General features: G+C 72.8%; 48 protein-coding genes, 4 tRNA genes and 2 pseudogenes (2 of these 54 only partly in view). 23 read left to right on the forward strand and 31 right to left on the reverse strand.

Annotated elements, in window-relative coordinates; translation table 11 throughout:
- Positions 1–185 carry the 3' portion of a hypothetical protein gene (locus AB5J54_RS14810; RefSeq protein WP_030210307.1) on the forward strand. The gene continues 91 nt to the left of window position 1, outside the view, so the window shows 185 of its 276 coding nt (coding positions 92–276); its start codon lies beyond the left edge, outside the window; the stop codon is at positions 183–185.
- 37 nt (positions 186–222) lie between these two features.
- Positions 223–2,040 carry a glutamine--fructose-6-phosphate transaminase (isomerizing) gene (gene glmS, locus AB5J54_RS14815; protein ID WP_369144392.1) on the forward strand — a complete coding sequence of 606 codons (1,818 nt, stop codon included), beginning with the start codon at positions 223–225 and terminating at the stop codon, positions 2,038–2,040.
- 171 nt (positions 2,041–2,211) lie between these two features.
- Here glmS and AB5J54_RS14820 read toward each other — a convergent pair whose 3' ends face one another.
- Together AB5J54_RS14820 and AB5J54_RS14825 are read right to left on the reverse strand one after the other, a co-directional pair.
- Positions 2,212–2,775: a GPR1/FUN34/YaaH family transporter gene (locus AB5J54_RS14820; RefSeq protein ID WP_369144393.1), complete on the reverse strand. Its 564-nt coding sequence runs from the start codon at positions 2,773–2,775 to the stop codon at positions 2,212–2,214.
- A 171-nt stretch (positions 2,776–2,946) separates the two neighbouring features.
- Positions 2,947–3,468, reverse strand: coding sequence for a universal stress protein (locus AB5J54_RS14825; protein ID WP_123452601.1), 522 nt, complete (start codon positions 3,466–3,468; stop codon positions 2,947–2,949).
- Positions 3,469–4,038: 570 nt separating this feature from the next.
- Between AB5J54_RS14825 and AB5J54_RS14830 the strand changes: the two are divergent.
- From AB5J54_RS14830 to AB5J54_RS14860, 7 genes and pseudogenes are all read left to right on the forward strand, one after another.
- Positions 4,039–4,230, forward strand: a pseudogene (locus tag AB5J54_RS14830) (hypothetical protein); the annotation flags it as partial.
- Positions 4,231–4,651: 421 nt separating this feature from the next.
- Positions 4,652–5,812, forward strand: coding sequence for a helix-turn-helix domain-containing protein (locus AB5J54_RS14835; protein ID WP_369144394.1), 1,161 nt, complete (start codon positions 4,652–4,654; stop codon positions 5,810–5,812).
- A 172-nt stretch (positions 5,813–5,984) separates the two neighbouring features.
- The gene (orn, locus tag AB5J54_RS14840; RefSeq protein ID WP_369144395.1) at positions 5,985–6,587 is read left to right on the forward strand and encodes an oligoribonuclease; all 603 of its coding nucleotides are present in this window, start codon (positions 5,985–5,987) and stop codon (positions 6,585–6,587) included.
- A gap of 128 nt (positions 6,588–6,715) precedes the next feature.
- Positions 6,716–6,788, forward strand: a tRNA-His gene (locus AB5J54_RS14845).
- Positions 6,789–6,951: 163 nt separating this feature from the next.
- Positions 6,952–8,634: an aspartate-alanine antiporter gene (gene aspT / locus AB5J54_RS14850; protein ID WP_369144396.1), complete on the forward strand. Its 1,683-nt coding sequence runs from the start codon at positions 6,952–6,954 to the stop codon at positions 8,632–8,634.
- Between the two features lie 9 nt (positions 8,635–8,643).
- A pseudogene (locus AB5J54_RS14855) lies at positions 8,644–9,364 on the forward strand (aspartate-alanine antiporter); the annotation flags it as partial.
- Positions 9,365–9,437: 73 nt separating this feature from the next.
- Positions 9,438–11,090 (forward strand): bifunctional aspartate transaminase/aspartate 4-decarboxylase, encoded by a 1,653-nt coding sequence (locus tag AB5J54_RS14860; protein WP_369144397.1) that lies wholly within the window; start codon positions 9,438–9,440, stop codon positions 11,088–11,090.
- An 84-nt stretch (positions 11,091–11,174) separates the two neighbouring features.
- Here AB5J54_RS14860 and AB5J54_RS14865 read toward each other — a convergent pair whose 3' ends face one another.
- The 3 genes from AB5J54_RS14865 to AB5J54_RS14875 all read right to left on the reverse strand — a co-directional run bounded on the left by AB5J54_RS14865 (position 11,175) and on the right by AB5J54_RS14875 (position 14,934).
- On the reverse strand, positions 11,175–12,686 hold the full coding sequence (locus AB5J54_RS14865) for a cellulose binding domain-containing protein (protein ID WP_369144398.1): 1,512 nt from the start codon (positions 12,684–12,686) through the stop codon (positions 11,175–11,177).
- A 155-nt stretch (positions 12,687–12,841) separates the two neighbouring features.
- Positions 12,842–14,215: an ATP-binding protein gene (locus tag AB5J54_RS14870; RefSeq protein ID WP_369144399.1), complete on the reverse strand. Its 1,374-nt coding sequence runs from the start codon at positions 14,213–14,215 to the stop codon at positions 12,842–12,844.
- A complete protein-coding gene (locus AB5J54_RS14875; RefSeq protein WP_369144400.1) occupies positions 14,212–14,934 on the reverse strand; it encodes a response regulator transcription factor in 723 nt (240 codons plus the stop codon). The genes AB5J54_RS14870 and AB5J54_RS14875 overlap by 4 nt, the downstream gene beginning before the upstream one ends.
- Before the next feature lie 87 nt (positions 14,935–15,021).
- Between AB5J54_RS14875 and AB5J54_RS14880 the strand changes: the two genes are divergently transcribed.
- On the forward strand, positions 15,022–15,582 hold the full coding sequence (locus AB5J54_RS14880) for a hypothetical protein (RefSeq protein ID WP_369144401.1): 561 nt from the start codon (positions 15,022–15,024) through the stop codon (positions 15,580–15,582).
- A gap of 9 nt (positions 15,583–15,591) precedes the next feature.
- On the opposite strand, the gene AB5J54_RS14885 is transcribed toward AB5J54_RS14880, so the two are convergent.
- Positions 15,592–16,458 carry a spermidine synthase gene (locus AB5J54_RS14885; RefSeq protein ID WP_369144402.1) on the reverse strand — a complete coding sequence of 289 codons (867 nt, stop codon included), beginning with the start codon at positions 16,456–16,458 and terminating at the stop codon, positions 15,592–15,594.
- A 33-nt stretch (positions 16,459–16,491) separates the two neighbouring features.
- On the reverse strand, positions 16,492–16,989 hold the full coding sequence (locus AB5J54_RS14890) for a hypothetical protein (protein ID WP_369144403.1): 498 nt from the start codon (positions 16,987–16,989) through the stop codon (positions 16,492–16,494).
- Between the two features lie 225 nt (positions 16,990–17,214).
- Here AB5J54_RS14890 and AB5J54_RS14895 point away from each other — a divergent pair, with 225 nt between their 5' ends.
- Positions 17,215–18,504, forward strand: coding sequence for a tetratricopeptide repeat protein (locus tag AB5J54_RS14895; RefSeq protein WP_369144404.1), 1,290 nt, complete (start codon positions 17,215–17,217; stop codon positions 18,502–18,504).
- A 13-nt stretch (positions 18,505–18,517) separates the two neighbouring features.
- Here the strand turns inward: AB5J54_RS14895 and AB5J54_RS14900 are convergent, their stop codons facing one another.
- The gene (locus AB5J54_RS14900; RefSeq protein WP_369144405.1) at positions 18,518–19,114 is read right to left on the reverse strand and encodes a histidine phosphatase family protein; all 597 of its coding nucleotides are present in this window, start codon (positions 19,112–19,114) and stop codon (positions 18,518–18,520) included.
- A gap of 143 nt (positions 19,115–19,257) precedes the next feature.
- Here AB5J54_RS14900 and AB5J54_RS14905 point away from each other — a divergent pair, with 143 nt between their 5' ends.
- The 4 genes from AB5J54_RS14905 to AB5J54_RS14920 are packed head-to-tail and all read left to right on the forward strand — an operon-like array spanning position 19,258 to position 24,062.
- Positions 19,258–20,097: a phosphatase PAP2 family protein gene (locus AB5J54_RS14905; RefSeq protein ID WP_369144406.1), complete on the forward strand. Its 840-nt coding sequence runs from the start codon at positions 19,258–19,260 to the stop codon at positions 20,095–20,097.
- Positions 20,030–21,154, forward strand: a complete 1,125-nt coding sequence (locus AB5J54_RS14910) for a hypothetical protein (protein ID WP_369144407.1) — start codon at positions 20,030–20,032, stop codon at positions 21,152–21,154. Before AB5J54_RS14905 ends, AB5J54_RS14910 begins: the two co-directional genes overlap by 68 nt.
- Complete coding sequence (locus AB5J54_RS14915; protein ID WP_369144408.1) at positions 21,145–22,734, forward strand: hypothetical protein; 1,590 nt, start codon at positions 21,145–21,147, stop codon at positions 22,732–22,734. The genes AB5J54_RS14910 and AB5J54_RS14915 overlap by 10 nt, the downstream gene beginning before the upstream one ends.
- Positions 22,731–24,062: an AAA domain-containing protein gene (locus AB5J54_RS14920; protein ID WP_369144409.1), complete on the forward strand. Its 1,332-nt coding sequence runs from the start codon at positions 22,731–22,733 to the stop codon at positions 24,060–24,062. The genes AB5J54_RS14915 and AB5J54_RS14920 overlap by 4 nt, the downstream gene beginning before the upstream one ends.
- A gap of 15 nt (positions 24,063–24,077) precedes the next feature.
- Here the strand turns inward: AB5J54_RS14920 and AB5J54_RS14925 are convergent, their stop codons facing one another.
- The gene (locus tag AB5J54_RS14925; RefSeq protein WP_369144410.1) at positions 24,078–24,677 is read right to left on the reverse strand and encodes a peroxiredoxin-like family protein; all 600 of its coding nucleotides are present in this window, start codon (positions 24,675–24,677) and stop codon (positions 24,078–24,080) included.
- A 93-nt stretch (positions 24,678–24,770) separates the two neighbouring features.
- Between AB5J54_RS14925 and AB5J54_RS14930 the strand changes: the two genes are divergently transcribed.
- From AB5J54_RS14930 to AB5J54_RS14945, 4 genes are all read left to right on the forward strand, one after another.
- On the forward strand, positions 24,771–25,388 hold the full coding sequence (locus AB5J54_RS14930; RefSeq protein ID WP_369144411.1) for a TetR/AcrR family transcriptional regulator: 618 nt from the start codon (positions 24,771–24,773) through the stop codon (positions 25,386–25,388).
- Positions 25,389–25,487: 99 nt separating this feature from the next.
- Positions 25,488–25,844 carry a hypothetical protein gene (locus AB5J54_RS14935; protein ID WP_369144412.1) on the forward strand — a complete coding sequence of 119 codons (357 nt, stop codon included), beginning with the start codon at positions 25,488–25,490 and terminating at the stop codon, positions 25,842–25,844.
- Positions 25,845–26,024: 180 nt separating this feature from the next.
- Positions 26,025–26,654 (forward strand): hypothetical protein, encoded by a 630-nt coding sequence (locus AB5J54_RS14940; RefSeq protein ID WP_369144413.1) that lies wholly within the window; start codon positions 26,025–26,027, stop codon positions 26,652–26,654.
- A tRNA-Lys gene (locus AB5J54_RS14945) sits at positions 26,645–26,718 on the forward strand. The genes AB5J54_RS14940 and AB5J54_RS14945 overlap by 10 nt, the downstream gene beginning before the upstream one ends.
- A gap of 97 nt (positions 26,719–26,815) precedes the next feature.
- Here the strand turns inward: AB5J54_RS14945 and AB5J54_RS14950 are convergent.
- On the reverse strand, positions 26,816–28,063 hold the full coding sequence (locus AB5J54_RS14950; RefSeq protein WP_369149333.1) for a M6 family metalloprotease domain-containing protein: 1,248 nt from the start codon (positions 28,061–28,063) through the stop codon (positions 26,816–26,818).
- A 354-nt stretch (positions 28,064–28,417) separates the two neighbouring features.
- On the opposite strand from AB5J54_RS14950, the gene AB5J54_RS14955 reads away from it, so the two are divergent.
- Entirely contained in the window at positions 28,418–30,292 is a 1,875-nt protein-coding gene (locus AB5J54_RS14955) for a putative bifunctional diguanylate cyclase/phosphodiesterase (RefSeq protein WP_369144414.1), read from the forward strand.
- Positions 30,293–30,373: 81 nt separating this feature from the next.
- Here AB5J54_RS14955 and AB5J54_RS14960 read toward each other — a convergent pair whose 3' ends face one another.
- Both AB5J54_RS14960 and AB5J54_RS14965 read right to left on the reverse strand, forming a co-directional pair.
- The gene (locus AB5J54_RS14960) at positions 30,374–32,080 is read right to left on the reverse strand and encodes a glycosyl hydrolase family 18 protein (RefSeq protein WP_369144415.1); all 1,707 of its coding nucleotides are present in this window, start codon (positions 32,078–32,080) and stop codon (positions 30,374–30,376) included.
- 246 nt (positions 32,081–32,326) lie between these two features.
- A complete protein-coding gene (locus tag AB5J54_RS14965) occupies positions 32,327–33,418 on the reverse strand; it encodes an LLM class flavin-dependent oxidoreductase (protein WP_369144416.1) in 1,092 nt (363 codons plus the stop codon).
- A 315-nt stretch (positions 33,419–33,733) separates the two neighbouring features.
- Here AB5J54_RS14965 and AB5J54_RS14970 point away from each other — a divergent pair, with 315 nt between their 5' ends.
- Positions 33,734–34,492 carry an IclR family transcriptional regulator gene (locus AB5J54_RS14970; RefSeq protein WP_017237127.1) on the forward strand — a complete coding sequence of 253 codons (759 nt, stop codon included), beginning with the start codon at positions 33,734–33,736 and terminating at the stop codon, positions 34,490–34,492.
- Between the two features lie 75 nt (positions 34,493–34,567).
- Positions 34,568–34,641, forward strand: a tRNA-Lys gene (locus AB5J54_RS14975).
- A 55-nt stretch (positions 34,642–34,696) separates the two neighbouring features.
- On the opposite strand, the gene AB5J54_RS14980 is transcribed toward AB5J54_RS14975, so the two are convergent.
- The 6 genes from AB5J54_RS14980 to AB5J54_RS15005 form a co-directional block, all read right to left on the reverse strand.
- Positions 34,697–35,359, reverse strand: a complete 663-nt coding sequence (locus AB5J54_RS14980; protein ID WP_369144417.1) for a response regulator — start codon at positions 35,357–35,359, stop codon at positions 34,697–34,699.
- Positions 35,290–36,597: a sensor domain-containing protein gene (locus AB5J54_RS14985; RefSeq protein ID WP_369144418.1), complete on the reverse strand. Its 1,308-nt coding sequence runs from the start codon at positions 36,595–36,597 to the stop codon at positions 35,290–35,292. The genes AB5J54_RS14980 and AB5J54_RS14985 overlap by 70 nt, the downstream gene beginning before the upstream one ends.
- 448 nt (positions 36,598–37,045) lie before the next feature.
- A complete protein-coding gene (locus AB5J54_RS14990) occupies positions 37,046–38,707 on the reverse strand; it encodes a long-chain-fatty-acid--CoA ligase (RefSeq protein ID WP_369144420.1) in 1,662 nt (553 codons plus the stop codon).
- A gap of 39 nt (positions 38,708–38,746) precedes the next feature.
- Positions 38,747–39,340, reverse strand: coding sequence for a lytic polysaccharide monooxygenase (locus tag AB5J54_RS14995; protein WP_369144421.1), 594 nt, complete (start codon positions 39,338–39,340; stop codon positions 38,747–38,749).
- A gap of 129 nt (positions 39,341–39,469) precedes the next feature.
- A complete protein-coding gene (locus AB5J54_RS15000; RefSeq protein WP_369144422.1) occupies positions 39,470–40,912 on the reverse strand; it encodes an SPFH domain-containing protein in 1,443 nt (480 codons plus the stop codon).
- A gap of 907 nt (positions 40,913–41,819) precedes the next feature.
- Positions 41,820–43,250 carry a peptidoglycan-binding protein gene (locus AB5J54_RS15005; RefSeq protein WP_369144423.1) on the reverse strand — a complete coding sequence of 477 codons (1,431 nt, stop codon included), beginning with the start codon at positions 43,248–43,250 and terminating at the stop codon, positions 41,820–41,822.
- Positions 43,251–43,434: 184 nt separating this feature from the next.
- On the opposite strand from AB5J54_RS15005, the gene AB5J54_RS15010 reads away from it, so the two are divergent.
- Positions 43,435–43,508 (forward strand) — tRNA-Lys (locus AB5J54_RS15010).
- A 300-nt stretch (positions 43,509–43,808) separates the two neighbouring features.
- Here AB5J54_RS15010 and AB5J54_RS15015 read toward each other — a convergent pair.
- The 13 genes from AB5J54_RS15015 to AB5J54_RS15075 form a co-directional block, all read right to left on the reverse strand.
- Positions 43,809–44,471, reverse strand: a complete 663-nt coding sequence (locus tag AB5J54_RS15015) for a class F sortase (RefSeq protein ID WP_369144424.1) — start codon at positions 44,469–44,471, stop codon at positions 43,809–43,811.
- 2 nt (positions 44,472–44,473) lie between these two features.
- A complete protein-coding gene (locus AB5J54_RS15020) occupies positions 44,474–45,028 on the reverse strand; it encodes a hypothetical protein (protein WP_369144425.1) in 555 nt (184 codons plus the stop codon).
- A gap of 116 nt (positions 45,029–45,144) precedes the next feature.
- Complete coding sequence (locus AB5J54_RS15025; protein ID WP_123452652.1) at positions 45,145–45,924, reverse strand: HAD-IIA family hydrolase; 780 nt, start codon at positions 45,922–45,924, stop codon at positions 45,145–45,147.
- Between the two features lie 80 nt (positions 45,925–46,004).
- Entirely contained in the window at positions 46,005–47,555 is a 1,551-nt protein-coding gene (locus AB5J54_RS15030) for an alkaline phosphatase family protein (RefSeq protein WP_369144426.1), read from the reverse strand.
- 134 nt (positions 47,556–47,689) lie between these two features.
- The gene (locus AB5J54_RS15035; RefSeq protein ID WP_369144427.1) at positions 47,690–48,748 is read right to left on the reverse strand and encodes a 2-aminoethylphosphonate ABC transporter substrate-binding protein; all 1,059 of its coding nucleotides are present in this window, start codon (positions 48,746–48,748) and stop codon (positions 47,690–47,692) included.
- Positions 48,749–48,780: 32 nt separating this feature from the next.
- Entirely contained in the window at positions 48,781–49,578 is a 798-nt protein-coding gene (locus AB5J54_RS15040; protein WP_369144428.1) for an ABC transporter permease, read from the reverse strand.
- Positions 49,565–50,380, reverse strand: coding sequence for a 2-aminoethylphosphonate ABC transporter permease subunit (locus AB5J54_RS15045; RefSeq protein WP_369144429.1), 816 nt, complete (start codon positions 50,378–50,380; stop codon positions 49,565–49,567). Before AB5J54_RS15045 ends, AB5J54_RS15040 begins: the two co-directional genes overlap by 14 nt.
- 73 nt (positions 50,381–50,453) lie before the next feature.
- A complete protein-coding gene (locus tag AB5J54_RS15050) occupies positions 50,454–51,506 on the reverse strand; it encodes an ABC transporter ATP-binding protein (protein ID WP_369144430.1) in 1,053 nt (350 codons plus the stop codon).
- A complete protein-coding gene (locus AB5J54_RS15055; protein WP_369144431.1) occupies positions 51,503–52,180 on the reverse strand; it encodes a phosphonatase-like hydrolase in 678 nt (225 codons plus the stop codon). Before AB5J54_RS15055 ends, AB5J54_RS15050 begins: the two co-directional genes overlap by 4 nt.
- 17 nt (positions 52,181–52,197) lie before the next feature.
- Complete coding sequence (locus AB5J54_RS15060) at positions 52,198–53,319, reverse strand: TIGR03364 family FAD-dependent oxidoreductase (RefSeq protein WP_369144432.1); 1,122 nt, start codon at positions 53,317–53,319, stop codon at positions 52,198–52,200.
- Between the two features lie 133 nt (positions 53,320–53,452).
- Positions 53,453–54,211 carry a GntR family transcriptional regulator gene (locus AB5J54_RS15065; protein WP_369144433.1) on the reverse strand — a complete coding sequence of 253 codons (759 nt, stop codon included), beginning with the start codon at positions 54,209–54,211 and terminating at the stop codon, positions 53,453–53,455.
- A 50-nt stretch (positions 54,212–54,261) separates the two neighbouring features.
- On the reverse strand, positions 54,262–54,831 hold the full coding sequence (locus tag AB5J54_RS15070; protein WP_369144434.1) for a hypothetical protein: 570 nt from the start codon (positions 54,829–54,831) through the stop codon (positions 54,262–54,264).
- A 464-nt stretch (positions 54,832–55,295) separates the two neighbouring features.
- A protein-coding gene (locus tag AB5J54_RS15075) for an ROK family protein (protein WP_369144435.1) crosses the window boundary here: on the reverse strand, positions 55,296–56,212 show its 3' portion. The gene runs 130 nt beyond the window's last position; the window shows 917 of its 1,047 coding nt (coding positions 131–1,047); the start codon falls outside the window, past its right edge; it ends in the stop codon at positions 55,296–55,298.

The following is a 56,212-nucleotide window of genomic DNA, read 5'->3' on the forward strand; positions in this document are numbered from 1 at the left end:
TCGACGTGCTGGCGTACTTCGACGAGACGACCGAGGAGTTCGTCCGCCGCCGCCACCGCGAACTGCAGTCCGGCGGCGCCGTGAACGCCGAGATCTTCGAACGGATCGCGGCGGAGCTGCCGCACCGGGCGGTGGCGCCACCGGAGCTCTCGCTCCGGCAGCTGCGCCGGATCGTCTACGGCTGAGCAGCACCTGTCACTTACCTGGAGGGGTTTCACCTTTATGTGCGGAATTGTCGGTTACATCGGTAAGCGCGACGTTGCCCCGCTGCTGCTCGAAGGCCTCGCCCGCCTCGAGTACCGGGGTTACGACTCGGCCGGCATGGTCGTCACCAGCCCGAAGGCCTCCGGCCTGAAGATGGTGAAGGCCAAGGGCCGTGTCCGTGACCTGGAGGCCAAGGTCCCCAAGCGCTTCACCGGCACCACCGGCATCGCGCACACCCGCTGGGCCACCCACGGCGCCCCGAGCGACATCAACTCGCACCCGCACCTCGACCCCGAGAACAAGGTCGCGGTCGTCCACAACGGCATCGTGGACAACGCCCAGGAGCTCCGCGCCAAGCTGGAGGCCGACGGCGTCGTCTTCGCCTCCGAGACGGACACCGAGGTCATCACCCACCTCATCGCCCGCTCCCAGGCCGAGACCCTCGAGGAGAAGGTCCGCGAGGCGCTCAAGGTCATCGAGGGCACCTACGGCATCGCCGTGATGCACGCCGACTTCAACGACCGCATCGTGGTGGCCCGCAACGGCTCCCCGGTCATCCTCGGCATCGGCGAGAAGGAGATGCTCGTCGCCTCCGACGTCGCCGCCCTGATCGCCCACACCCGTCAGGTCGTCACCCTCGACGACGGCGAGATGGCCACCCTCAAGGCCGACGACTTCCGCACCTACACGACCTCGGGCGCCTCCACCACGGCCACGCCCGAGACCGTCGAGTGGGAGGCCGCCTCCTACGACATGGGCGGCCACGACACCTTCATGCACAAGGAGATCTCCGAGCAGCCCGACGCGGTCGACCGCGTGCTGCGCGGCCGGATCGACGACCGCTTCTCCACCGTGCACCTGGGCGGCCTGAACCTGGACCCGCGCGAGGCCCGCACCATCCGCCGCATCAAGATCCTCGGCTGCGGCACCTCGTACCACGCCGGCCTCATCGGCGCCGGGCTCATCGAGTCCATGGCCCGCATCCCCGCCGACGCCGAGCCGGCCTCGGAGTTCCGCTACCGCAACCCGGTCGTGGACCCCGACACCCTCTACATCGCCGTCTCCCAGTCCGGTGAGACCTACGACGTGCTCGCCGCCGTCCAGGAGCTCAAGCGGAAGGGCGCCCGCGTCCTCGGCGTCGTCAACGTCGTCGGCTCCGCCATCGCCCGCGAGGCCGACGGCGGCGTGTACGTGCACGCCGGCCCCGAGGTCTGCGTCGTCTCCACCAAGTGCTTCACCAACACGGTCACCGCCTTCGCGCTGCTCGCCCTGCACCTGGGCCGCATCCGCGACCTGTCCGTCACCGACGGCAAGCGGATCATCGAGGGCCTGCGCAAGCTGCCCTCGCAGATCGAGGAGATCCTCAAGACCGAGGAGCAGATCAAGGAGATCGCCGCGGAGTACGCCGGCGCCCAGTCGATGATGTTCATCGGCCGTGTGCGCGGCTACCCCGTCGCGCTGGAGGCCTCCCTCAAGCTGAAGGAGATCTCCTACATCCACGCCGAGGCGTACCCGGCCTCCGAGCTGAAGCACGGCCCGCTCGCCCTCATCGAGCCGGCCCTGCCGACCGTCGCGATCGTCCCCGACGACGACCTGCTGGAGAAGAACCGCGCCGCCCTGGAGGAGATCAAGGCCCGCAGCGGCCGCATCCTCGCGGTCGCGCACCAGCCGCAGGCCAAGGCCGACCACACCATCGTCGTCCCGAAGAACGAGGACGAGCTGGACCCGATCCTCATGGGCATCCCGCTCCAGCTCCTCGCCTACCACACGGCGCTCGCCATGGGCCGTGACATCGACAAGCCGCGCAACCTGGCGAAGTCCGTCACCGTCGAGTAGGCCCACCCGGCCCCCTCAGCCGTCGCGGCCGAGGCGGGGCCGCCGGGCCTGTCCCCCGGCGCCCCGCCCCTCCGGGCCTGTCCCCCGGAGCCTCGGCCGGACACGGCAGCGGTCCCCGTGCACACCTCCCGTGCACGGGGACCGCTGTGTTTCCTGTCGTACGGGTGGACCTCAGCCCGCGGCCGGAGCACCGCCCGCCGCGCGGCGCAGGGCCGTCGGCCAGCCGGCGACCGCGGCCGTGGCGCCGTACCAGGCGACCAGACCCGCGACGGCGGCCACCCAGCCGCCCGCCTTCCCGAGCCCGCCGTTGTCGGCGAGGGCGCCGATGCCGAGCAGCAGCAGCGCGACGAACAGCAGCCCGTACACGCCCTGTCCGAAGAGTCCGCTGCCCGCGGCTGCCACGGTCAGCGTGAGCGCGAGGAGCGCCCACAGGAGCAGGAAGAGCCCCATGGCGTCGGCCGAGGCGTGTCCGCCGGCGCCGCTGCCCCAGGTGAACCAGAAGGCTCCGAGCGCCGCGTACGCCGTGCCTTCGCCCTTGTCGCCCGCGCGCAGCGCGAGCAGTCCGACGAGGAAGAGCGTCACGCCACCGACCCAGGTGGCGAGACCCGCGGCATCCGCTGCCGCGACGTTGTCGATGACACCGGTTCCGCCCAGGCCGAAGGCCAGCAGGGTCAGTCCGAGTGCCAGGTGGCCGAGCGTGGAGGTGGTGTTTCCCGCGGCGACTTCGTTGTTCACGGCGGGCTCCCTTCAGGTGTGCAGTTGTCCTGCGTGAGCTGCTGCGTTCCGTGACCTTTATGTACCCTTCACAAGCACACAATTCACCTGAGGAAGGCCGAATTTATGGCCGGATGACGGCAGTTGAGGAAGCGACCTGACGGGCCGAAGGGTCGTACGGGGCGTGTCCGGCTACGGGATGACGATGACGGGCCGCTGCGCGCGGCGCGCGAGACGGCCGGCGACCGAGCCGAAGATCCGGCCGACGATCCCGTGCGTGGAGCCGACCACGATCGCGTCGGCCGAGTACTCCCGGCCGACCTCCTCCAGCTCGTGGCAGATGTCCCCGCCGCGCTCGACCAGGATCCACGGCACCTCGGAGAGGTGGTCGGCGCAGGCCAGCTCCAGGCCGAGGACCTCGGTGCGGTGGTCCGGGACGTCGACGAAGACCGGGGGCTCGCAGCCGGCCCACACCGTGGTGGGCAGCCGGTTGGCCACGTGCACGATGATCAGGCCCGATCCGGAGCGGCGGGCCATGCCGATGGCGTACGCGAGGGCGCGCTCACTGGACGTCGAGCCGTCGAAGCCGACGACCACCCCGTGCCGGAAGGCCGGGTCGCAGGCATGACGTGGCTGTTCTACCGCGAGGGGGTCGACCGTGGAATCGGCGACGCGCTTGCGGTCCGCGGGTTCGGGGAATTCGTGACCGGCCATCGGTGTCTCGGCGAAGAAGGTCCTCGTGGGAAGGGACGGGGAGAAAAGGGGACGAACGACGGGTGGCGGCGGAGCTGTGTCCGGGAATCATCTTCCCAAGCCCATACCCCCAAGGGTACGGCGACACTCCTCTCCTGCCCAGAGCCCGCCGTGCCACACCCGGCGTGCCCGCCGCTCGCGCGCGGCGTTCCAGGGAGCATGCACGAGGGGCTCGGGATCTGGCAATGCCGGATGTGCCCTACAGGCGTCCGTACGGGGGCCAAACGGACGTCGCCGAGAGTGACCGGAAGGTTCCGCTCCTCGTTGCCACAGGTCCAGCCCACCGTCGCAGGGAGACCGCCCGTGCCCGCACCAACGACCGCCGCCGGCCAGACCACCGCCACCCCCTCCCCCGCGCTCGGCGGGCCCCGCGGCCGCCGCCGGGCACCCGCCCTCCCGCCGACCGCCGGCCCTGAGCCGGAGCCGGGGACAGCGGCGGGGAGAGCGGCGGGGACGGCGGCGGGCGGGGCGGCCGGCGGGGGCGCGGCGGCGGGGACGGCGACCGGCGGGGGCGGGGCGGAGCAGGCCGGTGACGTCGTCCGCTGGGCGGCCTTCTGCTGTGTCCTCGTCCCCGTGGTGCTCGTCGGCTACGGCACCTCCCTCGGCGGAGCCGCCGGGACCGCGCTCGGACTCGTGTCGGTGACGGCGGCCTGCCGGCTGCTGCTGCGCCGCTCGGAGCGCGGACTGCACGCGGAGACGGTCCGCCCGAGGCGCCGGAACTAGCCTCGGAGGGGCCTTGAGCCGGCCCCGCCCCCCTTCGAGTTGACAGGTTCGTACACCCGACCCCATATGTTTTCAGCCAACTTCCAGCCGTCGGCGAGTCCTTGGCGGAACGGTTGGCCAACCCCGGCGCCGGAGGCCGCGGAAGCCTTGCCCCAGGGGCCCACACCCCCCGCGTACGGGGGCGTTCGCCGCCCCGCCCTTCCCCTCGGGGGCCGTCGGACGCAAGACTTCGCGATCGATCGCTTCACGCCAAGTTGCCTTGTCGACAATCCACCGGATGGAGAACTTGTCACGCCGGCGCCACGGGACACAGTAGATTCGATCATGGGTACCGAAGACTGGGGTCTCGTGCAAAACCGAGGGGAAACGTGCAGGAGCGACACGACCAGGGAGACGCGAACACCGAGGGGGGCTTAGCGTCATGAGCCAGGACTCCGCCGCACCGGAGGTCGCACGGAAGCTGTCCGGGCGCCGCCGTCGCGAAGTCGTCGCGGTGCTGCTGTTCAGCGGCGGCCCCATCTTCGAGAGCTCCATCCCGCTCTCCGTGTTCGGCATCGACCGGCAGGACGCCGGGGTGCCCCGCTACCGGCTGCTCGTCTGCGCCGGCGAGGAGGGCCCGCTGCGGACCACCGGTGGGCTCGAACTCACCGCGCCGTACGGCCTGGAGGCCATCAGCCGGGCGGGCACCGTCGTCGTCCCGGCCTGGCGGTCGATCACCTCGCCGCCGCCGCCGGAGGCGCTCGAAGCGCTGCGCCGTGCGCACGAGGAGGGGGCCAGGATCGTCGGGCTCTGCACCGGGGCGTTCGTCCTGGCCGCGGCCGGACTGCTCGACGGCCGCCCGGCGACCACGCACTGGATGTACGCGCCGACGCTCGCCAAGCGCTACCCGTCGGTCCACGTGGACCCGCGGGAGCTCTTCGTCGACGACGGGGACGTGCTGACCTCCGCCGGCACCGCGGCCGGAATCGATCTGTGTCTGCACATCGTGCGGACCGACCACGGCACCGAGGCCGCGGGCGCGCTCGCGCGCCGGCTGGTCGTCCCGCCGCGGCGCAGTGGCGGTCAGGAGCGCTACCTCGACAGGTCTTTACCTGAGGAGATCGGCGCCGACCCGCTGGCCGAGGTCGTCGCCTGGGCGCTGGAGCACCTCCACGAGCAGTTCGACGTGGAGACGCTCGCCGCGCGCGCCTACATGTCACGGCGGACCTTCGACCGCCGGTTCCGCTCGCTGACGGGTTCCGCCCCGCTCCAGTGGCTGATCACCCAGCGGGTGCTGCAGGCGCAGCGGCTCCTGGAGACCTCCGACTACTCGGTCGACGAGGTCGCCGGCCGGTGCGGCTTCCGCTCCCCGGTGGCGCTGCGCGGCCACTTCCGGCGCCAGCTCGGCTCCTCGCCGGCCGCCTACCGGGCGGCGTACCGCGCGCGGCGGCCGCAGGGCGACTCCGGCACCGCGGTGCTGGAAGCGGCGGTGCCGGGCCAGGGCTCCGCGGGGCTCCGCAGGCCGCTGGAGCCGGGCAAGCCGCAGTCGGACGCGTACGCGCCGGGCCGCCCGGCCCTGCCGGGGCAGCGCAGCGCGCCGTAACAAGACCGCCGCCGCCACAAGCGGTGCGACGCAGGACCGACGGGCCCTCGGGGACACCTCCCCCGGGGGCCCGTCGGCCTGCCCGGGCTTGGGGCCGCCCTGTCGATCACGCCACGGGCCCGGCCTGATCGGCACGCCGCCCCCCGGGGCGGGAGCCCCTAAGGTAGGACGCATGAACGATCGCATGGTGTGGATCGACTGCGAGATGACCGGGCTCTCGCTGACGGACGACGCACTCATCGAGGTGGCCGCGCTGGTCACCGACTCGGAACTGAACGTGCTCGGCGACGGGGTGGACATCGTGATCCGCCCGCCGGACGCGGCCCTGGAGACCATGCCCGAGATCGTGCGCCAGATGCACACGGCCTCGGGGCTGCTCGACGCGCTCGCCGACGGCACGACGCTCGCCGACGCAGAGGCCCAGGTCCTCGCGTACATCCGCGAGCACGTCAAGGAGCCGGGCAAGGCGCCGCTGTGCGGGAACTCGGTCTCCACGGACCGCGGCTTCCTCGCGCGCGACATGCCCGCCCTGGAGAGCCACCTGCACTACCGGATCGTCGATGTCTCCTCGGTCAAGGAGCTGGCCCGCCGCTGGTACCCGAGGGCGTACTTCAACAGTCCGGAGAAGAACGGCAACCACCGGGCGCTCGCCGACATCCGCGAGTCCATCGCCGAGCTGCGCTACTACCGCGAGGCGATCTTCGTCCCGCAGCCCGGCCCGGACTCGGAGACCGCGAAGCGGATCGCGGCGCGTCACGTCGTTCCCGCGCAGTGACCCCCCGCTCGCGCCCCCGGAAGCCCCCCGGAAGCCCCCGCGGAAAACGGTGGCGCGAGCACCCTCCAGAACCCTGTAGACTTCTTCTCGGCCGGTCGGGGAAACCTTCGGGAAAACCGCCGGTCGTGGTGGGTATAGCTCAGCTGGTAGAGCACCTGGTTGTGGTCCAGGATGTCGCGGGTTCGAGTCCCGTTACTCACCCTGATGACTCAGGCCCCGGTTCGAAAGAACCGGGGCCTGAGTCGTTTTCGCATGCCTTCACCCGTACGGACGCGACGGTGATCCACTCCTCCGGCCCCACTGTTAGCTTCCCCATATGTCCCGAATCTCCACAATTCACACGTATTGGGCTGGGTGAGGCCGCGTGGGAGTCCTGCGTGACCACCCCGAACTCGCCCTCTTCCTCTGCCTCGCCGGCGGCTACCTCCTCGGCAAGGTCCGCGTCGGCCCCATCACGCTCGGCGGCATCTGCGGCACGCTGATCGTCGCGCTGCTCCTCGGCGCCTGGACGAAGGTCACCGTCTCCGACGACGTGAAGACGATCTTCTTCGCGCTCTTCATCTTCTCGCTCGGCTATCTGGCGGGTCCGCAGTTCTTCGCCAACCTCAACAAGAAGAGCCTGCGCTTCTTCACCCTCTGCCTCATCGAGGTCGTCTGCGTCGTCGGCATCGCCCTCGGTCTCGCCAAGGCCTTCGACCTCGACGTCGGCACCGCCGCCGGCATCCTCGCCGGCGCCGCCACCGAGTCCGCGGTCGTCGGCACGGCCACGGAGGCCATCGGCAAGCTCTCCGACCTGACGCAGCAGCAGATCACCGAGTACCAGGGGCACGTCGCCACCGCGTACACGGTCTGCTACCTCTTCGGCCTCGTCACCATCGTCATCTACACCAGCCAGATCATGCCGATGCTGCTGCGGATCAACCTCCGCGACGCCTCCCGCGCCCTGTGGGAGAAGATGCGCGGCTCCGGCGGCGGCCTGGAGTCCGACGAGCGCGAGGCGCTCCCCGGCATGGTGGGACGGACGTTCCTGGTCACGCTCGCGGACGGCGCCACCGTCTCCCAGGTGGAGCGGCAGAACGGCAGCCGGGTCACCGTCGAGGCGGTGAAGCGGGGCACCAAGGTCCTCACCCCTCCCCCGCCGGACTTCGAGCTGACCCTCTCCGACCTGGTCCTGATGGTGGGCCGCCGGTCCAACATCATCGACGCGGGGCGGCACGTCGGCCCCGAGACCCCGGCGATCCCCGGCCTCGACACCCCGCTCGCCACCACCCAGGTCTCCCTGACGGACAAGGCGGTGGCCGGCAAGTCCATCGACACCCTCACCAAGGAGCACCCGGAGTTCTCCTCCGGCGGGGTGTACGTGACGGACGTGCTCCGCAACGAGCAGCATCTGCCCGCCACCCCCGACACCGTCGTGCACCGCGGTGACGTGCTCACCCTGGTCGGCGCCCGCTCCGGCCTGGGCAAGCTGGCGGCCAAGGTCGGCGCGACGGTCAAGAACGACGCCACCGACTTCATCTACCTGGGCCTCGGCATCGTCTGCGGCAGCCTCATCGGTCAGATCTCGGTGACGTTCGGCGGCGTCCCGATGTCGCTCGGCACGGGCGGCGGCTGTCTGATCTCCGGACTGCTCTTCGGCTGGTTCCGCTCCCGGAGCCAGACCTTCGGCGCCTTCCCGCCGCAGGCCGCCACCACCCTCAAGGACATGGGCCTCGCCATCTTCATCGCCTGCACCGGTCTGGTGTCGGGCCCGCAGGCCTGGCCGCTGCTCAAGGAGTACGGAGCGCTGCTGCCGTTCGCGGGGATCGCGATGGTCCTGATCCCGGCGACGATCTCGCTGGTCGTCGGCCGCAAACTGCTGAACATCGAGAAGCCGCTGCTCATCGGCGCCATCGCGGGCCAGCAGTGCTCGACCCCGGCGATCACCTCGGTGACACAGGTCGCCCAGAGCTCGGTCCCGATGCTCGGCTACACGGTCACGTACACGCTCTCGAACTTCCTGCTCCCGCTGACCGGGCCGCTGCTCGTCGGCATTCTGGGGGCGTGAGGAGCCGCCGTGATCGATTTCCTCAACCGGAACATCTTCCAGCCCCACCCCGAGCTGCTGGTCTTCATCACCGTCGCGCTCGGCTTCCTCTTCGGAAAGCTCCGCTACAAGGCGATCGCGCTCGGCGCCGTCACCGGCTGTCTGGTGGCGGGTCTGCTGCTCGGCGCCCAGTTCAAGATCACGATCGACGGCACGGTGAAGAACCTGTTCTTCACCATGTTCCTCTTCGCCCTCGGCTACAAGGTCGGCCCCCAGTTCTTCCGGGGACTGAAGAAGGACGGCCTGCCGCAGGTCGTCAACGCCGTCGTGGTCTGCGTGACGGGCCTCCTCGTCTCCTGGGGCTTCGCGGTGATGCTCGGGTACGGCCCCGGGCTCTCCGCCGGCCTCCTCGGCGGCGCGCTCACCCAGTCCGCCGTCATCGGTGTCGCCCAGGACGCCATCGGGAACCTCCCGGGGCTCTCCGCCGACCAGATGAAGACCGAGGAGAACCTGGTCGCGATCGGCTACGCCGTCACGTACCCGCTCGGCACGATCCTCTGCGCGATGCTCCTCGCCAACGTCCTGCCCAAGCTCTACAAGCGGGACCTGGCCGCCGAGTCGGCACAGATGGCGAAGGAGCTGGACGCGCCCGGCGACAACCCCGATCTGGCCGAGGGCTACTACGAGGTCGTCCTCCGCGCGTACGAGATGGACCCGCGGTGGGCAACGTCCTGCTGACCATCTGGGGCGCCGTGATCGTCATCCTCAACCACTGACCCACGTGATCGTCATCCTCACCCTCCGACCCACGTAAGGACGCCGTCATGCCCAGGACCACGTTCACCCGTCAGGAGATCCAGTCCTTCGCGCAGCTCTCGCCGTTCGAGCTGAAGGACAAGTTCATCCAGCTCGCTCAGGCCGCGCAGGCGGACAAGCCGGGCCAGAAGGACAAGTCGCAGGCCCAGATGCTCAATGCCGGCCGCGGCAACCCGAACTGGGTCGCCACCGGCCCCCGCGAGGCCTTCTACGCGCTCGGCTACTTCGCGCTCTCCGAGTCGCGCCGGGTCTGGACCGCCGACAACCTCGGCGGCATGCCCGAGCTCCCCGGCTCCGGCGGACGCTTCGACACCTTCGTACGCCGCCACCCGGACCTGCCGGGCATCGAGCTGCTGCAGAACTGCGTGGAGTACGCGGTGGAGCGCTTCGGCTTCGACAAGGACGCGTTCGTGCACGAGCTGACCGACAGCACGATCGGCGACAACTACCCCGTACCGGACCGGATGCTCACCCACACCGAGCAGATCGTCCGCGGCTACGTCCACGACGAGATGTTCGACAAGCGGCCGCCGGCCGGGAACCTGTCGCTGTTCGCGACCGAGGGCGGCACGGCCGCGATGTGCTACGTCTTCGACTCCCTGATGAAGAACGGGATCCTGAAGAAGGGCGACAGGATCGCCCTCATGGTGCCGGTCTTCACCCCGTACATCGAGATCCCCGAGCTGGACACGTACGAGTTCGACGTCGTCACCGTCAACGCGAGCAGCTTCGCGGAGGCCGGCGTGCGCGAGTGGCGCTACCCGGCCGAGGAGGTCGAGAAGCTGGCCGACCCGTCGGTCAAGCTGGTCTGCGTCGTCAACCCGTCCAACCCGCCGTCGCTGGCGATGAGCGAGCGCGTCGCGCACCAGATCAAGGACATCGTCGCCGGGCCGAACCCGAACCTGCTGATCGTCACGGACGACGTGTACGGCACCTTCGTGGAGGGCTTCCGCTCGCTCGCCGCCGACATCCCGCGCAACACCCTCCTCGTGTACTCGTACTCCAAGCACTACGGCTGCACCGGCCACCGGCTCGGCGTCATCGGCCTCCACGACGACAACGTCATCGACGAGATGCTCACGAGGCTGCCGCAGGCGGAGAAGGACCGGCTGAACAGGCGGTACGGGTCGCTGTCCCTGGAGCCGGAGAGGATCCGCTTCATCGACCGGCTCGTCGCCGACTCCCGCCAGGTCGCCCTCAACCACACCGCCGGGCTCTCCCTCCCCCAGCAGGTGATGATGGCGCTCTTCTCCCTCTTCGACATGCTGGAGGAGGGCCAGGCCTACAAGCACAGGATCCGCGCCATCGTGCGGCAGCGCCTCGACCTGCTCCTCGAAGGCGCCCAGATGAAGATCGCCGACGACCCGAAGCGGGCCGGGTACTACATCGAGCTCGACCTCCTCGCGGAGGCGGAGCGGGTGCACGGCAAGGACTTCGCGGACTTCCTGGAGAAGAACTACGAGCCGGTCGACCCGCTGTTCCGGCTCGCCGAGCAGACGAGCGTGGTGCTCCTGAACGGCGGCGGCTTCGACGGCCCCGAGTGGTCGGTCCGCGTCTCGCTCGCCAACCTCGACGACCTGGACTACCTGAAGATCGGCCACCACCTGCGGGCGATCTTCAACGACTACGCGGAGGAGTGGAAGGCCACGCGGGTCGTCTGACCGGTACGAAGGGGGGCGCGCCCCGGTCGGCGGTGGGGTGGAGCCGACCGGGGCGCGCGGTGTGGGGGGACACGGGGGTCCTGATCACTTGTAGGCGCCGAAGGCCTTCGTGAAGGCGAGGGGCTGCTGGAGGATCGAGGAGCAGGTGGGGTCGGCGTAGGTCACGGCGCCGGCCGCGCACTGCTTGTCGCGGGTCGAGGACCACATGGAGAGCCAGCCGAGGCCCTTGGACTTCGCGAAGTCGACCAGCTGGGTGGCGTCGTCGACCTTGAAGACCTCGCTGCTGACGTCGTTGACGCCGATCATCGGGGTCACCGCGACGGCCTTCCAGGCGGCCGCGTCGGAGAGGCCGAGGACGCCCTTGATCTGGGCCTGCGTCGCGGTCGCGGCCTGGATGGCGTACGTGCCCATGTCGGCGCTGTACGCGGGGCCGTAGTCCATCGCCATGATGTTGACGGCGTCGACGCGGACCCCGTTCCGCCGGGCGTCGGCGATCAGGTCCACGCCGGGCTGGGTGAGGCCCTCGGGCATGACGGGGAGGGTGAAGGAGACGTTCAGGCCCGGGTGGGACTTCTGGAGCTGGGCGATCGCCTGGGAGCGGCGGGTGTTGGCGGCGGTGTCCGGCAGGGCCGCGCCCTCGATGTCGAAGTCGACCTTGGTGAGCTTGTACTGGTCGACGACCTTGCCGTACGCGGTGGCGAGCGCCGAGGAGGTCGAGCAGTTGAGGGCCAGTTCGTGCCCGGCGGCGCCGCCGAAGGAGACGCGGACGTCACCGCCCTTGGCGCGCAGGGCGCCGATCTGGGCGGCGACCTTGTCGTTCGCGAGGTCGGTGACGCCGCCCCACAGCGGGGCGCAGGAGCCGCCGGAGGTGATGAAGGCGAGGTTGAACTCCTTCACGCCGGTGGCGTCGGCGGTCGCGAGCAGGTCGTACGCGGGGTAGAGCGAGGTGTCGACGTACGGGGCGTACCGGGCGGCCGGGGCGGGGGCACCGGTCGTGGTGGGGGCCGGGGTCGGCGTGGGGGCCGTGGTCGCCGTGGCGGTCGGCTTCGGGCTGGTGGTGGCGGTCGGCGTGGGCTTCACGGTCGCGGTGGCCGTCGGCTTCGGGGTGGCCGTCGCGGTGGGCTGCTCGGTGGGGCGGCCGCTGGGGGTGGGGGCGGGGCCTCCGGCGGAGCAGACGGCCTTGTTGATGAGGCAGTTGGCGGGGTCGCCGGCCTGCCCGGTGGCGGAGGTGACGAAGCCGACGGTGACGGACTGGCCGGGCGCCAGCTGCTTGTTCCAGCTCGCGGGCTTCACGGTGACGTGGCTGCCGGAGACGGTGTGCTCGCCGTTCCAGAGGGAGCCGATGGTGGTGCCGGCCGGGAGGTCGAACTCCAGGGTCCAGTCGGACTGGGTGGCGGTCGTCTCGTTGGTGACGACGTACTGGCCGGTGTAGCCGCCGGTCCAGGAGCTGGTCCGGGTGTAGGCGGCGCCGACGGCGGCGGCCTGGGCGGTGCCGGTGAGCCAGAAGGCGGCGCCGCCGACGACGGCCGCCGTGACGACCGCTCCGACGGCCTTGGTCCGGGTGCTCGTCCTGCGCCGGTGCGAAGTGCTGCCCATCGCGTGCCTGCCTCTGTGTGCCGGGGGTGGGAGTGGGGTGCGGCAGCACGCTAGCGAGCGGGAAACGGACAAATGCCGTGACGGGGAGCAGGGTTGGGATTCTTAGGCTCCGCTTAAGGAAGGCATCGGAACCACGAAAGGTTGGGCGCGGTGCGTCACGCCTTGCGGCGGCGGCCGCGGCGGCCCGCGCCCCCGCCCGTACCGGCTCCGCGTCCGCCGAGGTTGATCCAGATCCGTACCTCCGTGCCGCCGAGGACCGAGTGGCCGATGCGGACGTCGCCGCCGGTCGACTCGGCCATGCGGCGCACGATGTCGAGGCCGAGGCCGGTGGAGCCGTCGCGTCCGCTGCCGGCGCCCCGGGCGAGCGCGGCGGCGGGGTCGGCGATGCCGGGGCCCGCGTCGGAGACGAGCACGATGACGGCGTCGTCGCCGTTGTGGACGTCGATGGAGAAGGCGGTGCCCTCGGGGGTGTGGCGGAAGACGTTGCCGAGCAGGGCGTCGAGGGCGGCGACGAGTTCGGGGCGGGCGACGGGGATGCGGACCGGGCGTTCGACGCCCGCGACCCGGACCCGGCGGCCCTCGTCCTCGGCGAGCGCCGACCAGAACCCCATCCGCTCGCGGACCACCTCGGCGGCGTCGCAGCCGGCGCCGGGTCCGGCCGCCTGGGTCTGCGGCTTCGCCTCGCGGGCGGTGCGGATGATGATGTCGACCTCGCGCTCCAGCTGCTCGACGGCCGCGCGGGTCTGCTCGGCGGCGGGTCCCGAGCCGAGGGAGGCGGCGTTGAGCCGGAGGACGGTCAGCGGGGTGCGGAGCCGGTGGGAGAGGTCGGCGGCCAGCTCGCGCTCGTTGGCGAGGAGCTGGACGACCTGGTCGGCCATCGAGTTGAAGGCGACGGCGGCCGACTTGAGTTCGGGCGGGCCCTCCTCGGGGACGCGGGCGCCGAGCCTGCCCTCGCCGAGGTCGTGGGCGGCGCCCGCGAGCCGCTGGGCGGGCTGGACCATGCGGACGCCGAGGCGGTCGGCGACGGCGACGGAGCCGACGATCAGGGCGATGCCCACGCCGGCGAGGACGAGCCAGGCGGTGGCGACGCCGTTGCTGACCTCGCCCTCGGGGACGAAGAGTTCGACGACGGCGACGTGGCCGCTGCTGAGCGCGGTGGGCTGCAGCAGGGCGAAGCCGCCGGGCACCTCGGCGATGGAGGCGCGGCCGAGGCTGCGGGTGGCGGCGAGCTCCGCCGGGTCGGCGCGCCGGGTGCCGATCTCCAGGGCGGTGCCGCCGGGTCCGTCGGCGGGCACGTGGATCGCGAGCCGGCCCGCGGCGCCGTCCTCGGTGGTGGCGACGGCCTTGTCGAGTTCGTCGCGGTCGGTGGTGATCGCGAGGACGGGGGCGAGTCCGGCCGCCCGCCGTTCGGCGTTGGAGAAGGCGCGGTCGCGGGCCATCTCCTGGACGACGAGCCCGAGGGGGACGGCGAAGGCGAAGACGACCATGGCGGTGACGGCCAGCGACACCTTGACGAGCGCCCATCTCACGGCCGCGTCCCCGGTTCCCGCTCGCGGGGCGGCTCCAGCTTCACGCCCACCCCGCGCAGGGTGTGCAGATAGCGGGGCCGGGCGGCCGTTTCACCCAATTTCCGCCGCAGCCATGACAAATGTACGTCGATGGTCTGGTCGTCCCCGTACGACTGCTGCCAGACCTCGGCGAGCAGTTCCTTGCGCGGGACGACGACGCCGGGCCGCCCGGCGAGGAAGGCGAGCAGGTCGAACTCGCGCCGGGTCAGGTCCAACGGCGCACCGTCGAGCTCCGCCTGACGGCGCAGCGGGTCGACGGTGAGCCCGCCGACCCGGATGACCCGCGAGGGCGGCACCTCGCCCGCGCCGGCCCGGGAGCGGCGCAGGACGGCGGCCATCCGCGCGGAGAGGTGGTCGACGGAGAAGGGCTTCACGAGGTAGTCGTCCGCCCCCGCGTGCAGCAGCCGGACGATCTCGGCCTCGTCGTCCCGGGCGGTCGCGATGATCACCGGGACGTCGGTGATCCCGCGCAGCATCTTGAGCGCCTCGGACCCGTCGAGATCGGGCAGACCGAGGTCCAGGATCACGACGTCGAAGCGGAAATGGGCGACCTCGCGCAGTGCCTCCAGGGCGGTGCCGACGCTCCGTACGGTGTGGGGTTCCACCGAAGACATGGTCAGCTGCCGGATGAGGGCGGAGCGCACGAACTGGTCGTCCTCGACCACGAGCACACTTGCCATGGCCCGCACCGTACGCCATTCGGGTGAGGCTGTGAGCAAGGTCCACCCTCCGGTACGGACCTGATCCCGGTGGTGCACTATGTCCCGGTGCGAAGAGGACTCGTTCACGCCCTGGCCTGGTCGCTCGCCACCGGCGCGGCGGTCACCCTGTCCTGGTGGGGAGTGCACACGGTGCTGTCCGGCACGGTGTACGACCCGCCGCGCGCCCTGCCCCTCCCGGCCGGCACCACCATCGGAACGCCCGCGTCCGGCGGCGACCCGCAGACCTCCTCGACCCGGCGGCCCGAGACGGCCCCGCCCACCCCTCCGAAGGCGACGCCGAGCCAGGTCCGCACGCCCCCGGCCACCCCGTCCGCGACCCCCTCGCAGCGCCCGACGCCCACGACGGAGGCGCCCCCCACGCCCCCGCGGGGCTCGGACTCGAACGTGAAGACCACCACCGTCGACGGCGGCCGGGTCACCTTCGACCTCGGCGAGACCTCGGCCGAACTGGTCTCCGCGACGCCCGCGTCGGGCTGGCAGATGCAGGTGTGGAAGCAGCCGACCTGGATCCGGGTCACCTTCACCAAGGACGGCCGCGAACTGTCGGTCTTCTGCGTGTGGCACGACAGCGCGCCCCGCGTGGAGATCGACGACCGGCAGACCTGATTCCCCGGGTCAGCGGAAGACGGACGCCGGCGGTACGGGTGAGGGCTTGGCGCTCGCGTCGGTGACCGGGGACGCCCCGCCGGCGAAGTCGGCGAGGGCCCGGCCGTGTTCCACGCGGCCCGGGTGCGGGTCGGTGGCGACCCGGCGGGTCAGTTCGGCCACCGGCAGTTCGCGGTCCGAGGCGAGCAGCACGGCGTTGCCGAAGCGGCGGCCGCGCAGGACCGTCGGGTCGGCGGCGAGCGCCAGCTCGGGGAAGACGGCGGCGGCGGTGGCGATCTGGCCGCGCAGATGGGTCAGGGGCGGCCCGTCGGCGAGGTTCGCCGCGTAGAAGCCGCCGGGCCTCAGCACCCGCCGCACCTCGGTGAGGAACTCGGTGCTGGTCAGATGGGCGGGGGTGCGGGCCCCGCTGAACACGTCGGCGATGACGAGGTCGGCCCAGCCGTCCTGGACCTTGGCGAGGCCGGCGCGGGCGTCGGTGGAGCGGACCCGGATGCGGGCCCCGGCGTCGAGGGGAAGTTCACGGCGGACGAGCTGGACCAGGGGGCCGTCGAGCTCCACGATCTGCTGGGTGGAGCGGGGCCGGGTCGCGGCGACGTACCGGGCGAGGGTGAAGGCGCCGCCGCCGAGGTGCACGACCTGGAGCGGCCGGTTCGGCGGGGCGGCGAGGTCGGCGATGTGGCCGAGGCGCCGCTGGTACTCGAAGGTGAGGTGCGCGGGGTCGTCGAGGTCGACGTGCGACTGCGGGGCGCCGTCGATGAGCAGCGTCCAGCCGCGCGGGCGCTCCCGGTCGGGTATGAGTTCGGCGAGACCGCCGTCGACGGTCTCGACGACGGAGACGGCCGCCGCCGCCCGGTCACGCTGCTTGTTCCTGGCCACGGGCCCATTATCCGGGCAAGCCGGGACAGGAGCTCAGTGGCAGCCGTCGGCCGCCTCGATGAGGCGCGCCGCCTCGCCGAGCGCCTCGCGCAGGACGACGGGGTCGGTGACGGGGTCGGTGTCGCCGGGGGGCAGCAGCCAGCCGGCCGGCCGGGGCGCGTCGCCCGCCGGCTCGGGGAGCTCCGGCAGCTCGGGGAGGCGCAGGCCCCGGCCCGAGGTCCTCGTACAGGCGCTGCCCGGCATGTCCCAGGCGGCGGCGGTGCCCGGCGGCACCAGGAAGCCGAGGGTGTCGCAGGTGCCGTCGTGGACGACGGGGCCGACGGCGGGGGCGGCGGCGCGGCGCAGGATGTCGACGGCCTCCAGGCCCTGGCGGACCGGGACGGTCACCAGGTCCCAGGGTCCGGCGGCGGGCCTGGGCCCGTCGGCGTCCGGGGCGACTGTGGGGCGGACGGCCTCCGGGGCGGTCAGGTGCCGCGTGGTCTCCGGGGCGGGCACGTGCCGCGTGGCCGACTGCGAACCGATCTCCGACATGGGGACCCCTCCTCGCTCCAGAGGAGACACGTTCCGTCTCTCCCTTACGGTTCAACGCCCGTGCGCGTCAACGGCTACGGCGGGATGCCGCCGCAAAGGATGGCAGTTCATGGCAGATCACAGGCGAGATATCCGATTTGTAGCCAAACTCAGCGTACGCATCCGGTCACAGCAGGTACGTTCATGCCCGCCGGACACCCGGCAGCACCAGGAGAGGGCTCGGCCATGGCGATGTCACGGGCAGTTCCCAATCTCGCCTTCCGCCGGCTCCGCGGACAGCACTCGCCGGCGGAGTTCGCCGCGGCGGTCCGCCGGGCGGCGCGGGAGATCGGCGAACAGGTCGCGTGCGACGCCCGCTACATCGGGCGCGTGGAAGCGGGCGAGATCCGCTGCCCCAACTACGCGTACGAGCGGGTCTTCCTGCACATGTTCCCCGGTCTCGGCCTCTCCGACCTGGGGTTCTCCGCGCGGGAGACGGTGCGCGGCCGGCGGCAGGCCGTCCCGGCCGGGGCAGCGCCTCCCGCCGCCATCACCACCCGGAACGATGAGGAGAGCGACGTGCTGCGTCGCGCATTCATGACGAGCGGCTCCGCCACCCTGGCGGCCGCCTCGCTGGGACTCGGCGGCCCCGCCGTCGCGATCCCCTCCCCCCGCGGCACCCACCGGATCGGCGAGGCCGAGGTGCGGGCCGTCGAGGACGCCGTACGGCGGATCCGGCTGCTCGACGACCGGCACGGCGCCGACGGGCTCTACAAGGTGGCCGCCCAGCCGCTCCGTACCGCTTACGCGCTCCTCGACACCGGCACCATGTCCCGCCGCTCCACCGAGGACCGGCTGCACGCGGGCGCGGGCGAGCTCTCCCTCTCCGTCGGCTGGCTGGCCCACGACTCGGGGCGGCACGAGGACGCGCGCTCGCACTACGCGGAGGCGCTGGCCACCGCGCGCATGGCGGGGAACGCGGCCCTGGAGGCGCACGCCTTCTGCAACACCTCGTTCCTGGCCCGGGACACCGGCCGCCACCGCGAGGCGGTCCGGGCGGCGCAGGCCGGACTGCGGGCCGCGCAGCCGCTGGACTCGGCCCGCCTCCTCTCGCTGCTGTCGCTGCGGGAGGCGGGCGCGTGGGCGGGGCTCGGCGACCGGTCCGCCTGCGAGCAGGCCCTCGGCCGCGCGCACGGCTGGTTCGACCGGGGCCCGGCCGAGGGCGACCCCGAGTGGATGTCCTTCTTCGGCGAGCCGGAGCGGGAGGCCCTGGAGGCCGGGTGCTGGGCGGCGCTCGGCGACTGGGGCCGGGCGGCCCGGCACGCACAGCGGGCGGCGGTCCTGCAGAACCCGCACTTCGCCCGCAACCTCGCCCTCTACCGGGCCCACCTCGCCAAGGCCCTGGCCCACGCCGGTCGCCCGGACGAGGCGGCGGCGGAGGCGAGGCGCGTCACGGACTCCCTCGACGGCATCGCCTCGGCCCGCATCCGCGACCTGCTCGCGGAGACGAGCCGGGTGCTGGCCGGGACGCGCTGACCGCGGCGAGCGGCTACTGCTCCAGGTGCCCGGTGTCGTTCCAGCGCTCGATCGCCGGGGCGCCGTACGCCCAGCCGAGGACCGAGAGGCTCGTCGGGTCGAGCCGGATGCGGGAGGCGAAGGAGACGTCCTCGCCGAGCCAGCGCGCGCCGATCGACCGCAGGATGTGGCCGTGGGCGAAGACCAGGACGTCACGGTCGGCGTACCGGGCCCACTCCACGATCTCGTCGGCCCGGTCGGACAGCTGGGCGAGCGTCTCCCCCTCGGGGACGCCGTCGCGCCAGATCAGCCAGCCCGGCTGGATCTCCTGGATCTGCGCCGGGGTCAGCCCCTCGTACGCCCCGTAGTCCCACTCCATCAGCGCGTCCCAGGGCTCGGCCCTGTCCGCGAAACCGGCGAGCTCGCAGGTCTCGCTCGCCCGGACCAGCGGGCTGGTGCGCACCTCCACACCGGGCAGCCCCTGCCAGGGGCCCCGGTGGAGGCGCTCGCCGAGCAGCTTCGCGCCGCGCCGCCCCTCGTCGAGCAGGGGTATGTCGGTCCTGCCGGTGTGCCGGCCGAGAAGTGACCACTCGGTCTGGCCGTGCCGGGCGAGCAGGATGCGCGGTGCCATGGGAAGGACGCTCCAGGGGTTCACGGGTGCGGACGTGCCTCTCCCATCATCTCCGACGTGAATCCGGGGTGACCTCCGGGCAACCCTTGGGGGCCGGGGGGCGTCCCCTCCCCCGGGGCGATCACCGACGGGGGGACCCATTCATGCGCAGGCCACGCTGGTGGGCGGAGCTGTCCCTGATCGCCGTCGTGTACGCGGCCTACTCGGGCGGGCGGCTCCTGGTGAAGGGCGACGAGGCCTCGGCCGTGGAGCACGGGCTGGCGATCCTGCGTGTGGAGGAGGGCCTCGGGATCGACGCCGAGCACCCGCTGAACCGGCTGTTCACGAGCGTTCCCGCGCTCGGGATACCCGCGGACTTCGCGTACGCCTCGCTGCACTACCTGGTGACCCCGGCGGTCCTGGTCTGGCTCTTCCGCCGCCGCCCCGCCCCGTACCGGGCCGCCCGGACCTGGCTGATGCTCTCCACCCTGCTCGGGCTCGTCGGCTTCACGCTGCTTCCGACCTGCCCGCCCCGGCTGCTCGACGCGGCCCACGGCTTCACGGACACGATGGCGCGTTTCGCCTCGTACGGCTGGTGGGGCGGCGAGGCCAGCGCGCCGCGCGGGCTGGGCGGCCTGACCAACCAGTACGCGGCGATGCCCAGCCTGCACGTCGGCTGGGCGCTGTGGTGCGGGGTGATGCTGTGCCGGTACGGGCGGACGCCGCTCACGAAGGCCCTCGGGGTGCTCTATCCGCTGGTCACCGCGCTCGTCGTGATGGGGACCGCCAATCACTATCTGCTCGACGCGGTCGCCGGGGTCGCCGTGATGGGCGCCGGGCTGCTGCTCGCCCCGTACGCGCTGCGGCTCGCCGACCGGATCCGCGGAAGGGCGGAAGCTCCCCCGGTTGTCAGTGGCGGATGCGAGACTTCCACGGGTGAGCGCATCCCTGGACAGCGGTCTGTCCGCACCACCGCAGACGACAAGCAGGCATCGGCTCGCTGAGCTGCGCGGACCGGGTGTCGTGCCGCGTCCGCTGGACGCCCGGGCCCTCGCGGCGCTGGCCGCCAACCCGGGCTGCAAGCGGCGGGCCGTCCTCGACGGCGCCGGGGTCGACAAGTCGGCGCTCGCGGCCAGGCTCGGCTCGCCCGCCCCTTTCGGGCAGTCGCAGTTCGCGATCGTCCGGGGCAACTCCTTCGAGGCGAAGGTCAAGGCGGACGGCGGCCGCGAGCTGCTGCGCCTGATCGGCGTCGAGGAGCCGGGCGAGGTGTCCCTGCCGGACCTCGCGGCCGCCGGGCCCGAAGGCCGGGTGGCGCGGACCGCGCTCGCGCTGCGGGAGGCGACCGAGGCGGGGGCGTGGGCGCTGCTCGACCATCCGCTGCTCGCCCTGGAGGTCGCCGGCTCCCCCGTCTACCTGGAGCCGGACGCGGTGGTCGTGCACCCCGACGGCGGGTGGACGGTGGTGGAGATCAAGTCGTTCCCGATGATCGACGGCTCGGCCGACGCGTCGAAGGTCGGCGCCGCGGCCCGCCAGGCCGCGGTGTACGTGCTCGCCCTGGAGCGGGTGGCGGCCCGTACGGAGGGGGCGCGCGTCGCGCAGTCGGTGCTCCTCGTCTGCCCGAAGGACTTCTCGAACGTGCCGGCGGCCTCGGTGGTCGACGTGCGCAAGCAGCGGTCGGTGACGCGGCGGCAGCTGGCCCGGCTGACCCGCATCGACGAGATCGCGCGGGCCCTGCCGGAGGGCCTCAGTTTCGACGTGGTGGAGCGGACGGCGGAGGAGCTGACGGCGGCCGTGGAGTGCGTGCCCCACCAGTACGCGCCGGAGTGCCTGGCCGCCTGCGAGCTGGCCTTCCACTGCCGGGCGCGCTCCCGGGAGGCGGGCGCCGTGGAGACCCTGGGCCGTTCGGTACGGGGCGAGCTGGGCGGCCTCACGACGGTCGGCGCCGTGCTTGCGGCGGCGCGCGGCGAGGAGGGCGACCCGGAGGACCCGGCGGTGGCGGCGCTGCGCCGGGCGCGGGCGCTGCGCGAGGAGGCGCTGGCGGGGGTGGCGGCATGTCGTTGATCTCCACGCTCGCCCGGATGGAGGCCGTCGAGTCGGGCCGGGCGCAGCCGCTCGCGACCGTCCGGCACCGGCGTCTGTCCGAGCGGCCGCTCGTCCTCGTGCCCCTGACGACCGCCGGTGAGGCGGGCGCCCCGCTGGGCGCGCTCGTCGGCACCGATCCGGAGGAGCCCCGGCTGCTCGTGGTGGCGCAGCCGCGCGACCGTGACCTGCGGTTCGCGTTCCTCGCCGACCTGGCCGAGGAGGTCCTGCCGTACATCGACTCGTTCACGGACGTCGTCGAGGCGGCCGAGAAGAGCGAGGTCGACCCGGAGACGGGCAAGAAGGTGAAGGTCGAGGTCGAGCTGTGCGCCGACGCGCCGCAGCTGATCGTGCCGAGCCGGGCGGGCGTCGAGTACGTACGGCTGCTCGGGCGGTCCACGCGGTTCCGGCGGACGGCCGAGCAGGACCCGGAGACGCCGTTCCCGGCGCCGCCGCGCGTCCCGCTGCTCGGCCGCTGGCTGACGCACCTCGGCGAGCGGGCGCGGGTGCCCGGCTCCTCGCTGCTGCTCGCGGCGACCGACCTCCTCAACCGGCACTGGGCGACCGGCCAGTCGTCCCTGGAGGACCAGCACCTGGGCGCGTTGCTCGCCTGGATCGACCCGTACGACGGGGAGCCGGGTGCCGAGGGGGCGCTGCGGGCCGAGGTGGGCCGGGACGCGCAGGGGCAGCTGCTGTGCCCGCCGGCCGGTCCCGCGACCGACCCGGCCTTCGACAACAAGCTCCTGGCGCCCGCGATCGAGCGGTACGACCGGGCCCGGCAGGCGCTCGGCGCGGCCGAGGACGGCGAGAGCGCCGACGCGGGCCTCGGCGAGCTGCACGCGGCCGAGCGGGAGCTGCGCCGGCTCGTCGTCTCGCAGCTGAAGCCGACCTGGGACGCGGTCTGGCGGGCGATCGGGCTGTTGCGGGAGCTGCCGGAGGGGGCCAGGGTCGAGGACCGCTGGACCCGGGACCGCTGGTCCTTCACCGGCCACCGGGACCGGGTCGCGGCCGGTGAGCCGCCGCAGCCGCGCCGGGACGACGCCGTCACGGCCGCTCAGAAGCTCGCCGCCCGTGAGCAGGCGCAGGGGCAGCTGGAGGCGCAGGAGGCCCTCGACGATCCGCTGGTCCTGGCGGGGCGGCGGCTCGCGGGCGAGGCGTTCACGGCCGAGGTGGTCGAGGTGACGATGGCGTGGACGGAGTCGAAGCGGCCCGCGCCGCGCCCGCTGGTCACGGTCCGGACGGACGACCGGCCGCACCTGGGCGAGGGGGTGAAGGTGTACCGCTCGCTCGACGGGAAGCCGCAGACGGCCGAGTTCGTGCGGTACGAGGAGGACGGCTCGCTGCTCCTGCGGATCCTGGACCGGATGGGTCGTTCCAAGGAGCCCGCGGAGGGCTCGGTGCCGGAGAAGGGCGAGCGGATCGCCTGGACGCTGTTCGAGCACGACCAGCGGGTCGGGCCGAAGCTGCCGGATACAGAAGAGACGCCCTGGACGCACGGCGGCCCGCCGCGTGCGGACGCCGTGGAACTGCCCGACGCCGTGACCCCCGAGGACGTCCTGTGACCCTGTTCGACCCGTCCGCCGAGGCCGCCCGTGCGACCGGCGCCATCCTGGCGGACACCCTCCACGGCACCTCCCGCGGCGTCGTCGTGGACTCCCCGCCGGGCGCCGGCAAGTCGACGCTCGTGGTGCGGGCCGCCCTGGAGCTGGCCGCGGCCGGCCGGCCCCTGATGGTGGTCGCCCAGACGAACGCGCAGGTGGACGACCTGGTGCTGCGGCTCGCGGAGAAGGAGCCGGACCTGGAGGTGGGCCGGCTGCACTCGAACGACTCCGACCCGTACGACAAGGCGCTCGACGACCTGGCCAGCGTACGGAAGTCGGCGAAGGCGGGTGAGCTGACCGGACTGCCGGTCGTCCTGTCCACGGCCGCCAAGTGGGGGCATGTGAAGAACGTCGAGCCGTGGGCGCACGCGATCGTCGACGAGGCGTACCAGATGCGCTCGGACGCGCTGCTCGCGGTGGCGGGCCTCTTCGAGCGGGCGCTGTTCGTGGGCGACCCGGGGCAGCTCGACCCGTTCTCGGTGGTGGGCGCGGACCAGTGGGCGGGGCTCTCGTACGACCCGTCGGCGTCCGCCGTCTCCACCCTCCTGGCCCACAACCCGGAGCTGCCGCAGCACCGGCTGCCGGTGTCCTGGCGGCTTCCTGCGTCGGCGGCGCCGCTGGTGTCGGACGCGTTCTACCCGTACACGCCGTTCCGCAGCGGCACCGGGCACGGGGACCGGAAGCTGTCCTTCGGGGTGGCCTCGGACGGTTCGGGGACCGACCGGGTCCTCGACGAGGCCGCCGAGTCCGGCTGGGGCCTGCTCGAACTCCCGGCGCGGCACACCCCGCGCACCGACCCGGAGGCGGTCGGCGCGATCGCGCTGGTCGTGCGGCGGCTCCTGGACCGGGGCGGCGCGGCGGTCTCGGAGCGCTCGGAGACGCCGGTCCCGCTCACCCCGGACCGGATCGCCGTCGGCACCGCCCACCGCGACCAGGCGGCGGCGGTCCGGGCGGCGCTCGCGGACCTGGGCGTGGCGGGCGTGACGGTGGACACCGCGAACCGGCTCCAGGGACGTGAGTACGACGTGACGGTCGTCCTGCACCCGCTGTCCGGGCGCCCGGACGCGACCGCCTTCCACCTGGAGACGGGCCGGCTGTGCGTCCTGGCCTCCCGGCACCGGCACGCCTGCATCGTGGTGTGCCGCGCCGGGGTGGCGGAGCTCCTCGACGAGCACCCGTCGACGGATCCGGTGCAGCTGGGGGTGGCGGTGTCGTTCCCCGACGGCTGGGAGGCGAACCACGCGGTCCTGTCCCATCTGGAGGAACACCGGGTGTCCTGGACTCCGTGACGGCTCCGCGACCAGTCAGTCCGTCGCCGTGAGCGCCGCCGCGTGGACGAGGAGTTCGTCCACCGACCACTGGTCGTAGACGTGTTCGCCGTACTTCACGGCGGCGACCCGGCCGTCGGGGCCGATCAGGAAGTCGGCGGGGAGGCCGAGTCGCCCGGCGGGCTGGGCGGCGGCCGGCGGGCGTTCCCGGCCGCGGAGGAACTGCCCGGTGCTGCGCAGCACGGCCCGTGCGATCGCCGGCCAGGCCCGCGGGTCGAGCAGCGCCCTGCGGTGGGACTCGACCCCGAACTCGGCGTAGAGCAGCCGGTCCGGGTCCGCGACCACGGGGAACGGCAGGTGCTCCACATGGGTGCGGAGCTCGTCGGCCGGCGAGTGGAAGAGCACCACCTCCCGGATCCCGGCCCGTTCGATCTCGTCGTGGCGCAGGACCACCGATCGCAGATGCAGGTTGCAGACCGGGCAGCCCGCGAAGCGCCGGAACTGGATGTGGGTGGGGCGCTCGGGGTCGGGGAGGGACAGCGACGGCCCGAGGACCGGGGCGAGCGTCCTGGCCGGGACGGTCCGGCCGGGCTCCAGACGGCCGTGCGTACGGGACGGGGGCAGGGGTGCGCGCATGGGACACCTTCCTTCGGTGGACGTCCTTCGTGGCACGTAGGCGTACGGCGTACTCCTAACAGCGTAGGCGTAGGGCGTACGCTGTCAACCGCCATGCCACGCCCCCGCTCCCTCACGCCGGACCAGCCGGCCGCCGCGGCCCTCGCCGTCATCGATCGCGACGGCCTCGCCGCCCTCTCCATGCGCACCGTCGCCAAGGAACTCGGCATGAGCCCCATGGGGCTCTACCGGTACGTGGCCGACCGCGTCGAGCTGGAGGGGCTCGTGGTCGAGCGCGTCCTCGGCGCCGTCGACACCACACCCCCCACCCGGGACAGCCCCTGGCGCGAGCGCGTCGAGCTGATGGTCCGGCGGCTGCGCGACGCCGTGGTCCGGCACCCTGCGGCCATCCCGCTGACCGTCACCCACCGACACCGGGCCGCTGCCGGTCTGCGCTGGTCGGAGACCGTGCTCGGAATCCTCGCGGAGGCGGGGATCGACGGCGGGAGCAGGGTCGTCGCCCTGCGCGCGCTCCACGGGTACGTCACCGGCGCCATCCAGCTCGAACAGCTCGCGCCACTCGCCGGTTCCGGCACCGAGGCCATCGCCGCACTGCCCGCCGACCGGTTCCCCCGACTCGCCGAGACCGCACGCGACGCCCGCGCGATCGGCCCGGACGAGGAGTTCTTCGGCGGCCTGCGCCTGCTCCTGCGGGGGCTCGGCGAGTCGTAGCCGGGGCGCGCGGCGGGCGCGCCGCGCCCTTGCGGGGCGCGGGAGAATGGAAGGCGGCCCGGGTTTCCGGGCCGTGCCTGTGCGAGGAGGAGAAGAACGATGGCGGAACCCGCGGAGCGGAGCGCACAGCGGCGGCTACGGCCGGCACCGCTGATCTTCGAGCCTGCCGAGGCGACCGCCGATCCGGAGCACTTCTTCGACCTGGAGTCGATAGAGGATCCGCGCGAGCTGCTGTCCCGGGCGACGGAGCTGACGCTCGCGTTCCGGGCGGCGACGGACCGGGCGACCGAGTTCCAGGCGATCGCGGCGGCGCAGCTGGCCGATCCGCGCCGGTTCGACCGGCTCACGGCGGCGGACGTCGCCGAGCGGGCCGAGTGGACCGAGGACTACGCCCGGAAGATGATCGAGTTCGGCCGGGACCTGATCCGTACGAACGGCCGCCCGTCGGAGGACTGAGCCCGAGCCCCGGCCGACCCGGCCGGGGGGACGCAGCCGCCTGGCTCGGAGACGTACAACTGACCGAAAAAGCCCCCCTGGCATATGCCGAGGGGGCACGATACTCCTCGCCCACCCCTCCTGTCCGGGATTCCGGGAACACTCGGCAATCGGGGAGTTACGCCCGGTAGACCTGGCTCCATGACGACCTGGCTGCGCGACGAGACCCCGCACGACATCTTCCGGTTCCTCCGGGAGGGTGACGAGGGACGGCACCAGACGGCCCGGGTGACCGCCGACGGGGCCGCCTGGCTCGCCTCGGCCGCCGGGGGGCGCGACGGCGCCGCGCTCACCCGCTGGGAGTCCCGCCCCGACTCCCCCGCGGCGCTGCCCTGCGGGACGGTCTTCGACGTCGTCAACGTGGACCCGGTCTTCGGGCGGCGGGTGCTGGACCGGCTGTGGGAGGAGGGCCCGGGTTCGGGGCCCGTCGCGATGCACCGGGGCCGGATGATGCTGTTCGCCGCGCCGGGGACGGCCCAGCGGCTTCCGGCCCTGCTCGACTGGGAGGAGTGGGGCGAGGCCGTCCCCCGGCCGCTCTGTCACGGCCTCGGGGACGCGGTGACCGTGCCGCCGCTCGTGCCGTCCGGCTCCTCCGGGCCCCGCTGGCTGGTGGCCCCCGACACCCGGAACCCGTGGCTGCCCGGTCCCGAGGTCGTGCTCTGGGCCTGCGTGCGGGCCGTCCGGGCGGCCTCCGCCGCCGACGTGCGGGTATCGATTTTTCCTCCCGCCGATCCGGATGCTAATGTCTACGACGTCAGCAGGCGCCGCTAGCTCAGTTGGTTAGAGCAGCTGACTCTTAATCAGCGGGTCCGGGGTTCGAGTCCCTGGCGGCGCACAGACGGAAGAAGCCCCTCGCGGAAGCGGGGGGCTTCTTCGTGTTCCGGCTGTTTCGTGTTCCGGCTGTTTCGTGTTCCGGCTTCTTCGTGTTCCGGTCATCCCCTGGGCGGGGTGATCTTCACCGTCCAGACGCCGGACCCGGTGCGGTCCAGGACCTCCACGCGGACCCCCGTCCCCGGCACGGTCAGGGTCTCGCCCTCCTCGACGGGGGCGTCCGCGAGCGGCGGGTAGACGGAGCGCTCCGCGCACGCCGCGGTGTCCGGGTGCGCGTCCACGACCTCGACCGGGCCGTCGCCGGAGGCCGCGCCGTTGCGGACCCGGTAGACGAGGACGCCCTCGGTGCAGGTGTCGGCGTCGTTCCCGGCGCTGCCGCGGGCCTCGATCGCGAGGACGCTGTCGGGGCCGGTGCGGACGACGGCGAGCCGGGTGCCGAGGGTGCCGCCGTCCGTCGGCGGGGCGTCGGTCGGCTCCAGGCTGACCAGGCGCGCGCCGGCGCCCTGGACGCAGGTCACCTGGGCGCGGGAGAGCCAGCCCAGCTTCCACTTGTGCCAGCCGAAGAGGTCCGGGGAGAGCCCGAACTGGCTGCCCATGACGTCCCAGTCGCCCACATGGGTGTCCCAGTCGCCCTTGCCGTCCACCGGGCGGTGGTACAGGTCGGGCAGGTCGAAGACGTGACCGGTCTCGTGCGCGAGGACGTTGCGGTCGGGCGGGTGCCGCTCGAAGACGGTGACGACGCGCTTGATCTCGGTGCCGTCGACCTCCACCGGGCGCTCCAGGTTGACGACCTTGGTCGCGTCCGAGTCCACGCCGGGCGCGTCCGGGTCGGCGACCAGGTAGACGATGTCGTACCGGGAGAAGTCGACGTCCTTGTCGGCGGCGGAGATCGCGTCGCGGAGGTAGGCGGCCCGCTTCCCGGCGTCCCAGTCACGCCGTATGTCGTAGTCGCCCGACTCGTGCGGCATCGGCGTCCAGTCGGCCCGGGGGTGCGCGCGCAGGCTGAAGCGCCCGTAGGAGGCGCGGTCGAAGAACTCGCTGGTGGCGGGGAAGTGGTCGGCGGCGAGTTCCGCCGGCCGGGTGAGCGGGACCGAGTCCGGGAACGACAGGAAGATCATGACCGCGTCGAGGGTCTGGTTCGGGCGCGTGTAGGAGCCGTTCCAGGTGTCGAGGCCGAGCGAGTGATGCGCGGCGGTACGGGGCAGGGCGCAGGGACTCGCCGAGGACGCGCCGACGGCGGGACCCGCGACGAGCCCGGTCGCGGCCAGGGCGGCGAGCGAGGTGAAGGCCGCCGCGCCGGCACGCAGCCGTGGGCGTTCCACTCCCCCGGGTGGCTGCTGACCCCTCACGTGGACCTCCGGATCGGGAATGCGGGACACCCCACCCACCTTGTGATGGTTCGCGGTGTTTCGCATGTTTCCGCTGCCCCGGTCGGGTGAGGGCCCGCCATCGGGTCGACGCGACACGAGCGCGCTTCAGCTCACGGAAAGTCACATTCGGTCAGGCCCTCGACGGCCCGTGTCAGACCCGTGCAGAAACGATCGGGCGGGCTTGTGCGGTGGGCGGCCTCACAGCAGCCGGGCCCCGTCACCGAGGCCTCGGAGCTGGAACGCTCCCCCGGCTGGCTCTATGATCGGCTCACTCTTCCTTGGCCGACCATCCCGACCACATGTGACCGGCCCGACTGCACACGGGAGCGAGCGGTGAGCGGAACCCCCGAAGGACCGGTGCACCCAGAACCGGCGGAGACACACACGGCCGAACCCGCACTCACGGAGCGTCACCTCGCGCGCCGGGCGGCCGAACTCAGCGACTGCCGCGCCGCCTTCCGGGTCGCCCAGCTCGCCATGGCCGTCGTCGACGAGAACGGCGTCGTCGTCCTCGCCAACGACTCCTTCGGCACCCTCCTCGGCAGCGAACCCGCGGCGCTCCGGGAGCAGGCCGCGGCCGACCTCGTCGACCTCGCCTCCGACGGACGCACCTGGCACGCCTACCGCGAGGTGCTCGGCGGCCGCCGCTCCCGCTTCCGCTGCACCCGCCGCCTCAAACACGCCGACGGGCGCTCGCTGTGGGCCGAGGTCACCGTCGCCCCCGTGCCCGACAGCCGGCGCGTCCTGCTGTCCATCGCGGACATCAGCGACCGGCGCGAGCTCCACGCCCGGCTGCGCCACCTCCAGATGCACGACCCGGTGACCCGGCTGCCCAACCGGGCGCTGTTCTTCGAGCGCCTCTCCGCCGCCCTGGAGGCCGCGGCCCAGGACGCCGCGCACGCCGAACCGGTGGTCCCGTCACATGAATCGCATGAGTCGTACGAGTCGTACGGCTATGGCAGAACAGGGCGGATCGGCCTCTGCTATCTGGACCTCGACGGCTTCAAGGCGGTCAACGACACCCTCGGCCACCGGGTCGGCGACCGGCTCCTGGCCGCCGTCGCCACCCGCCTGACGGAGTGCGCGGACAGCGACGGCTACACCCGCAACGGCGGCCACCTCGTGGCGCGGCTCGGCGGCGACGAGTTCGCGATCCTCGTCGAGGACTCCACCGGCACGGAACAACTGGCCGACCTGGCCCGCTCGGTGCTCGACGCCCTCCAGCGCCCCTTCGACCTGGGCGGACAGCGGCTCTCGGTCTCCGCCTCCATCGGCGTGGTCGAGCGCGCGGCGCCCGGGACGACGGCGACCGCCCTCATGCAGGCCGCGGACACCACGCTGTACTGGGCGAAGGCGGACGGCAAGGCCCGCTGGACGCTCTTCGACCCCGAGCGCAACGCCCACCGGATGACCCGGCAGGCGCTCTCCTCCACCCTGCGTCCGGCCGTGGAGCGCGGGGAGTTCGCCCTGGAGTACCAGCCGCTCGTGGACCTGACCGACGGGGCGGTGCGCGGGGTGGAGGCGCTGGTGCGCTGGAACCACCCGCAGTTCGGCTCGCTCGCGCCGAATCGGTTCATCGGGATCGCCGAGGAGGACGGCTCCATCGTGGAGCTGGGGCGATGGGTGCTCGACACCGCCTGCCGGCAGGCCCGGCAGTGGCAGAAGGACCATCCGCGGGAGCGCCCCCTCTTCGTCAGCGTCAACGTGGCGGTCCGTCAGGTCTGGGACTCCGACCTGGTCGCGGACGTGGCCGGCATCCTCGCGGAGACCGGCCTCGCACCGCACCTGCTCCAGCTGGAGCTGACCGAGTCCGCCGTGATGGGCTCGAACGGCCGGCCGCTCCAGGCGCTCCAGGCGCTGAGCGACATGGGCGTGCGGATCGCGATCGACGACTTCGGCACCGGCTACTCGAACCTCGCCTATCTGAGCCGGCTGCCGGTCTCCGTGCTCAAGCTGGACGGCTCCTTCGTCCGCGGCTTCCAGGACGAGGAGCACGCCAACCCGGCGGACGAACTGATCGTCGAGGCGCTCGTGCACCTCGCGCACCGGCTCGGCCTCACCGTGACCGCCGAGTGCGTCGAGACGGCCGGGCAGGCCAGCCGGCTGCGGCGGATCGGCTGCGACACCGGGCAGGGCTGGCTGTACTCGCGGGCGGTGGCCCCGGACCGTATCGCCGAACTGATCGGCACGGAGCCGCTGCCGGTGTAGTGCGTACGCGCACGGGCATGGAACTGCCCCCGGCCGGAGGGACATACCGGGCGGGGGCAGTGGTTCATGCAGAGCGGTGGATCAGCAGGCGCCCTGGTCCTTCCAGACGCCCCACTCGCCGGTCGTGCCCGGCTCCTCGTTCTGGGTCCACCACTGGGCCTTCCAGGTGTGGCCCTTGTGGGAGACGAGGCTGCCGCCGGTGTAGACGGTGCCGGCCACGTACGCCGGGGCGGTGCAGCCGGTGGGCGGCGTCGTCGGCGGGGTCGTGGGCGGGGTGGTGGTCGGCGGGGTCGTGGGCGGCGTCGTCGGCGGGGTCGTGGGCGGGGTGGTCGGGCTCGTCGGGGACGAACCGACCGCCGTCACGATGTCCTTGAAGAGGGTCGCGTTGGCGTCGAGGCCGAGGAGCGAGTACATCATCGCGCCGGCGAGACCGCGCTGGTGGGCGTAGTCGGCGCGGGCCTGGATGGTGCGCTTGTCCAGGCCGGTGAAGAACTCGCCGTCCTTGTAGAAGTACGCGGACTTGGCCTGGTCGTCCCAGAAGGTGCCGGCCGCGTTGTCGACGATGCCGCCGAGCTCCTTGTAGTACGCGATGCCGGCCGCCTGGCTCAGCGGGCGGGCGTTGGAGCCGCCGGTGGCCGTCTGCGCGAGGCCGTTGGTGGTCCCGGCGGGGACGCCCTTCCAGCCGCGGTAGTAGAACTCGTAGCCGAGGGTCAGCTTGTTCGCCGGGAAGCCGCCGGTGATGCCGTAGGCGGGCTTGCCGTCGATCCAGGAGTCGATGGCGTTGTCGATCGAGTACTTCTCGGTGCCCGGCTTGATGACGTCGGTCGGGTCGTTCGTACCGGAGTACAGCGGGGACTGGTGGTACGTCGGCCCGTCGCCGTCCCAGGCGCCGTGCATGTCGTACGTCATGATGTTCGCGTAGTCGAGGTACGCGCCGATCTTGTCCGTCTCGATGTTCTTGATCTTGTCCTGGCCGGCCGGGAGCGCGGCGGTCAGGAGGTACTTCTTGCCGCCGTGGGCCGCGCCGTACTCGTCGAGCTGCTTGCGGAACTCGGCGAGCAGGAGCGTGAAGTTCTGCTTGTCCTCGGGGGCGTAGTGGTTGCCGAGGTGGCCGTCGGCCGAGCCGGGGTACTCCCAGTCGATGTCGATGCCGTCGAAGATGCCGGCCGCGGTGCCGGGGCCGCCGAAGCCGCCCTCGACGGGCAGGTCGCCCTGGATGTACTGCTTGACGCAGGAGGCGACGAACTTCTTGCGGCTCGCGTCGGTCTTGGCCGCGTCCGAGAAGTACTTGGAGTAGCTCCAGCCGCCGATCGAGATGTTGATCTTCAGCTTGGGGTGCTTCGCCTTCAGCTCCTTGAACTGGTTGAAGACGCCCACGATCGGCTGGTCCCACTTGTCGGCGACGCCGTCGACGCTGTCCGCCGCGGAGAAGGACTTCTGGTAGTCGGCGTACGAGTCGCCGGCTCCGTCACCCGCGTTGGGGTTGTTGTCGTCGCCCGCGGCCTTGTTGGCCTCGAAACAGGTGAGGTCGGTGGGGTGGATGTTGCCGAACGAGTAGTTGATGACGTCCAGGTCGGCCGCGATCCCCCGCTCGTCGAGGTGCTTGGGGTAGAAGGCGTTCCCGTAGACGCTCCACTGGTCGTAGTACGCGATCTTCACGCCGCCCGTGGAGGCGGTGGTGGTGGTCTCGGCGGCCTGGGCGGAACCGAGGCCGGCCGTGGCGGCGAGGGCGCCGGCGGCGAGGGCCGAGCTGAGAAGCGCGGCGATCAAGGGCTTACGGGGGTGCACGTGCTGCCTCCGAGAGGGGGTGGCGGTACGGAAGTTGGAGCAGTGATATCCGCCGCATGAACAGCGCGTCAATGGTCTGAACCAGATTGAGGACTAGACCAATTTGGTGGAGAAAGCCCTTGTCAGAGCCGTGAAGCACAAAACGGAACCGCCCGCCACCATCGGTGACGAGCGGTTTAAGGTTCGCTTAGGGCGAGGCCGGTGGTTCGTTCGGGAGTGAACCAACCGGCCCTCGAAATCAGGGTTTCACAGGGCGGGAACCTCAGGGAGGTCCCCGAGATCCGGAAGCTCGTACGCGTCGGCGATCAGCTCGTAGCTCCGCACCCGCTCCGCGCCGCCGTGCCCGTTGGCCGTGATCATCAGCTCGTCCGCGCCCGTCCGCTTCCGCAGGTCGTCCAGGCCGGTACGGACCTCGTCCGGGGTGCCGTACACGATGTTCGCGAGCCAGCCGTCCACGAACTCCCGCTCGGCGGGGCTGAATCCGTACGCCTCCGCCTCCTCGGGCGTCGGCACCAGACCGGGCCGCCCGGTCCGCAGCCGCAGCATCGCGAGCGCGCCGGCGAGGACCTGGCGGCGGGCCTGGGCCGCCTCCTCGGCGGCGAAGGCCGAGACGCCGATCATCGCGTACGGGGCGTCGAGGACCTCCGAGGGCCGGAACGAGTCCCGGTAGAGGTCGAGCGCCGGGATCGTGTTCCTGGCCGAGAAGTGATGGGCGAAGGCGAAGGGCAGCCCGAGCAGGCCCGCGAGGCGGGCGCTGAAGCCGGAGGAGCCGAGCAGCCAGACCGGCGGGCGTCCCTTCGGGCCCTGCACCGGTCCCGGCACGGCGTGGATCCGGGCGTACGGATGCCCGTCCGGGAAGTCGTCGTCCAGGAACCGGGTCAGCTCGGCCAGCTGCTCGGGAAAGTCGTCGGCGCCTTCGTCGAGCGTGTCGCTGCGGCGCAGGGCGGCGGCCGTGGCCCCGTCGGTGCCGGGCGCGCGGCCGAGACCGAGGTCGATCCGGCCCGGCGCGAAGGCCTCCAGGGTGCCGAACTGCTCGGCCACGACGAGCGGGGCGTGGTTGGGCAGCATGACGCCGCCCGAGCCGAGCCGGATGCGGCGGGTGTGCGCCGCGAGGTGGGCGAGGATCACGGCCGGGGAGGAGGAGGCGACCCCGGGCATGGAGTGGTGCTCGGCCACCCAGTGCCGGTGGAAGCCGCGCCGCTCGGCGAGCCGGCTCAGCTCGACGCTGGTGGCGAGCGCCTGGGTCGCGGTCCGCCCGCTGCCGACGGTCACCAGGTCCAGTACGGACAGCGGTACGGGCGCGGTCCCCCGCGCCTCTCCTCGAATAGCGTCGGTCACCGTCGGAGCCCTCCTCGGCACACGTACAGATACATCCATGCCGTAACAGGAGGGTGTCTCCGCTTATTCCGCCCTCCGCGCGGCGAAAATTTCTCCCCCCGCCCGATGGCCGAACACCGACGCCGGGCACCCCGGCGCACGCCCCTGACCTGAGGCTCTGCGCACCACCCATGACGTGGGCATATGCCAGAGTGGCGAAGCCCAGCCCAGAGGCCCGGACCTCCGCATCATTCTCGCCAACAGCCGCCCCGTAAACGGTCCTTGGCGGCTATCGTGGTACGAAAGCTTGCGGTCACAACCTGGTAGGGGGAAACCGTGGCGCTGAAGCCCGAGCCCACCGCGCCGTTCCACTCGGTGCAGTACGCCCTTCGCGTCCTCGAGACGGTCTCACGGCACGGTGGCGGAGTGACAGACGTCCAGATCGCGCGCGAGACCGGCCTGCCCGTCGCCCACCTGTCCTCACTGCTCCTCATGCTCCGCCGCGAGGGGTACGTCGAGCAGGTCGCCGACGGCGCGTACGTGATCGGGGACTCCCTCGTCCTCCTCGGCTCCGGCCTGACCCGCCGCGAAGCCCTGGAGGCCAAGCTCCAGGAGACCCTGACCGAGCTCCGCGACTCCGTCGGCGCGGCGGTCTACATCAGCCGGTACATCGACGGCGAGGTGAAGATCACCCAGTTCGCCGACGGCCCGCGCACGCCCAAGGTCAACGAGTGGGTGGACTTCCGTTCGGCCGCGCACGCCAGCGCGGTCGGCAAGTGTCTCCTCACCCAGCTCGACCAGAACGGCCGCCGGGACCATCTCTCCCGGCACAAGATCGCCCGGCTGACCTCCCGGACGATCACCAGTGAGCGGATCCTCTTCTCCAAGCTCGACAGCCAGCCGGCCACCGTCCCCGTGCTCGACCTCCAGGAGTACGCGGTGGGCACGGTCTGCGCGGCCGTCCCGCTGACGGCGGGCTCGGCCGTGGGCTGCCTGGCGCTCTCCCTGCCGATCGAGCACGCCCACCGGCTGCGCGCGGCGGCCGACACGCTGAACCGGCGAGCCGCTCCGGTGGTGCTGTCGCTGGCGATCTGAGGCGCCCGGAGAGGGGTCCCGGCGGGGTGGTCGGAAGCACCCCTCGGGACCAGGTAGTATTTTCTCTGTCAGCAGGCGCCGCTAGCTCAGTTGGTTAGAGCAGCTGACTCTTAATCAGCGGGTCCGGGGTTCGAGTCCCTGGCGGCGCACAGACAGAGAAGGCCCCTCACTTCGGTGGGGGGCCTTCTTGTATGGGTCGTGCCCTCATGCCCTGAGGTAGGTCAGGACAGCCAGGACCCGGCGGTGGGTGTCCTCGGCCGGGGGCAGGTCCAGCTTCGCCAGGATGTTGCCGATGTGCTTGCCGACGGCGGCCTCCGTCACGACGAGACGGCGGGCGATCGCCCCGTTGGAATGGCCCTCCGCGACCAGGCCCAGGACCTCCCGCTCGCGCGGGGTCAGCGCCTCCAGGGGGTCCCGGTGCCGGCGGAACAGCTGCCGTACGACCTCCGGATCGACGACCGTGCCGCCGTCCGCGACCCGGGCCAGGGCGTCCGCGAACTCCTCCACCTGCCCGACCCGGTCCTTCAGGAGATAGCCGACGCCGGTGCCGTCGCCCGCGTCGAGGAGATCGGCGGCGTAGCTGCGCTGCACGTACTGGCTGAGGACCAGGACCGGCAGGGCCGGCCGCTCGGCACGGAGCGCGACCGCCGCGCGCAGGCCCTCGTCCTGGAAACCGGGCGGCATCCGTACGTCCGTCACGACGACGTCCGGGTCGTGGGCGGCGACCGCCTCGCGCAGGCCGTCGGCGTCACCGACGGCGGCGACGACCTCGTGTCCGAAGCGGGCGAGGAGGCCGATCAGCCCTTCCCGGAGGAGGACGCTGTCCTCGGCGAGGACGACGCGGAGCTTTCGGACAGTGCGGGACACGGGATCTCCACTCGCAGGAGGGTCGGCCCGCCCGGCGGGCTCATGATCGTCAGTGTGCCATCGAGGACGGCGATCCGGTCGGCGAGTCCGGTGAGGCCCGAGCCGCGGGCCGGGTCGGCGCCCCCGCGACCGTCGTCCTCGACGTCGAGCCGCAGGACGCCGTTCCTGTGCCGGGCGGTGAGCCGCGCCCGGCGGGCGCCGCTGTGCTTGCCGATGTTGGCGAGGGCCTCGCAGCCGGTGAAGTACGCGGCACTCTCGACGGCGCGGGGCAGCCGGGGCAGCGCGTCGGCGTCGGTGTCGACGGGGACGGCGGAGCGGTCGGCGGCGTCGGCGAGCGCCGGGCCGAGCCCGTAGTCGGCGAGGACCTGGGGGTGGATGCCGTGGATCAGCTCCCGCAGCTCGGTGAGGACCTGCCCGGCCTCCGCGTGGGCCTTCGCCAACTGCTCGGCGAGCGGGCCGCCCGGCAGGGCGTCGAGGCGGGCCAGGCCCAGGGTCATGGTGAGGGCGACGAGGCGCTGCTGGGCCCCGTCGTGCAGATCGCGCTCGATGCGTCGCCGCTCGGCCTCGAAGGCGTCGACGAGCCGGGCGCGGGAGGCGATGACCTCACCGATGCCGTCCTCCCGCTCGCTCTCGCGGGGAGTGAGCACGGCCCGGGCCAGGGCGGCGCGGGCACCGGCGACGGCGGCCAGCGGGTAGGCGAGGGCGACGAGGAGGACGGCGCCGAGGAGGGCGGCGGCGAGGGCCTCCGGATACGAGCTGACCAGGTACGCCTTGACGACCTTGGCCTCGTGGCCGTCCGCGGCCAGCTGGAAGGGGGCGCTGAGGAGCGCGAGGGGCAGGCCGATGCCGACGGCGAGGGCGAGGAGGTCGAGCGGCCACAGGACGGTGGCGAGCAGCAGGGCGTACGCGAACTCCCGCCAGGTGGCCTGCTCCGCCGCCCGGGTCCGGAACCAGGCGGCGAGGCCGGGGGCGGCGGGGACGCGGTGCGGGTCGGGGAGGGGGTCGAGGTCGACGATCCTCGTCCGGAGGCGCTCGATCCGCCCGAGGGCGATGCCGGAGAGCAGGAGCAGCGGCAGCCCGACGAGGAACAGGGAGAACACCCCGAGCACCAGGAACACGAATCCGGCCGCGGCCCCGAGGGCCCCGCCGGACGCGAGATACCCGACGGCCCGCCAGGGCCAGGGTCCGAGGAGGAAACGGGGGCGGGTGAGGGCCTGCCAGGAGGTACGGGGGTCCATGGGGGCCAACGGTAGGGCGGGGGCGGTGGGGGGACCAGGGCGCTACCGGGCGTGCGAGCGGTATGGCTGGACCTACCGGGGAGGCGCCCCGTTGTGGGCGGTCGCTCCGCCGGGGCGGTGCCCACCCCGTTGCGGGCGGTCGCTCCGCAGGGGCGGTGCCCACCCACCCCGTTGTGGGCATGCGTTCCGCCGGGGCGGAACGGGTGGGCACAACGGAACGGCGCCTTGCCGGCGCCAGAGGCTTACGCGCCTGAACCCGCACCACGTCGTGCGCCGCGCATCGGGTGCGGGTCCAGGCTCGGAACGCGGAGGCGCCGCTGGGCGCGCCGTCCCGTGTGCCCACCCGTCCCGCCCTGCGGGACGATTGCCCACACGGGCGCGTGGGCGACGTCCACCCGGGCGTGGGCCCACACGGCGGTGGGCGACGTGCACACGGGCGTGGGCGGGGTCACAGCACGGGGCGGGCGTGGTGGGTGTAGGTCTCCTGGAGGGTCTTCGTCTGCTCCGGGGTCAGGGGCTCGTACGCCGCCCCCGGCGCCGGACGCCACCACACCGGGTCCTCGCAGTGGAAGGCGGCCCGCCGGAGGGCCACCCGGTGGATCTTGTTCGTGGCCGTGAGGGGCAGTTCCTCCATCACCCGGACGAAGCGCGGCGGCATCTTCGTGCCCAGGTCCGCCTGGGCGGACAAGAAGGCCCCGAAGGCCGACGGGTCGAACACCTCGCCCTCCCGGAGGGCCAGCGCCGCCATCACCTGGTCGCCCGCCACCGGGTCCGGTATCGCGTAGACCGCGACCCCCGCCACCCGCTCCCAGCGCGCCAGGATGTGTTCGATCATCGCCGCCGCCAGGTTCTCGCTGTCGACCCGCAGCCGGTCGTCCGTACGGCCCGCGAAGTACAGGAAGCCGTCCGCGTCCCGGTAGAACAGGTCGCCCGTCCAGTACCAGCCGCCGCGCAGCCGCGCCGCCTCCGCCTCCGGGTTGCGCCAGTAGCCCTCGAAGGGCGACCGGCCCCGGTTGACCAGTTCACCGACCGCCTCGCTCGCGTTGAGGAGCCGGCCGGTGGACGAGAAGCGGGCCGGGGCGCATTCCTCCCCCGTCTCGGAGGAGATGACCGCCAGGTCGTCTCCCGGTGCCGCCCGGCCGATCGCGCCCGTCGGCGTGTCCGGGGTCCGCTGGATCGCCGCGCCGCCCTCCGAGGAGCCGTACCCCTCCACCAGCGGGACCCCGAAGCGTTCCCGGAAGCGGGCCGCGTCCACCGCCCCCGCCTCCGTGCCGAAGCCGAGCCGCAGCCGGTGCGCGCGGTCGTCGGGGCCGGGCGGGGTGGCGAGGAGGTACTGGACGGCGCGGCCCACGTACGTGAAGTACGTGGCGCCGAAGCGGCGTACGTCGGGAAGGAAGCGGGAGGCCGAGAAGCGGGCCCGCAGCGCCACCCCCGCCCCGGCGACCAGGGCCGGCGCCCAGTCGGCGATCACGGCGTTCCCGTGGAACATCGGCATGCAGATGTAGTGGACGTCGTCCCGCCCGACCCCGAAGTGGGAGACGAGTGACGCGCCCGCCGCGGTCAGGCGCCCCTGGCTGCACAGGGCCGCCTTCGGCGCGCCCGTCGAACCGGAGGTGAAGGAGAGCAGGAAGCGGCTGTCGGGGCGTACGGGGCCGAGGGTGGCGTCCCCCGGCCGGGCGCCCTCGTACGGGGCGAGGAGTTCCCCGTACGCCTCGGTGTCGGTGACCAGGATCCGTACGCCCGGCAGCGCGAGCCCGTCCAGGAGCGGCAGGTGGGCGCGCTGGGTGACCAGGACCCGGCAGGCGGTGTGCCGGATGTCGCGGGCGAGTTCGGCGCCGCGCCGGGTGGGGTTGATCCCGGCGACGGCGGCCCCCGCGAGGGCCGCCGCGCTGAGCCAGAGCGGGTACTCCGGCGTGTTGTCGAGCAGGATGCCGAGGTGCGGCTCGCCCCCCGGCACGGGTGGCATCAGGTCCACGAGCAGTGCGGCCCGCGCGGCGGCGCCCGCGGCGACCTGGTGGTGGGTGAGGGTGTGGTGCTCGTCCCTCAGGCCGGTCCGGTGGTCGCCCCATTGGCGCCGTACGAGCTCCGCGACGGTGTCCGCGCTCCTCATGGGCCGGACTGTAACTGACGTCCCATCAGAACTGAACGGTCAGAACGAGACGTCCGAGCAGGCGTAGAAGGCGTTCGCGGTGTCCGCGACCGTCCACACCGCCAGGATCAGGTGCCGGCCCGTCTTGCCCGCCGGGACCGTCCCGGAGTGCGAGAGCGTCGACGGCGGCTGCTGGTTGTTGTACGGGATGGTCAGGAACGGCTGGGGGTCGAGGTCCGCGCGGGTCAGCGCCTTGGACCCGGTCCAGCCGTTCTTGGTGATGTAGTAGCGGAAGTCCGTGGTGGCGTGGCGGGCGGTGAACTGCCACCGGAAGGTGTAGCTCTGCCCGGCCACCAGCCGTGTCGTCGGCCAGGCGCCGCCACGGGGGTCGTCGAGCTGCGCGAAGCGGGAGTTCCCGCCGGCGCAGATCTTCCCGTCGGCGGGGCCCGCAGCCGGGAAGCCCTTGAGCCCCTCGACCGACTGCGGCTCCCACTGGATGTCGCCGCAGTTGCTCACGGTCCGGTTGGCACAGAGCTTCTGACGGCTGATCGGCGCGTCGGTGTAGCCGTGACTGCCGGCGGTGCCGGTGGCGAGGACGGTGGCCCCGGCGATGCCGAGAGCCACCACCGCCGCCCCGAGTGCCTTGTTGCGCATGCTGTCGCTCCTGGAGAACGTGGGGAGTTCCTTGGGGCCGTGCGCGCGCGTACGGGGTACTGCTTCACGTGCATTTTGGTCTGGACCAAGTATCAAGGTAGGGAGGGAAGTTGAACATGTCCATCCCCGTCACGCACCCTCCACCGGGCCCGTCCTGCCCGTGTAGAACGCCACCGTCAGGTCCTTGACCAGCGCCTTGCGCTCGTAGTCGTCCAGCTCCACCAGACCACGACTGGTCAGCCGGTGGACCACGTCGTCCACCGCGTCCACCACCGAGGTCAGCACGCTGTCCCGGTGCTTCGCGTCGATCGCCGCGATCCGGCGCCGGCGCATCGCCGCCGCCACCTCCGGCGCGTACTCGATGCGCGTCGGCTGCGCCGAGAACACGTCCACGCCGACCGGGGCGCACTCCGCCGACAGCATCCGCGTCAGGGCCTCGCCGACCGCCTCCGCGTCCCGCAGGGTCGGCGCGTCCTCGTGGAACGCGTCCGCCGGCAGCTGAGAGAGCACCCGGGCCATCGCCGCCTCCACCTGCTCCCGCAGATAGTCCTCGTGCCCGTCGACCCCGAGCGACGCCCGGACCGTGTCCCGCACCCGCCACACCACCAGGACGGTCACGTCGAGCGCGGTGCCCTTCGCGTCCACCGCCGACAGCGGCTCACTGCGCCAGTGCCGCAGCCGGACGTCCACCCGGCGGCGCAGCAGCAGCGGGCTGACCCACAGCAGACCCGTACGGCGGACCGTGCCGCGGTAGTCGCCGAACAGGGTCAGCACATAGGCGTAGCCGACCCGGCCGCGGCCGAGACCGCCCAGCGAGAAGAGGGCGAGCACCACACCCAGGGCCAGCAGGCCCCACAGTCCGAGATGGATGCCGTGGTACGGGCGGGCCGGCAGCCGCAGCATCCGCGCCGCCTCGGCGGGCACCGCCCCGGCCCACCACACGACCCCCGCGCACCAGGCGACCGCGAGGACGCCGACGACCACGCCCACCCAGCCGGGCAGCACCGGCCCCGGCCGCTCGACGAGGGCGGGATCGGCGGTGGGGGCGGGACGGGAGCCGGACGTGGGCCGGGGCTTGGGCTGAGGCCTGGGCTGTGTCCCGGACCGCGCCTTCGGCTGGGCCTTGGCCTTCGGCCCGCCCAGGGACTGCGGGTCGGGCCCGGCCGGGGCCTGGACCTTCGACGGGGCGGGGATGGCGGCCCGGCGGGCGGGCGCCGGGGGCGGGGTGGGCGCGGCCATCGCGATGGTGTCGGGCCCCCCGTCGCCCTCGTCCGCCGCGACGGGGCTCCCCGGCTCGTCCCGGAAGAGCAGGTGCACCGGGATGGAGCCGGTGGTCTCGGTCCCGATCACGTTCTTCCGCCGCGCGACCCGCACGACACCGGCGACGGGCACCGCGACGGAGGCGACCCGCGCGCCACGGATCCGCTGGAAGTCGAGCGCGCCGTCGCCGTCCGGGGCCGGGGCCCCCGCCGACGCACCGGACCGGGGCCCGGCCGGCCGGCCCGGGGCCGTACCGGTATCGGAACCACCCGGCGCCGCACCGGAGCCGGACCCCGCCGAGGGGCCGGGCATGGCGGCTGCCGCCGACCCTCCTGCGGGCCCCGCCGGGGACGAAGGCGCAGGCCCACCGGACACGGCCTTTGCCGGGGCGACCGGCGCCGCACCGGAGACGGAACCGGCGGAGGCGGTCCCGGACGCGGAGGGCGCGGCCACAGTCGGGGGCGCCGGTGCCGTACCGGACACGGGACCTGCGGAGGGACTCCCGGCCGAGGACGCCACCGGGGCCGTCCCCGGCGCACCCGCGCGAGCCCCCGCCGGGGTCAGCGGTGCCGCACCTGACACGGGACCGTCGGAAGCGGTCCCGGACCCGGGCACCGCCGAGGCCGGCCCCGGCGCACCCGCCGCCGAACGCACCGGGGTCACCGGCGCCGCACCGGACACGGAACCCGCCGCGGGCACCGCCGACGTGCCCGCCGCGACCCCCGGCCGGGGCATCGGCGCCGCACCGGGCACGGAAGCCGCCGCGGGCACCGCCGACGTGCCCGCCGCGACCCCCGGCCGGGTCACCGGCTCCGTACCGGACACCGCTCCCGGACGTACCCCCACCCCCGCGGTACCCGACACCGCACCGGCCTCAGCTCCCGCCCCGGCCACCGGTGCCGCACCGGGCAGGAGGCCGGCCGCGGCCGGTCCCGTCTGCCCCGACGCGGGCACATCCGCGCCGACTCCCTCCGCGCCGGAGGCGGACACCGCCGAGGTCTCCGCGGGCGCGTCCGCCGCCTCGCGCGCCGGGGTCGCCGGCTCCGTACCGGACACCGCCGACGCCCGGTCGGGTTCCGGCGTCGGTGGGGACGTGCGGGGGAGGGTGCCGTCCGTCAGGCGTCTGGCCGTGCGGGCCGCGTCACGCGAGGCCGCCGCGCCGGAGTCCGCGGGGTTCGGGGTCGATGCCGTCATTCGGGTCCACCTCATGCTCTCGGGGTCATCGGAACAAACGCCGCCAGGTCTCCGGGCCCGGGTAGCCGTCGGCCGCTGCGCCGCGCCAGCCCTGTGCCCGCTGGAACGCCTCGACGTTGCGGCGGTCCGCCTCCGTCCAGCGCGGACCGGGTCCCGACAGGTAGTGCTTGCCGAAGCCCCGCTTCACCAGTTGTTTGCCCAGCTTCTCCACATATGCGTTGGATTGCCCCGGACGGAAGTAGCCACGCCCGGGAAACCCCGTCGCATTCGTGCTCGGACCGGCCGAACCACTCGAACCGCCGATGTCCTTGCCCCCGCCGGTCACGAGGAGCCGCCAGGTCTGCGGGCCGGGAAGGCCGTCCGCGTCCTTGCCCTTCCAGCCCTGCGCGAGCTGGAACGCCTGGGTCGCCCTGCGGTCCGCGTCGCCCCACCTCGGACCGGGCCCCTGGCTGTAGAACTTCTTGCCGCCGCGCTCGACGAGGAGCTTCCCGAGCTGGGTGACGTACGCGTTGTTCGCGCCCGGGCCGAACATCCCCGATCCCGGGTACGGCGCCGCCTCCGTGGACTCCGGCCCGCCGCCGGTGCCGCCGCTCACCACGCCCTTGTAGCGGTAGGCCACGTACCGGTCGGAGTTCTCCCAGTACGCCATCGGCGTCGGCTGCTTCCGCGTGCGCGGCTTCGTCTGCTCGTAGGCGAGGTAGGAGGTGTGCGTGTAGTCGGTCCAGCCGCCGAAGATCGTGACGTGCGAGCCGCGGGTCGGGTTCGCCGGGTTGTGGAAGAGCAGGATGTCGCCGGGCTGGAGCTCCGTGCGGTCGATCCGTACGGCGAAGCGGTCGAGGCTTCCGGTCCACTCGTTGCTGCGCAGGTTCCAGGCCATCGAGATGTAGCCGGAGCAGTCCTGGCGGTACCCGTCCGACCAGTATTGCTCCATCGAGTACGGGACCTGCGCCGAGACCCAGGTCTTGGCCCGGTTGATGATCTCCGCGCGCGTCGTCGGCCGCAGCGTCTCCGTCGAGATCTGACTGGTCGTCGGGACGGCGTCGGGCGCCGGGGCCGAGCCCGGTCCCGGCGCGCCGCCGTGCAGCGGCCCGCGTCCGCCCTGCGGGGTGTCGGCCCCCGGCCAGGACGTGCCGGGGGACCCGGGCGTCGCCGGCCCGCGCAGGACCGCCGGGTCCGCGTCCACCGGGACCGCCGGGACCTCCCCGTCCGCCGACGCCCCGTCCGCCGGGGTCTGGGGGCCCGGGCCCGTGAGGGCCGTCGCCACCCCGGCCCCTCCCCCACCCAGGACCACCCCCGCCGCCGTCACCAGGACCAGCGCGCGGCGGGCGCCGTGCGCCGCCGGGTGGCCGCCCGCGCGGACGGGCAGGCCCAGGGCGAGGTCACGCCGCTGCCGGGCGCAGCCCGGGCAGCCGCAGTCGGCTGCGGGTTCGAACTCCTCGAAGACCGGCACGCTCATGCGATTCCCCTCCACACTCGTCAAGATCTTTTTTGCCCTCGTTTCGGGCGTCAGTGTCTCAACTGTCTGGACAAATCGCATTTTGACGGATCGAAGGCCTGATACGACCATCCGACAGGCCGGAGGCGACCGGTATCGGTCGGGAGCACCCCCTCACGTCAGGTAGAGTTCTCTTTGTCAGCAGGCGCCGCTAGCTCAGTTGGTTAGAGCAGCTGACTCTTAATCAGCGGGTCCGGGGTTCGAGTCCCTGGCGGCGCACGCAGAGTCAAGGCCCCTCACCGATGGTGAGGGGCCTTGGTCTTTCTCCGGGCTTTCTGCTCCAACTACCGTGCGTCGTCGGCCAGTTACGCCGTACCCCTGGGCCGGGCGAGGGCAGGGCCTCTACAGTGTGCGGAACCCCGACCTCCCGCGGCGGCACCGGGCTCCTCCCGCGGCCCGTGAGCCCCGCGGTCGAGGACCGGCCCGGTCGGCGGCGGCCCGGGACGCGCCCCGCCGACCGCGGCCCGGTTCGGCCGGCAGGGAGGCAGGCAGGCAGGCAGGCAGGCAGGCAGGGATCGCTCAGCCCTTGCCCGTCAGGTACGCCGACACCACCACGTTCGCCGTGTACGTTCCCGCCGCCCGGTCGAAGGTGCCGCCGCAGGTGATCAGGCGCAGCTCTGCGCGGTGGGGGTCGCGGGCGCCGTAGACCCTGGTCGCGTCGAAGTCGTCCCGCGGGAAGACCTGGACGTCGTCGACGGTGAACTCGGCGACCGATCCGTCCGTCCGGGTGATGCGGACCTTCGCGCCGGGGCGGGCCGCGCTCAGGCCGTAGAAGACGGCCCGGCGGGTCTCGGTGTCGACGTGGCCGACGAGGAGGGCCGCGCCGGCCGCGCCCGGCCGGGTGCCGGAACCGAACCAGCCCACGGTGTGCGGCATCTCGAAGGGCGGTGGGTCGATGGCGCCCGTGGCGTCCAGGCCGCGCGCCACGACGGGCGCGCTGATGCCCAGGGAGGGGATGTCGATCCGCCGGGGTTCGAGGGGCGGCAGCGGGTCGCGGGCCGGGGGCAGCGGCTCGCCGAGGGGGCGGCCGACCGCGGCGATGTCGCCGGTGGTCGGTGCGGAGCTGCCGCCGGGTCCCTCGGTGGCCTCGCGGCCCCAGAGCCAGAGCCCGGACAGCAGGACCGCCCAGGCCACGCCGGTGACGAGGCGCCCGGTGCCCGCCGGGCGGGTTCCGGACGGCACGGTCACCCGCCGTCGCCGCCGGTGTCGGTGCGGCGGCGCGAGCTGCGGAAGGCGACCGCCACGGCGGCGATCGCGGCCATGCCGAGGCCGAGCAGGGTGTACGGGGTGCCGAGGCCGCTCTCGGAGGTGGTCTGGGCGACGCCGGGGGCCACGGGGGCCGCGAAGGCGGCGGTGCCTCCCCCGCCGGCGCGGACCGGGGCCACCGGGGTGGCGTGGTGCGTGGGCCGGTGGGTGGGCTCCTGGTGGTGCCGGACCTGCACGGTGCCGACGTCCCGGTGGTCGTGGCCGTCGCAGGTCACGCTGACCTTGTACGTGCCGTCCCGGAGGCCCGAGCGGAGGGTGGTGTCGCCGAACAGCGGGTTGCCGCCGCCGTCCCGTCCGGTCAGCTCCGCGTCGGCGACGAACGCCGTGGACCTGGCGGCGCCGGTCGTGCCCTTGCAGCCCTGGACGCGGACGTCGACGTCGGCGCCGGGCGAGGCGGTGGACGGGGTGACGGTGGCCTTCACCCCGTCGTGGGCGTACGCGCCACCGGCCGCCTGTGCCAGTACGAGCACCACGGCCGCCCCTGCGGCACGGAGAGCAATGGGACCTGAACGCATCGTGACCTCCTGATACTGGCAGGGTCACCCGGATCCGCGCTTCTCGCATCCGCAGGGGACGGACGCCGTGCCCCTTACACGCGGTCGACGATGTCCGCGATGGACTGGACGATCTTCGACGGGCGGAACGGGAAGCGGTCGATCTCCGCCTGCGTGGTCAGACCGGTCAGGACCAGGAAGGTCTGCATGCCGGCCTCCAGACCGGCCAGGATGTCGGTGTCCATCCGGTCGCCGATCATCGCGCTGGACTCGGAGTGGGCGCCGATCGCGTTGAGGCCGGTGCGCATCATGAGCGGGTTCGGCTTGCCGGCGAAGTACGGCTCCTTGCCGGTGGCCTTCGTGATGAGGGCGGCGACGGAGCCGGTGGCCGGGAGCGGGCCCTCCAGGGAGGGGCCGGTCTCGTCGGGGTTGGTGCAGATGAAGCGGGCGCCGGCGTTGATGAGGCGGACGGCCTTGGTCATCGCCTCGAAGGAGTACGTACGGGTCTCGCCGAGCACCACGTAGTCCGGGTCGTGGTCGGTGAGGACGTAGCCGATGTCGTGGAGGGCGGTGGTGAGACCGGCCTCGCCGATGACGTACGCGGTGCCGCCGGGGCGCTGGTCGTCGAGGAACTTGGCGGTGGCGAGGGCCGAGGTCCAGATGTTCTCGACGGGGACTTCGAGGCCCATGCGGGCGAGGCGGGCGTGCAGGTCGCGGGCCGTGTAGATCGAGTTGTTGGTGAGGACCAGGAACGGCTTCCCGGTCTCCCGCAGCTTCTTGATGAACGCGTCGGCGCCGGGGATCGGCACGCCCTCGTGGATGAGGACGCCGTCCATGTCGGTCAGCCAGGATTCGATCGGCTTGCGCTCTGCCATGGGTGCGGGACTCCTGCCGTACAAGACGTGCGGTGTGCTGGGGGCGCCGCGACAGCGCTGTGGCGACGCCCCCAGGGTAGTCAGGATGTGCTGATCTTGACCCCGTCGATCGTCCAGTACCAGTTGTTGGAGCCGGTGTAGCGGAAGCGGAAGCTCACGCTGGAGGCGCCGGCCGGGACGGCGACGGTGAGGGACTGGGGCTGGGAGACGACGTCGGCCGTGTAGCTCTTGACGAGCGTCGGGGTGCCGCCGTTGAAGCTCGCCAGGATCTGGGCGGTCTGCGGCGCCTCCTGGCGGTAGAAGGTCGTGAAGTCGAGGGTGACGGTGCTCGCGCCGGAGACGCTGTACGCGGGCGTGACCAGGGTCGAGTCGTACGTACCGGAGAAGGACTTGTCGGCCCACTCGTCGGAGTCGGCGACGGCGAACACGCCCCGGGCGCGGACGTTGAGCTCGCGGGACTGGTCGCGCTGGGTGCGGGACCAGAACTCGTCCGTGGCGAAGGACCAGCCGCGCCACTCGGTCATGCCGCCGGTGCCCATGGCGTTGTTGATGACGGACCAGCCGCTGGGCGCGGTGTGCGTGAAGCCGAGGATCCCGTTGGGGATGCCGGTCTCGTCGACGCGGCCGGAGAGGGACGGGTAGAGGGCGTCGAAGGGGTCGGTGGACCGCTGCTGGATCGGCTTGCCGTCGAGGCCCCAGGACGGGTCGGGGACGATGCCGAGCTGCTGGAAGACGGTGGCGGCGACGTCGACGAGCCGGGTGTCGATGGGGCGGGCGCCGGCGGCGATGCCGGGGCCCTGGGCGAGGACGAAGGTGCGCCGCTCCTCGATGCTGGAGCCGCCGTGGCCGCCGGCGTCGGTGTGGCCGTGGTCGGTGGCGACGATCACCGTCCAGCGCTCGGTGGCGTACGAGGGGCGGGCCTGGATCGCCGCGAGGAGCCGGCCGAGGTAGCCGTCCTGGACGTCGATGGCGTCGAGGTACTTCTGGCTGGCGGCGCCGTAGGTGTGGCCGATCTCGTCGGTCTCGCCGAAGTAGACGAAGAGGACGTCGGGGTTCTGGTTGCGCAGGACGTCCTCGGTGATGTCGGTGATGAGGAGGTCGTTGACGGCGTAGTCGTTGTTGTAGACGAGCTTGGCGTCGGCGCCGGGGGTCACCGTGCCGTGGGTGTCGAGTTCGGGCCAGTCGACGGCGGCGAACAGCGAGAGCTCGGGGCGGACCTGGTTCAGACGGGCGAGGAGACCGGGGTACCGGCCGTAGTTCTTGCCGGTGAAGGTGTTGTCCTTCACGCCGTGCTTGTCGGGCCAGACGCCGGTGGAGATCGTCGACCAGCCGGGGCCGGAGGAGGTGGCGGCCATCGGGTTGGCGTAGAGCAGGGAGCGGCCGTAGGTGCCGTTCGCCATCAGGGACTTGAGGGTGGGGGCCTTGGCGGCGTCGATCCGGTCGTACCGCAGGCCGTCCATGCCGACGAACAGCACCTTGTCCTTGCTGGTGCCGTTCGGGAGCGTCGGGGCGGTGCCGGCGGCCTGGGCGGCGGGAGCGGCGGCCAGCCCGGTGGCGGCGACGGCCGCGGTGGCACCGGCGGCGGCGAGCACGGTGCGGCGGGAGATGCGGGAGATGCCGGTGGTCGGCATGTCGGAGTCCTCCGTGAGGGGGTCGATGGGGGTACGGACACACGCCAACGCCCCTGATTTCTCAGGGGCGTTGGTCCGTACCCGTTATCTTTCCGCGATATTCGGAGGCTTTCCAGAGGGCGTACGGTGAACTCTTAGCTTCCGGTCGCGGACTTCCACGCGTCGACGTACGCCGCGAGGTTCTTGTCGATGTCGGCCCAGTCCGGCTCGAAGACCTCGACGCCCTCCATCAGCTTGGCCAGTTCGATGGCGTTGGCGTCGGTGGCCTTGACGTCCTTGCGGGCCGGGAAGCCGCCGCCGATCGCGCTGACCTCGCGCTGGGCGCCCTCGCTCAGCATGAAGTCGAGGAGCTTCTTGCCGTTCTCGGTGTGCGGGGCCTTGTTCACCAGGCCCGCGGCGTACGGCAGGGCGAAGGTGGTGGGCTTGCCGCCGTCCTTCGCCGGGAACCAGATGCCGAGGTTCGGCATGGACTTGGCCTGGGCGAAGTTCATCTGGACGTCGCCGTTGGCGACGAGCAGTTCGCCCTTGTCCACCTTGGGGGCGAGCTTGGAGGTGGAGGAGGACGGGCCGACGTTGTTGGCCTGGAGCTTCTTCAGGTACTCCATCGCCGGCTCCTTGCCGCCGAAGTCGTGCATCGCCTTGATGAGGACGGCGGTGCCGTCGCCCGCGACGCCGGGGGTGGAGTACTGCAGCTTGTCCTTGTACGTGGCGCCGAGCAGCTCCTCCCAGGTCTTGGGGGCGGCCGGGAGCTCCTTCTTGTTGTGGACGAAGCCGAAGTAGTTGTTGACGACGGAGGTCCAGGTGCCGTCGTCGGACTTGTCGCCGCCGTTCACCTGGTCGGCGCCCTGGGGCCGGTACGACTGGAGCAGGCCCTTGGAGCCGGCCTGCTGGATGAAGGGCGGCAGGGTGACGAGGACGTCGGCCTGGGTGTTGGACTTCTCGCGGAGGGCGCGCTGCACCATCTCGCCGGAGCCGCCCTCGACGTACTTGACCTTGATGCCGGTCTGCTTCTCGAAGTCGGCGAAGACCTTGTCGTACCAGCCGTCGCCCGCCTCGCCCTTGAGGCCGTCGGCGCTGTAGACGGTGACGACCTTCTCGTCGGAGGCTGCGGAGGAACCGTCGCAGGCGGTGAGCGTGACAGTGAGGACGAGGGCGCCGGTGACGGCGGCGACCGGCTTGGCGTACGTACGCATAACGTTGTTCTCTCCTGGCAATTCGGGGGGAGTCAGCGGTACGAGGCTTTGGTGCGGATGCGGGAGACGGCCAGCAGGGCCAGCAGGGTCGCCGCCATGAGGACCACGGCGAGCGCCGAGCCGGTGAACAGGGAGCCCCGGTCGGTCGCGGTGAAGATGAGCACCGGCAGCGGGGTCCAGTCGGGCGGGTAGAGCATCATCGTGGCGCTGAGCTCTCCCATGGACAGGGCGAAGCAGAGCCCGGCGGCCGCGTTCAGGGACGGCAGCAGGAGCGGGAGCTTCACCCGGAGCAGGACGTACGAGGGGCGGGCGCCGAGGCTGGCCGCCGCCTGCTCGTACATCGGGTCGAGGCGCCGGATGGCGGCCGAGACCGACTGGTGGGCGAACGCCGTGACGAGGACGGTGTGCGCGAGGATCACGATCCAGCGGGTGCCGTTGAGGAGCATCGGCGGCTGCGAGAACGCGACGAGGACGGCGAGGCCGACGACCACGGACGGCACGGCGACCGGCAGCATGAACAGGGCGTCGAGCAGCCGCTTGCCCTTCTTGCCCAGGGCGGCCGCGGCGAGCGCGGCCCAGGTGCCGACGGTCAGCGCGATCACGCTCGCGGTGACGGCCGTGACCAGGCTGGTGGTGAGCGCCTGGAGGGACTCGCCGCGGGTGGCCGCCGCGTAGTGGGCGGTCGTCGGTCCGGACGGGAAGGCGCCGGACCAGTGGGTGGAGAACGAGGCGGCGAGGATGACCAGGAGGGGCAGGGCGAAGAGGGGCACGAAGAGGACCGCGAACAGCACCCAGGCCGTCCACCTGCCCGTACGGCTATGCACCAGCACGGCGGCTCACCCCCCGGTAGAGGACGTAGAGGCCGACCGAGAGCGCGACGTTGACGACGGCGACGACGCAGGCGGCGGCGTAGTCGGATTCGAGGATCGCCTTGCTGTAGACGAGCATCGGGAGGGTCGTGACGCCCTTGGCGCCGGTGAAGAGGACGATCCCGAACTCGTTGAGGCACATGACGAGGACGAGGCTGCCGCCGGCGGCGAGCGCGGGCAGCGCCTCGGGCAGGATCACCTGCCGGACGATCCGCAGCGGCCGGGCGCCGAGCGAGGACGCCACCTCCAGCTGGGCGGTCTCCATCTGCGAGAACGCGGCCAGCAGCGGGCGCATCACGAACGGGGTGAAGTACGTGATCTCGGCGAGCAGGACGCCCCACGGGGTGGTGAGGAACCGGAAGGGTCCTGCCGGGTCGCCGGTGACGTCGGTCCAGATCCCGTTGGCCATGCCGACCGTGCCGTACAGGAACAGCAGGGCGAGCGTGATCAGGAAGGACGGGAAGGAGAGGAAGACGTCGATGAACTTCGACACCGCCTTCCCGCCGGGGAAGGGCGTGAACGCGATCACGAGCGCGAGGACGAAGCCGAGGACGAGACAGCCGACGGTGGCGGCGACGGCCAGCCACACGGTGGTGACGAGCGCCTCGCGGAAGGAGGTGGTGGAGAAGACCTCGGCGTACGCGCCGGGGGCGAGGGACTCCTGGACGACGAGGGCGAGGGGGTAGAGGAAGACGAGGGCGAGGACGGCGACGGGGGGCAGGGCCCAGAGCCACGTGGGGCTCGCTGCCGCCGTTGTGGGCATGCGTTCCGCCGGGGCGGAACGGGTGGGCGCAACCCCCGGTGCCGGGTTCCGTTCCTTGAGACCTGTGCCGGGACTAGCCATCGGTCACCCCCGCCGCAAGCACCACGGCATCGTCCGGTGCGAAGTGCAGCAACACCTCGGTGCCGAGTGCCGGCGTCTCCTTGAGCTCCCGCACGTCCGCCTTCACCCGATGCCCGCCCACCTCCACGTACAGCCGATGCGTGGACCCACGCCACTGGACCTCGGCGATCCGCCCGCTCAGTGCGTTGGGCCCCGGGCCGAGGCCCACGAGGTGCGGCCGTACGCAGAGGGTCGCGGTGGCACCGGGCGCGGCCTCGGAGACCGGGACGTCGAGGGCGACGCCCTCGAAGGCGACCCCCTTCTCCCCCACCGTCACCGGCAGCAGATTCGCGTTGCCGACGAACGATGCCGTGAACTCCGTACGGGGACGCCGGTACAGCTCCTGCGGGGTCCCGCAGTCCTGGAGCCGTGCCTTGTCCATGACGGCGATCCGGTCGGCCAGGGTCAGCGCCTCGACCTGGTCGTGGGTGACGTACAGGATCGACACGTCCGGGAGTTCGCGGTGGAGCCGGGCGAGTTCGGCGAGCATCCCGGAGCGCAGCTGCGCGTCGAGCGCCGAGAGGGGTTCGTCGAGGAGGAGCACGTTCGGGCGGATGGCGAGCGCGCGGGCGATGGCGACGCGCTGCTGCTGGCCGCCGGAGAGCTCCCGGGGGTAGCGCTGGGCGTAGGCCGCCATGCCCGTCATCTCCAGGGCCTCCGCGACCCGCCCCGGGATCTCGCCCTTCGGCACCTTCTGGGCCTTGAGGCCGAAGGCGACGTTGGCGTCCACCCTGAGGTGGGGGAAGAGGGCGTACTGCTGGACGACCATGCCGATGCCCCGCTTGTACGGCGGCAGCGCGGTGACGTCGCGGTCGCCGATGAGCACCCGCCCGGCGGCCGGCCGGACGAATCCGGCTACGGCCCGCAGCGCGGTCGTCTTGCCGGAGCCGGAGGGCCCGAGGAGAGCCATCACCTCGCCGGGCTCGACGGTCAGGTCGAGGGAGTCGAGGACGGTGTTGCTCCCGTACGTGACGGTGACGCCGTCGAAGCGGATGCCGCTGGTCATGCCTCGTACGCCCCTATCAGGGAGGGGAGTTCGGCGACCGAGGCGAGGACGTGCGTCGCGCCGTGCTCCTTGAGCGCGGTCTCGTCGTGCGCGCCCGTGAGGACGCCCGCGACGATCCCGGCGCCGGAGCGGACGCCGCTGAGCATGTCGTACGAGGTGTCGCCGGCGACCACGACCTGGCGGACGTCGTCCACGACCCCGGTACGGAGGAGGGCGGCGAGGACCATGTCCGGGTACGGGCGCCCCCGGCCGCCCGCGTCGGCCGGGCAGAGGGTCAGCTCGACCAGGTCCCGCCAGCCGAGGGCGTCGAGGATGGCGTCCTGGGTGACCCGGGCGAAGCCGGTGGTGAGGACGACCGCCCGGCCCTCTTCGCGGAAGGCGGCGATCGCCTCCGCCGCGCCCGGGACCGGGGCGATCAGGCCGTCGGCGACCAGCTCTCCGTACGCCGCCTCGAAGGCGAGGTTGGCCTGCTGGGCACGGGTCTCGTCGCCGCCGAAGAGGTGGCGGAAGACGGAGATCTTGGATTCGCCCATGGTGGCGCGGACGTAGTCGATCATCGTGGCCGGGTCTTCGCCGAGGCGTTCGGCGGCGGCCGTGAAGGCCTGCTCGACGAGGCCGCCGTCGGCGACGGTCGTGCCGGCCATGTCGAGGACGACGAGGTTCATGTCGGTCATCTGCTTCTCCACGGTGTTCACCAGCCCAGTTCGTTCGCGGTCTTCTCGGCGATGGCGGGCGAGCAGGTCATGCCGCGGCCGCCGGGTCCGGTCACCAGCCACACGCCGTCGCGGACCCGCTGGCGGTGCACGACCCGGCTGGTGTCGACGCACTGCGCGTACACCCCGGCCCAGCGGCGCCGGATCTTCGGCAGCGGGCGGCCGAGGAAGGACTCGACGACGCGGACGAGGTGCTCGTAGGGGTCTTCGAGGGTGTCGAAGGCGAAGGGGTGCTCGTACTCGTGGGTGTCGCCGATGGTCAGTCCGCCGTCGAGACGCTGCACCATGAGCAGCTGCATCTTGTGGGCGGCGGCGGTCGGGTCCTGCGCCTGGTTCTCGTTGAGGGCGTCGAGGGCGGGGGACGCGTACGCCGGGTAGTAGCGGAAGGAGTCGGCGTCGGCGACGGAGGTGGTGAGGGGCTCGCCGAGCGGTGCGGTCTGCATCATCTGGAGCCGGACGCGGCGGACGGGTATCTCGCCGGCGACCTCGCGGACGAGGCCGGAGAGCCAGGCGCCGGTGCACAGGACGACGGCGTCGCCGGTGTGGACCTCGCCGCGGTCGTCGCGGACCCCGTTCTCGCCGACGACGTCCCGGACCTCGCGGTTCGGCAGGAAGGTGTACTTCCCGGTGGCGAGGAGGGCCTCGCGGAGGGCGAGCTGGGCGAGGCGCGGTTCGACGGCCGCGTCCCGCTCGCACCACAGGGCGGCCTCGAACGCTCCGCGCAGGGCCGGGTTGACCGTGCGGGCCTCGGCGGCCGTGAGCAGCTTGTAGCCGCGGGCGGCGGCGTCGGGGCGGGCCACGGCGGCCTCGGCGACGGCGAGTTCAAGCTCGTTCCGCACGGGGGTGAGGGAGCCGATGGCCCGGAAGCCGAGGCCGGGGACGCGGGCGCCGATGCCCTCCCAGAGTTCACGGGCGCGCAGGGCGGTGTCGAGCTCCTCGCCGCCGGCCCGTCCGCTCACCCAGATCTGGCCGAAGTTGCGGAGCGATGCCCCGCGTGCCTCGGCCTCGCGCTCGATGTGTACGACCTCGTGGCCGCGTTCCACTGCGTGCCAGGCGTGCATGGTTCCCACGACGCCGGCTCCTACGACAATCACCTTCATGCCGACGACGGTCGCGGGATCGGGTGGACCGGACGGATCCGGCGGGCGACGGGACGGTGAACGGACCGACAAACTTGGACCAGACCCGTTATCATTCTGTTATCTTACCGGGTTCGATCCCGGCGCCGGGCCGTCAGCCCTGCTGCCCCAGATGGGTCGTGAAGCTGAACCTGTCCCCCCGGTAGAGCGTGCGGACCCGCTCCAGGGGCAGCCCCGAGGTGTCCCGGGAGACGCGGTGGAGCAGCAGCATCGGCAGCGCCGGCGGCGTACCGATGAGCAGGGCCTCGCGCGGCGTGGCGAGGACGGTCTCGATGCGCTCGTCCGCGTCGCCGAACGAGATGCCGAGCCGGTCGTGGAGGTAGGCGTAGAAGGAGGAGTCCGGGTCGAACTCGGTGTCCAGACGCGGGGCGCGGGCCTCGGAGACGTACGTGCTCTCCAGGCCGACCCGCTCGTCGTCGGCGAGGAGCACGCGCTCCATGTGCCAGACGGGCTCTCCGCGTTCGACGCCGACCTCGGGGGCGAGCGCCTCCGGGCAGGGGAAGCGGTCGAGCGAGATCAGGCTGCGGCCGGGACGGAGACCCTGGCGGCGCACGCCCTCCGTGTAGCTGGCGAGCGAGAGGGGCTGCTCCAGCTTGGGGCCCGCGACGACCGTGCCCCGGCCCTGGCGGCGCAGCCGTCCCTCCAGGAGGAGTTCCCGCAGGGCCTGCCGGACGGTCTCGCGGGACACCTCGTACCGGACGGCGAGATCACGCTCGGTGGGCAGCAGCCCGCCCTCCCCCAACTCGTCGACCATCACGGCGATCTTCGCCTTGACGGCGTAGTACTTGGGGACGCGGCCGTGCTCGGGGACGCCGGAGCGAACGGGGGCGCCGGGGGTGGTCTGGTAGTTCATCCGGGGATGATCGCAGACGGTGATGAACGGAAAGGTGTACGGCGCATGACTCAGCGGTGCCGGCGGCGTCGGGCGGCCCGGAGGAGGAGGGCGCCGAGCAGGACGAGGCCCGCGGAGAGTACGGCGAGGACCCGTTCGTACGTCTCCGACTCCCGCCCCGTGCTGGCCAGTTCGGTATCGGCGGGGTCCTCGTCGCTCCCGGTGGCGGGTGCGGTCGGAGCCGGCGGGCGAGCCGTCTTCGCGGGGGGCGCGGAGGGGTCGGAAGGGGCGGGTGTGTCAGGTGCGGTGGGAGTGCCGGGCGCGGCGGGGCCCACGGTCAGGCGGTAGTCGCCGGACTCGCCGACCCAGTCGCCGTCCTCGCCCTGGCGCTGCACGACGGCCGCGTTGACGACGACCTCGTCGGGTGCCGTCTCCGCCTCGAACGTCAGGCGTACGGGGACGGTGAGGGTCCGGCCCGCGGGCACCGCGAAGCCGCCGAAGCCGGTGAACGCGCCCACGTTCTCGGCCTCGTCGGTCACCTCGAAGACCACCGGGTGCCAGCGCGCCGACCCGGCGTCGTAGAACTCGAACCGGATCTGCTCCGGGCGCAGGGCCCGGTCCCGGTCGGTGAGGACGAGCACCGGGTGGATGCCCGAGCAGGGGGAGTCCGTGGTGTTGGTGAGGTCGAGCTTCCAGGTCTGGAACGGTCCGCCCGCCGGATAGTCGGCCGGACCGCCGTGGATCCGGGTGTCCAGCGGGAAGCCGCCGTCGGCGGGGGTCCCACAGGAGGGGGGGGGGGTCGGGGGCGGGGGCGGCGGGAGCCGGGGCGGCGATGGCGACCGTGGCCGCCGCGGCGGCTGCCACGGTCGCGGCGGCCACGGTGGCGGTGCGAACGCCGCACAGGCGCAGGGGGGCGGGGGCCATGGGAGGGGCCTTTGCTGCTCGCAGACATGGGGACGGCGGCGACGCTGCCACGCGGGAGGGAGCGGGTGGGGCAGCGACACCGGGAGGACGCCCGTTGGGGCGGGCAGATCCGCCTGATCGGCCTACTTTCCGATGATCGGAAGAGCGGTTTGTCGGCTCACATCCCGAGGGCCGGCGCGGGCTACTTCCCGAAGACCGGCGCCAGCGTCAGCCACGCCGCGCCCTCCGCCACCGCATCCCGCCCCGTCGCGAGGCCCACCGGGGCCGTCAGGCCGAGGCCGCCCAGCACCTTCCGTACCCCCTCCGCGAAGACCTCCGGCGCGGCGAGCACCACCCGGCCGCCCAGGAGGACCTGGTCGATGTCGAGGAGCCGGACGAGGTTGGCCGCGCCCGTGCCCAGGATCCGCGCGGCCTCGGCGAGTTCGCCGCGCGCGACGGCCGCCAGGCACAGGACCTCCAGGCAGCCGCGCCCGCCGCAGCCGCACGGCGGTCCGTCGAGCTGGACGGTCTGGTGGCCGAGCTCGCCCGCCCCGGTCCTGTCCCCGCGCAGGGGCGCGCCGCCGAGGACGAGGCCGGTGCCGAGCCCCGTACCGAGGTGGACGTAGGCGAAGGAGCCGGGGGCCGCGGGGCGCAGGGCGAGGCCCAGCGCGGCGGCGTTGGTGTCCTTGTCGAGGACGACGGGCAGTCCGAGGCGCCCGGCCAGCTCGTCCCGTACGGGATGCCCGGCCCACTCGGGGAAGCCGGTGACGCGGCCGGGGACCCCGGCCCGGTGGTCGAGGGGGCCGGGCATGGCGACGCCGGCACCGAGGACGGTCCCCTCGGAGGGGGCCGCGCCGAGCAGCGCTCGTACCTCCTCGGTCACCGCGTCCAGGACCGGGCCCGCCCCCGCGCCCAGGTCCACGGGGCGGCGGCGGACCGCCCGGACCTCGCCCGCGAGGTCGGTCAGGAGGGCTGTCAGCTCGTCCCGGTCGAGGTGGACGCCGACGGCGTGCGCGGCGGAGGGCACCAGGCGCAGGACCGTGCGGGGCTTGCCGCCGGTCGAGGCGCGGTGGCCGGCCTCCGCGGCGAGGCCCTCCGACCGGAGCCGCGCGGTGATCT

The organism is Streptomyces sp. R44, assembly GCF_041053105.1.
In the GTDB taxonomy this organism is placed as follows: Bacteria; Actinomycetota; Actinomycetes; order Streptomycetales; family Streptomycetaceae; genus Streptomyces.

Bases quoted from the DNA above. Each gene is read 5' to 3' on its own strand.
- AB5J54_RS14990 (WP_369144420.1), bottom strand. From the start codon at position 38,707: ATGAGGAGCGCGGACACCGTCGCGGAGCTCGTACGGCGCCAATGGGGC.
- AB5J54_RS15000 (WP_369144422.1), bottom strand. From the start codon at position 40,912: ATGCCCGGCCCCTCGGCGGGGTCCGGCTCCGGTGCGGCGCCGGGTGGT.
- AB5J54_RS14925 (WP_369144410.1), bottom strand. From the start codon at position 24,677: ATGCGCGCACCCCTGCCCCCGTCCCGTACGCACGGCCGTCTGGAGCCC.
- AB5J54_RS15065 (WP_369144433.1), bottom strand. From the start codon at position 54,211: ATGAACTACCAGACCACCCCCGGCGCCCCCGTTCGCTCCGGCGTCCCC.
- AB5J54_RS14930 (WP_369144411.1), top strand. From the start codon at position 24,771: ATGCCACGCCCCCGCTCCCTCACGCCGGACCAGCCGGCCGCCGCGGCC.
- AB5J54_RS14865 (WP_369144398.1), bottom strand. From the start codon at position 12,686: ATGGGCAGCACTTCGCACCGGCGCAGGACGAGCACCCGGACCAAGGCC.
- AB5J54_RS14900 (WP_369144405.1), bottom strand. From the start codon at position 19,114: ATGGCACCGCGCATCCTGCTCGCCCGGCACGGCCAGACCGAGTGGTCA.
- AB5J54_RS14915 (WP_369144408.1), top strand. From the start codon at position 21,145: ATGTCGTTGATCTCCACGCTCGCCCGGATGGAGGCCGTCGAGTCGGGC.
- AB5J54_RS15030 (WP_369144426.1), bottom strand. From the start codon at position 47,555: ATGCCGACCACCGGCATCTCCCGCATCTCCCGCCGCACCGTGCTCGCC.
- AB5J54_RS14860 (WP_369144397.1), top strand. From the start codon at position 9,438: ATGCCCAGGACCACGTTCACCCGTCAGGAGATCCAGTCCTTCGCGCAG.
- AB5J54_RS14935 (WP_369144412.1), top strand. From the start codon at position 25,488: ATGGCGGAACCCGCGGAGCGGAGCGCACAGCGGCGGCTACGGCCGGCA.
- glmS (WP_369144392.1), top strand. From the start codon at position 223: ATGTGCGGAATTGTCGGTTACATCGGTAAGCGCGACGTTGCCCCGCTG.
- AB5J54_RS14985 (WP_369144418.1), bottom strand. From the start codon at position 36,597: ATGGACCCCCGTACCTCCTGGCAGGCCCTCACCCGCCCCCGTTTCCTC.
- AB5J54_RS14890 (WP_369144403.1), bottom strand. From the start codon at position 16,989: ATGTCGGAGATCGGTTCGCAGTCGGCCACGCGGCACGTGCCCGCCCCG.
- AB5J54_RS15045 (WP_369144429.1), bottom strand. From the start codon at position 50,380: ATGCCCACAACGGCGGCAGCGAGCCCCACGTGGCTCTGGGCCCTGCCC.
- AB5J54_RS14875 (WP_369144400.1), bottom strand. From the start codon at position 14,934: ATGGCAAGTGTGCTCGTGGTCGAGGACGACCAGTTCGTGCGCTCCGCC.
- AB5J54_RS14895 (WP_369144404.1), top strand. From the start codon at position 17,215: ATGGCGATGTCACGGGCAGTTCCCAATCTCGCCTTCCGCCGGCTCCGC.
- AB5J54_RS15025 (WP_123452652.1), bottom strand. From the start codon at position 45,924: ATGGCAGAGCGCAAGCCGATCGAATCCTGGCTGACCGACATGGACGGC.
- AB5J54_RS14995 (WP_369144421.1), bottom strand. From the start codon at position 39,340: ATGCGCAACAAGGCACTCGGGGCGGCGGTGGTGGCTCTCGGCATCGCC.
- AB5J54_RS15050 (WP_369144430.1), bottom strand. From the start codon at position 51,506: ATGACCAGCGGCATCCGCTTCGACGGCGTCACCGTCACGTACGGGAGC.
- AB5J54_RS14940 (WP_369144413.1), top strand. From the start codon at position 26,025: ATGACGACCTGGCTGCGCGACGAGACCCCGCACGACATCTTCCGGTTC.
- AB5J54_RS14905 (WP_369144406.1), top strand. From the start codon at position 19,258: ATGCGCAGGCCACGCTGGTGGGCGGAGCTGTCCCTGATCGCCGTCGTG.
- AB5J54_RS15005 (WP_369144423.1), bottom strand. From the start codon at position 43,250: ATGAGCGTGCCGGTCTTCGAGGAGTTCGAACCCGCAGCCGACTGCGGC.
- AB5J54_RS15060 (WP_369144432.1), bottom strand. From the start codon at position 53,319: ATGAAGGTGATTGTCGTAGGAGCCGGCGTCGTGGGAACCATGCACGCC.
- AB5J54_RS15035 (WP_369144427.1), bottom strand. From the start codon at position 48,748: ATGCGTACGTACGCCAAGCCGGTCGCCGCCGTCACCGGCGCCCTCGTC.
- AB5J54_RS15055 (WP_369144431.1), bottom strand. From the start codon at position 52,180: ATGACCGACATGAACCTCGTCGTCCTCGACATGGCCGGCACGACCGTC.
- orn (WP_369144395.1), top strand. From the start codon at position 5,985: ATGAACGATCGCATGGTGTGGATCGACTGCGAGATGACCGGGCTCTCG.
- AB5J54_RS14835 (WP_369144394.1), top strand. From the start codon at position 4,652: ATGAGCCAGGACTCCGCCGCACCGGAGGTCGCACGGAAGCTGTCCGGG.
- AB5J54_RS14825 (WP_123452601.1), bottom strand. From the start codon at position 3,468: ATGGCCGGTCACGAATTCCCCGAACCCGCGGACCGCAAGCGCGTCGCC.